Here is a 57,671-nt window from a genome sequence, read left to right as displayed (position 1 = left end):
TCGTTTTTGATTATATTATAATCGGAAATCGCAGCTTTTATATTTCCAAGAACTTGATCGGTTGTCACCGGATTTGAATCATTATCGCTCATAACAGGCCCTTACTATATAGTTTTATTTACGCAGTTTTATTCAAAATTATGCTGAAACGGGCTTTGATTTTTATCGCCATGAGTGATGATTCAGTCTTATGCTATTTACGATTGAGTATTTAATTTCGAATAATAATATTTTAATGATTATAAATTTATTTTATTTTGGCACGCATATATGTGAATCCACAAAATCAGGCAACTTTATTATGTCTGATATTCCAGTTATTTTAGAAATTTAAAATAATATTACTTATTGTTATGAGAGCATGACGTACGCAGTAAACGAGATTCCAGTCAGCACCAGAACTGTCTCTGCCCGGTCCACGGGCGTGCCAGGCCTTCCTCCATTAAAATACTGCCAAGAGAGCGGCCGTTGCGAACCAAAAGACGGAGCTGGCGGCCATATTTGTCTGTACTGCGGCCATGCCATGGCTTGATGTCGAAAGGGCCATCATTCACGAGCTGCAACAGCCTGATTGCGGCTTGCTCGCCAAGATTTTTCTCGGCAGCACATCGAGGATGGATAATTTCCGGCGCATCAATTTCGGCGATGCGAATTTTGACGCCGTTGCTCCACAGCGTATCACCATCGACAATGCAGTTGATCCGCACTTTGCTGCCGCACAATTCATAACCGGCGGGCGCTGCTTTACCCGCGGCCAGCAACGATCCGGAGCCTACGACAACGAGAAGCACGACCGCCACGGTGATGGATTTCATGCGATTCCCCCCCCCAATCAGAGGGGGTAAGCGCGGTACGTCCCCGCGCATGGCCCCTTGATCTCTGGTGATCGGGGAGTTGGAAAACCGAACGAATACGGTCCCCACGGCCTTTAGTTCGGAGAACCTGTTGCATACGCCGCAGGCTCCCCGACCATAGGTCAAGAGATAGTGCTGCTCCAGGTCAGCACAACACACCTAATCGTTTGGGGTTTCCACGCCCCGGAACCGCACGTACGGTTCCAGCAGGGTGTTTCTCGCTTTCACGCGTCTCTGTCAATCCTGCCAGAACAGGCGCAAACCACTTCGCACGCAAAGGTTGAAGCGAGGATTTAACCTGTGATGATTGACTGTAATTTGTGTCCGGGTCGGGAAATGGTGCCGCTTACCTAGGCAGTGGCGACAACGACGATTTCAATAAGGGTATTTTCACTTCCAAGGCTGGCCACCCCTACAGTCGCTCTGGCTGGCAGATGTTCGGTCGCAAGCCATTCCGTCCAAGCCTTGTTCAATCCGCCCTTTGCAGAAATATCTGTAACATAAATCTGTGCAGAAACGATCTTGTCTTTTCCCGAACCGGCCTGAACCAAAAGTTTTTCGATTTTGCCGCAAACTTGGCGTGTTTGCCCTTCCATGTCCTCGCTGAAGTCATCTGCAACAATTCCTCCCAAATAGAGCATGCCGTTGGTTTTAACGATGCGGTGCATGATGGGCGTGCTTTCGATGCGTTCAATCATGAGTGTCTCCTAAGACTGGAATTAAGTCTGACATTAAAATCCAACGGCCATGCCGTCTTTGCGATGGTCGGAGCCTGCGACATACCCAAAGTCATTGCGATGAATGAGTTGCGCGCCGCCAAAGCCAAAGCTGCTGTCGGGTTCCTCGCGCGAAATGATATGGCCCCGCGCCTCCAGAGCATCGATGGTATCTGCAGCCATTGTGCTTTCAACGGCAACGTTGAGGTCCGAAACGAAGCGCCAGCGGGGTGCGTCACTTGCCGCCTGAGGGTTCTGGCCATAGAGCTGAGTGCGCAAAACCATTTGTACGTGTCCTTGGGCCTGCATCGGGCCACCCATTACACCAAAGCTCATCAGGGGCTTACCTGCCTTCATAAGAAAGCCCGGAATGATGGTATGGAAAGGACGCTTGTTGGGGCCGACCTGATTGGGGTGTCCCTCCTCCAGCGTGAAGCCCAGCCCTCGGTTTTGCAGGTGAATGCCTGTGCCAGGCACGACCACGCCGGAGCCGAAACCGGAATAGTTCGACTGGATATAGGAGACCATCATTCCACTCGCATCGGCGGTCGTGAGATACACTGTGCCACCGTGCACCGGTGCCCCAACCTCAAACTGCTGAGCGCGGTCGGGATCGATCAAGGCGGCCCGAGACTTGAGATAATCTTTATTGAGAAGTGCATCGGTGCTGACCGTCATATAAGCCGGATCAGATACAAACCGCTCAGTGTCCGCCATGGCCAGTTTGATAGCCTCGATCTGATAATGCAAGGATTGTGCGTCGTCCGGCCCGTACTGGTCGAGCGGCAGATTGGACAGGATGCCGAGCGCCATGAGCGCGACGATCCCCTGCCCGTTGGGAGGAATTTCATGTAGTTGCACATCACCGAAATCCATCGAAACGGTGCCGCACCAGTCATTAGTGTGGGCAGCCATGTCCTCGACCGTCAGCGCCGCACCTTGTTCCGCAGCAAACGCCGCGATTTTTTTCGCCAGCCCGCCCCGATAGAATTCTTCGCCCCTGCTTTCCGCAATGGCTCTTAGCGAAGCGGCCAGAGCCGGATTACGAAAAATTTCTCCAGCGTGCGGAGCACGCCCCTGAGGCATGAATGCTTCGGCAAAACCCGGTTGATCGTTGAGCAGAGCGGTGCCCTTGGCCCAGAGATCGGAAATAATTGGAGACACGGCAAAACCGTCTTCGGCATAACCGATGGCAGGAGCGAGGAGAGTTTCGAAATCAAGCATCCCGAACTTTTTCGAGAGATCGACCCAGGCAGATACTGCTCCGGGAACCGTAACGCTCTCCCATCCACGCGCCGGCATTTTGCAGTACCCGGCGAAACGCTCCGGCGTCCAACCGGCAGGCGAACGCCCCGACGCATTGAGGCCATGCAATTCTTTACCATCCCAGATAATTGCGAAGGCGTCGCTGCCTAAACCATTGCCCGTAGGTTCCACCACAGTGAGCGTCGCGGCTGCAGCCAGTGCCGCATCGACGGCATTGCCACCCCGCGCCAGCATCGAGAGCCCGGCCTGCGCAGCCAAGGGCTGAGAGGTGGCAACCATGTTACGTGCCATAACTGGCCGACGAGACGCCCCATACGGCATAGAATAGGAAAAGTCGTTCATCCAAAGCCCTTTTCGGTTTTATTTGAGATGAGGCAATGCCTTACCCTCTCAGTCTTTTTTGGATGATTACCTTGCCAGCGCCGAAGTCGGACGTCTGGGATCGGCGCCACCTTCAAGTAAGCCTGCCTTGCTGTCGGCAAGAACCGTGCACACCGCGCCGGCGGTCCACTCCCAATCAGGCCAGCGCTGAACGTCGTGTCCGAGGGCTGCAAGGCCGTCGAAAACAGCCGGATTAATCCGCTCTTCGAGTTTGAGCAGACCAGGGTCATAGGAATGAGGTTCGGACGAACGCGGGTAACTAAAAGTGGCGAAGCGCGGCGCTTCCACAGCCTCCTGTGGGGTCATTCCAAAAACATGAACATTTAGAATAACCTGCAAAATTGCTTGCGGCTGGACGTCATTACCAGGCGAACCGATCGGCTGCACGAAATGATCAGGCTTATGAAGGATCACCGGGTTTGGCGTTAAACGCGGCCTGCGCCCGGGGCCCGCAACCGCCGGTGCGGTGGCATCGACCCAAGACTGCACACCGCGACTTGAAGGAACAAAACCCAGCCCCGGAATGACCGGCGAGGTTGAAGAGCCATCGCTCGGCGTTGCTGAAAACGCGTTCCCGTCTTTGTCAACCACCGAGATATAGGAGGTATCAAGATGCTCAACATCGTCAACAGATTGCGCAGTTTTTGGGTTCGGTTGCGCAAAGCCGTATGCATTGCCAGCCTCGGGCATGCCAGGGGTTGCCTTTACCATGGAAATATTTTTCGCCCTTTGCGCAAGATATTCCGGCGAAACCATCTGTGTATAGGGGACGTCCACAAAATCGGGATCTCCGACATAGGCGTGGCGGTCGGCATAAGCCAGTTTGAACGCCTCTGTCAGAAAATGAATATAGTCGATTGAATTATGACCAAATGCCTTTAGATCGTGCACTTTCAGCATGCCTGCCGTCTGGGCAAGTACAGGGCCCTGACACCACGGTCCGCACGTAAAGAGTTCCATATCGCCAAACTGGGTCGGATTTATCTGCTCCGTTTTGACCTCGTAATCCGCGAGATCGGACATGGATAGCCAGCCACCGTTTTCCTCGTGATAACGGACCATTTTGGCGCCAATATCACCACGATAGAAGGCATCACGTGCAGCTTTCAGACCTGTTGCCCGATCGCCTGTTGACAGTGCGCGCTTTTCCTCATCGATCATATACTGGATCACGCTGGCAAGGTCGCTCTGGACGAAACGTTCTCCGACCGCCGGAGCCTTACCATCTCGCAGATAGATCGCGGCACTGCTCTCATACGCGCCATATTCTTTCGCATGCTTGTTGATGATCATGTTCATTAACGAGGGCATAGGAAAGCCGTCGCGTGCGAAGCAAAGGGCCGCCGAGGCGACCTCGCCATACGACATCGTGCCGAAGCGTTGTAGCGCCCCAATCCACGACGCAGGCGCCGCCGGTATGACAGTGCGCAGGACGCCGCGCGGGATACGACCACCAAAACGGGTGCGAAACACCTCGACATCAGTAGCTGCCGGCCAGTGCCCTACCCCGGCTAAAGTCCATGTTTGCCCCGTTTCTGCAAGCCGGATCATGATCGGAGCAACCCCGCCAAACCCAACATATTCGCTTTGCACGACACCCAGTGCAATGCCACCGGCGACACCGGCGTCGATAGCGTTGCCACCCGCTTCCAGGATCTGAAACGCCGCCTGCGCTGCGAGATAGTGGCCGGCAGCAACAGCATGATTGAAGCCCATGAATCGGGAGCGATGCGGTGCCATGCCAGGCAGTTGTTTCGTTACATCCTGATCCATTGTCGTCTCCGATATGCTGCATGGTATTTTCGATGCGCCGCTCCCCTGGAGGGTATGGCACATGTTCTGCGTTAGTCTTCGAGCTCGAATTTTTCCATCTTACGTGCAGCATCCTTTCCTAATAGTCGGTAGATGATCACGCCAAGGAACACTGCAATCGTCAGGCCCCAGAGAGTGGCGGCGATCGGTCGCTCTATGAAGTAGATGAGATCACCTCTCGAGAGGAACAGGCCCTGCCGGAGATGTTTCTCAATCTCAGGGCCAAGAATGAAGCCCAGGATGAGCGGCGACAGGCTGAAGTTGAGCTTGTTGAAGAAATAACCAACGCCCGCTGCACCTGCCAGAAGATAGACATCCACGATATTGTGCCGGACGCTGTAGGTTCCCACAGCAGCGATTACCAGAACGAAGGCTCCCAGAAGATAGGGTGGCACCTTGAGCATCGAAACCCAGATGCCGATCATCGGGATGTTGAGCACCAGCAACATGACGTTGCCCACCCACATAGAGGCAATCACACCCCAGAAGATATCGGGGTGCTGAACCGGCAGGAGCGGCCCGGGCTGGATACCGTGAATCATCAAAGCCGCCAGGATGAGTGCCAGAGTTGCCGAAAAAGGCAGCCCCAGCGCCAAGACCGGGATCATCCCGGAAGTCGCTGCCGCATTGTTGGCTGCTTCAGGTCCGGCCACGCCTTCGATAGCGCCGGTTCCCATTTCATGCCGCCCCTTCGAGACCTTCTTCTCCAGTTGATAAGAGGCAAATGACGACAAGGCCGCCGAAGGGCCGGGCAAGAGGCCGAATACGAAGCCGACCAGTGAACCGCGTCCCCACGGCGCCCAGGATCGGCGCCATTCTTCGCGGCTGGGCAGCATGTCACGCACCCTGATACGCATTATTTTGGGTATGGATTCGCGCTTTTCGATCATGCGCATGATCTCGGCGATACCGAAAAGTCCGATAGCAATGGCAGTGAGTTCAAGTCCGGCGATGAGTGGAAAATACCCGAAGGTAAATCTTGCAATTGAGGTCACGGGCTCCTGCCCGATTGTGCCCAACAAAATGCCAAGCATGAGTGGGAACAGGTTACTGACCAGATTACCCCCCGATATTCGCGAGAGGACAATCAGACCACAGGTCATCACTGCGAAAAATTCGGCCGGACCGAAATTGACGCCGAACCTGGCGAGCCAGGGTGCAAACAGGGTAACCAGTACAAGCGAGATAAATGCAGCAATGGCTGAACCAACTGCCATGATGAACAGGGTTGGTCCCGCCCGCCCTTTTTGCGTTAGCGGGTAACCGTCCAGCGTTGTGACAACCGACGCGGTCTCTCCAGGCACGTTAAGAAGCACCGATGTGGTAGAACCGCCATACATTCCACCATAGTAAATGCCGGCGATCATGATGATCGCAGCGGTGGGGCTCATGGCATAAGTGAACGGTAGTATAAGTGCTGCACCACCGAGTGGCCCAAGCCCTGGAAGTACACCTACGGCAGTTCCCAGCGCAGCGCCGGCAAGCGCCGCCAAAAGATTTTCAGGGAGGAAAGCAACGCTAAATCCCTGAAGCAAGCCCATTATTGCTTCCATGTCAGCCCCATATTCCCGCTGGCAACCGAACTCCGAGCAGAACCGCGAACGCAAGCCAGACCAAAAGCGTGAGCCCGAAACCGCACATCGCGGCCTTAAGCCAGGAAACTTCTCCAACCACACGCGTGAAGACGATAACCAACAATACAGTTGAGATCAGGAACCCGAGTAGGTTGATAAGACCGACGTAGACGAGAAAGGCGCAAAAGATGATGATCAAGCGCTTGCGGTCTTCCCCAGCTGGCAAGGTGACCTTCCCCGGCATTTTGCTCCAAAGCGCGTCGATGATGACACCCATGCTTACCAGAGCAAAAATCACTCCAACCACGAGCGGGAAGATACCAGCCCCTGGCGCCCTCATTTGGCCAACGGGAAGGTTCCGGCCTTCAAACAAGTAGACCAAGGCAAAAATCAGCCCCAGAATACCGGCTATGGCGCGGCCAATACGCCAGGTGCGCGTTTTGTGCGCTGCGCTATCACTTGCCAAGGATTTGACCGAAATTGGAATAATCGCTGACGAGCTGGGCGAGATACTCTTTTGAGTTCGTCGGGTCGACGACATAGCCGTCAGCCTCAAGCTTGGCGATGAACTCAGGGTTTGACATGATCTCGAGATGTGCAGCCTCGAGAACGGCTACGACATCTTCAGGAATACCTTTGGGGCCAATTACACCCGAGGAATCCTGCAAATACAGCATGCCAGGATATTCTCGGTGCGTAATTACCTCAAACCCATCCACTTCGTCGGCCTCAAGATCAACGAACATCGCCAAGGGGCGAAGATCACCTGATTGGATCTGCCCGCGAACGCTTGTCGACGCGACCGAAACGCCGTCTACAATTTGCCCCATCACCGCAACCACGGCCTCAGCGCCGCCGCCCGCAAATGGCACAATATTGAACTCGACGCCCGCAGCTTGCTGGAACTGCTGCAATTGAAGGTCTTTGACGTTACCGGCACCACCCACCGCAATGGAGATGCCGCCGGGATCGGCTTTTGCCGATTCAACGAATTCAGAGAAGGTTTTCCACTGGGAAGCCCCGTTGACCGAAACCGTACCGGATTGATGCCCGACACCGCCGATGGTCGTAAACTCCTCAGCATTGGTATAGGGCAGGCCTGGGTTATTGTGCGGCTGCACGGCAAGAGGCGAGTTATGGCCGTAGCCGATCGTATATCCATCGGGCTCGGCGCCAAAAATTTCTACCGTGCCGATCGTACCGGATCCGCCAGGAACATTGTTCACGACGACAGTGACTTTCAGAAGCTCACCAAGAAGCGCGGTATATTTTCGGGCCAGAATGTCACCCACAGCACCGGGCGAATATGGAACAACGAAGGTGATGTCACGGTTTGGATAACCGCTCTGTGCCGCAGCTGGTGCTACCAATATGAAAGACAGGGTGACCGCAGTGCTGAGTGCCAAGGCACACCGGCGAGTTATAGTTGTATTTCTCATAGCTTTCCCTTCCTTGCTTGTTGCCCGAACGACTAACAACCGTCCCGCCGGCTGCATCTCTGGATGCAGAGGTTTGCTAAGATCATTGACCCACGATGACGCGTTATCCGTCCAAAAGAGCGGATCGCGCATACAGAGTTATTGAAGTCTACTGCGGGAAGAACATCGTGCATGGCCTGAACTCCCATCGGCCACGTCATCTAAACGCTGTGCCAAACCTGAATACATCGGCATAATGTCAGTCTGTCTGACGACATCTATTCATATTCTTTTCGATGGGTCAACAGATAAACATCGGGAATAACTGCTCATTTATTGGTCACATAAAAATTGCCAGTTTCGAGGAACTGAAACTTATGTTGTAAGACAGTCTGACTGTTGATATGCTCAGTTTGGTGTTTATCTGCCGACAAACTTTGGACATTGAGGAGCTTGGCTAATGAAAATTGCAGTGGTTGGAGCTGGCGTTATCGGCGCTACCGTTGCGGCGCGCCTGGCCCAAAGAGGAGCCCAGGTTGTTCTGCTCGACCAGGACCAACCAGGGTCAGGCACCACCAGCACCTCCTATGCCTGGGTCAATTCCAACGGTAAGGAGCCTCCCGCCTATTATCGCATCAACCGTGCAGGACTTGAGGCACACACACGTCTTTCTCCAAAGGATGACAGTGGATGGCTGGGCCTTGGCGGACACGTCGAGATGGCGGTAGATGAACATCACCGCGCCAATCTCGAGGCTCGCATTGCCCGGCTGCGCAGCTGGAATTATGCAGTGCGGGAACTCACCGGCGACGAAGCTAAGAGCCTGCTGCCAGACCTTGCGCTGCCCGAAGGTGTGCAGCTCATCGCCCACTATGCAGAAGAAGGATATGTTTATCCGGCTAAATATCTCGCCCAGATGATTGGCGAAGCGCGTGATGCTGGTGTTACGGTAAGAACGGGCGTAGCGGTGACCTCACTGAAGGCGAGCGAAAGAGGTGCCGAGATAGGACTGGCCGATGGCACTGTAATAACCGTTGACAAGGTGGTCTCTGCGGTCGGCCGCTGGACAAAGAAATTCGCCGCGCTGGCTGGGGCCAATGTCCCTGTGCGTGAGTTCTCTGAGCCTGGCGATATAGTTGTCGGCTATCTGGCAATCACCAACCCGCTCCCAGTTCGATTATCTCGCCTGATCACGAGCCCCTGGCTCAATGTCCGCCCAGCGGGAGGCGGGCGTTTGATGTTGCAGGCACTTGATCTGGACGCTACTGCAGATCCTGGAAATGTGCCAGGCCCCTGTTCAGAACTCGCTCAGACTTTCCTCTCGCGTCTGCGCGCACTTCTCGCCAATACCGGAGGCGCAAAAATAGAGAATATTGTCGTTGGCCAGCGCGTGATGCCGGATGATGGCAGAACCATTGCCGGCACCGCACCAGAAGCGCCTTGGCTGTATGTGATCGCGACACATTCTGGCGTTACACTTGCGCCTTATCTGGGAGACGCAGTAACTGCAGAGCTTTTTGGGGAAAAACAGGATGCGCTCGAAGAATTCCGGATCGAGCGCTTTCTTCTCGCCAACACTTATGGACAACCATATACTCCAAGAAAACCCGGAGAGCAGTAAGGCTGCAACCAGCTTCTGCCTCACAACAATGGAGAACTCATGCGCATAAAGCGTGAGACCGTCTCTGAGCAATGCATTCAGCTTTTGCGCGATGACATATTCGATCGAAAGCTCCTTCCTGGTGACGTGGTTACTGAGGAGGCGCTGGCGCGGGATATGGGCGTTTCACGCGCAACTGTTCGCGAAGTGCTTAACACGCTGATGCTCGAAGGACTGCTGACCCGCAACACCAGCACACGCAGCCTTTATGTAACCCGCTTGGGTTCAGAGAAAATAAGCGAAATCTATCGTGCCCGGCGCCTGCTTGAAATAGGCGGTGTCGCGGCGTTTGCACTACGAGAGGATAGTGCCCTTCAGCCTCTCGTTGAAGCAACTAACAAGCTGATCGTTGCGATTGAGGCTAAAGATCATCGTGAGATTGTCAGGCACGACATCAACTGTCATATAGCGATTGTTGGCCTGATTGACTCCGCGGATTTGGTCGAGTTTTACAAGGGACTGCTTGCCAAATTGCAGCTTGCCATGGCTGATGTCACTCGTTCTCACAAATACGATCTTCAAGCTCTTCGCAGCGATCACCTCAAACTGGTCGAGCTTCTTAGAAGACGAAGGATAAACGACGCGAAGGATCTGGTGGCCGATAGGATTACCCGCGCGGAAATTCAGATGCGTGCTACTGCGGCTGACCGAACCGACCCATAGTTCGAAGATACCGGCTCTAACAAATACTACGGGTCTAAGTGAGAGTGGATGCCTACAGCCTGAGTCGCAGACGGGCTCATGTTGCATCCACACCACCATCGCCACGGCAATCGGAGAAATGAAAGAAAGGTGGACATACGGAGGGATGAGAAATATGATACTGCGCTAAGTATCTTATATTATTGAATAATTTGATGACATATGGTGCCGCTTACGTGACTCGAACACGTGACCCCATCATTACGAATGATGTGCTCTACCAACTGAGCTAAAGCGGCATAATATGCGGAAGACTTCAAGCTTCCGGAACGGCGCTCTGATACTAGCTAACTGCGCCGGGTTCAAGCCGATTTTGCAAAAGTTTTCAGGTCAATGCAATTTCATCTGCGCTACAGCGCGGCTTCTCTTCGAGCAGCAGCCAGCATGACAATAACCTGCGGTAGATCACCCAGACTTTGCAACGCTGCGTCGGCTGCAAGCTCTTCCAGCGAAAGGCTCGTATATCCACCAGCCAGCACCACAACTGCCATGCCTGCTGCGCGTGCTGCCGCAACGTCATTTTCACTGTCGCCAACAAAAAGCGCATCCTGCGGTTGCACATTTAATTCTGCGCAAGCCAGCAGCAGAAGGTCCGGCTCCGGCTTTTTTGGTGGCCCGGCATCACCGCCCACCACCACATTCATGCCGTCAGCGATACCAAAATGCGCCAGAATCTCGCGAGTCTCGGAGCCGGGCTTGTTCGTTACGACCGCCAAAAGACAGCCATTGGCCGCAAGCCGCTCCACCGTGGCCTGAGCGCCTGCATTCAGCCGGGTCAGGCGGGTCGCACGGGGCCCGTAAACCTCCAGAAAGCGGCTCACCATCGCATCCCGTGTGGCAACATCCAGGCTTCTTCCAAGAGCCGCATAAGCCCGCTCAACAAGTCGCTGAACCCCCTGCCCGACAAAGCCGGTGACTTCCGCAACCGAAAATTCGCGCCCGGCATCTCCCGCTATCGCCTCATTTAAGGATTCATGAATGTCGGGGATGGAGTCGACCAGCGTTCCATCCAGATCAAACAGCACTGCTTTGGGCCATTGTCCGGCTGGTGTTCTGCCCTGAATTGCGGTTGAAAATTCCAATTCTGTGTCCTCAAGCCGGAGGGTCAATAATAGCGACTGTAATCCATTCTGCAGTCAGTGCAGGTTTTTGCCCGCCCTCAATTTCAATCGCTGCTTCCCATGCAGATTGAATGGTAACCGCCCGCTCGGTAATGCCCACCAGCCTGAACCGGCCCCGCACTTTGGCACCCGACTTGACCGGCGCAACAAACCGCACTTTGTCGAAACCGTAATTGACACCAACCTTCATGCCCTCGACACCGGGCATGGCATCATAGGCCAGCACAGACAGGAGCGACAGGGTCAGAAAACCATGCGCCACCGTTCCGCCGTAAGGCCCTTCGGACCGCGCACGTTCAGGGTCAACATGAATGAACTGATGATCATGCGTTGCCAGCGCAAAACGGTCGATCATCGTCTGGTCTACCAGCACCCAGTCAGACACAAAATCCTGTCCGTTCTGATAGGTGCGATATGTTTCAATCGGAACCAGACGTTGGCGCGGTTGCGCCTGTTCTGCATTGGCCATGCTTGCTTTCCCACGCGGTTGCAACATGCCCCATATGCCCGCGCCGCCGCGCAAATGGAAGCACCATTCTGCGGCAAAAGCCTGTGGCGGGGTAGGCATAGCGGCATTCTGCCCCATATGAAGGGCAACCCCAACCCAAGATTGAATGCATAGGAAAATTATATGTGTGGTATTTGCGGTGAGATCCGCTTCGATGGCAAACCAGCCTCACCGGAGCGGTTGCAACGCATGGGCGATTGTCTGGCAAGGCGCGGCCCGGATGGTTCCGGGCAGGTTGTGCGCGGGCCTGTGGGCCTGGGTCATCGACGGTTGAAAATCATCGATTTGTCGGAAAAAGCCCAACAGCCAATGGTTGACCCGGAACTTGGGCTTACGCTGGCTTTCAACGGCTGCATCTATAATTACCCCGAGTTGCGCACGGAGCTTCAGGCAAAGGGCTACCGCTTTTTTTCCACTGGCGACACGGAAGTGATCATCAAGGCATTTCATGCCTGGGGGCCGCACTGCGTCAAGCGTTTCAAAGGCATGTTTGCCTTTGCCATTCATGAACGTGAAAGTGGGCGGGTAACCCTTGCGCGCGACCGGTTCGGCATCAAACCGCTCTATATCTCGCAAACGCCGGAGCGGCTTTACCTTGCTTCCTCACTGCAGGCCATTCTGGCGACAGGAGATGTGGATACCAGCATCGACCGTGAAGCGCTGCACCATTATATGAGCTTTCATGCCGTGGTGCCTGCGCCACTGACAATTCTGAAGGGCGTGCGGAAGTTGCCCCCTGCCACCATCCGCGAAATAGAGCCGGATGGCACATACCGCGATGAGGTGTTCTGGCAGCCAGAATTTGCGCCGCAGCCGGGTGATGAGGCGCTTTCCGCCGATGACTGGCGCGATGCTGTGCTGGAAAGCCTGCGTGCCGCGGTTGCCCGGCGCATGGTGGCCGATGTGCCGGTCGGCGTGCTTTTGTCCGGTGGCGTCGACTCATCGCTGATCGTTGGCCTGCTGGCCGAGGCCGGACAGTCTGGCCTGAATACGTTTTCCATTGGTTTCGAGGATGCCAATGGCGAATGCGGCAATGAGTTCGTCTATTCAGACAGAATTGCCAGCCACTACGGTACAAAGCACCATCAGATATTTGTGCCGGGCAGCGAGTTGCTATCACACCTGCCGGACGCCATTGCAGCAATGTCCGAGCCGATGGTGTCCTATGACAATATCGGCTTCTACCTTCTGTCGCGGGAGGTTTCCAAACACATCAAGGTCGTGCAGTCCGGTCAGGGTGCAGATGAAATTTTTGGCGGCTATCACTGGTATCCACCAATGGCGGACGCGCCCGATCCGCTGGCGGCCTATTCCGGTGCATTCTTCGACCGCAACCATGCGACCCTGCAAAAGCAGCTTTCTGCCGAATGGATGGCCGGGGATGATGTGAGCCGCGCTCTGGTTGCCCGGCACTTTGCCATGCCGGGAGCAGAAGACCCGGTCAACAAGGCATTGCGGCTGGACAGCCAGATCATGCTGGTAGATGACCCTGTCAAGCGCGTGGACAATATGACCATGGCGTGGGGTCTGGAAGCCCGTGTGCCATTTCTGGACCACGAACTGGCGGAACTGGCGGCGCGCATTCCCACCAGCGAAAAGCTGCGTCAGGGTGGCAAGGGCGTGCTGAAGGACGCTGCAAGGCTGGTTATTCCTGCTGATGTGATCGACCGGAAAAAGGGCTATTTCCCGGTGCCGCAGCTGAAATATCTGGCTGGACCTTATCTGGATATGGCACGCGATGCATTGGGCAGCACAAAGGCGCGTGAGCGGCAGATTTTCCAGCCGGCTTATCTGGACACGCTGTTTGCCAGCCCGGAACAGCACATAACCCCACTGAACGGATCTGAACTTTGGCAGGTTGCCCTGCTGGAACTCTGGTTGCAGCAACAGGAGATCTGATCCGATGACAAGCAACGACACGCAAACAATCCACGAGGCGCCCAACGCGAACGCCTCTGTGGATTGCGGCTGGGGCCATCTGTTTTTCGGCCAGACATTCGAGCAGGCCGAACCGCTGATCCACAGCCTTGCGGAAGAAGGGCCGGATCGCCGCGATATTGCGTTTTATGTGCGCGATCCGCATGTGCTGATCGGTCAGGCCCCGCAGGAACTGTTTCTTGACCCCTCGCATACCTATCGGCTGGATCTGGCAAGCTATCAGCCCAGTCGCCCACGACAGAGCGGCTTTACCATCCGGCGCTTGTCATCGCTGATGGACGCTCAGGCCATCAACCGGATTTACCAAAGCCGCCGCATGGTGATGGTTGACCCGAATTTTCTGAAAGATCGCCGCAACAGCGAAACACTGATCCATTATGTGGCTGAAGACCGGCAGACCCGGCAGATCGTTGGTACCGTTACGGGGATAGACCACAGTCAGGCGTTCAATGACCCTGAAAACGGTTCTTCCCTCTGGTGCCTTGCGGTGGATCCGCAGGCGCGGCATCCCGCAATTGGCGAGGCCCTTGTGCGTCGCCTTGCTGAATATTTTCAGGCGCAAGGTCGTGCCTACATGGATCTGTCGGTCATGCATGACAATGCACCGGCCATTGCTCTGTATGAGCGGCTGGGCTTTTACCGCGTGCCGATGTTTGCCGTTAAGCGGAGAAACCAGATCAACGAGCAACTGTTTACAAGCAATGAGGATTTTGCCGCTCTGAACCCCTATGCCCGCATCATCGTGGATGAAGCACACCGCCGGAACATTCTGGTGGAACTGACGGATGCGGATGGCGGCTTTTTCCGACTGACATTCGGCGGCAGAACGGTGCGCTGCCGCGAAAGCCTGACCGAACTGACCTCGGCTGTGGCCATGTCGATATGCGATGACAAAGCGGTAACCCGCCGTGTGGTGCAGGCTGCCGGCGTGGTGGTGCCAGAGCAGATTGTGGCCACCGGCGACGAGGATGAGATAGAGCTGTTTATCCGCAAGCATGGCGCCATCGTGGTCAAGCCAGCGCGTGGCGAACAGGGCCGTGGCATTGCGGTTGGCGTGGAAACGCTGGAGCATGCCCGCGCCGCAATTACCAACGCGCGCAAGCAGTGCGACAATGTTTTGCTGGAAGCCTGTTTCACCGGTGAGGACCTGCGGCTGGTGGTGATTGATTTTCGGCTGGTTGCCGCGGCCTTGCGCCGGCCTCCTGTGGTGATTGGTGATGGCAAGCACACCATCCGGCGTTTGATCGAGCAGCAATCTCGCCGCCGCGCTGCCGCTACCGGAGGCGAAAGCCGCATTCCGCTGGATGATGAAACAACGCGTGCAGTGCGCAAAGCGGGCTACGAGTTGAATACTGTTCTGCCGGAAGGCGTTGAGGTTAAAGTGCGCGGGACGGCCAATCTGCACACGGGTGGTACCATTCACGATGTAACGGCCATGGTTCACCCACGTCTGGTGGAAGCAGCCATTACTGCCGCGCGCGCAATTGATATTCCGGTGAGCGGTATAGATTTCATGGTCAAGGATCCGACACAGCCGGACTACGTGTTCATTGAAGCGAATGAACGCCCGGGGCTGGCCAATCACGAACCGCAGCCCACCGCCGAGCGGTTTGTTGATCTGCTCTTCCCTCTGTCCGTGCCCGCATCTGCCCGGCAAGTGCGACAACGCAAGCTGGAAGGGGAATAAATGACCCGCTGCGCCATAGACATTCATTACCTTACAGACCAGTTGAAGCAGCTGCTGGCCATTCAAAGCCCCACTGGCTACACCGACACCATTGTTCGCCATGTCACCAAAGAGTTGCAGCGCCTTGGCCTGCATGTGGAGTTGACAAGGCGGGGCGCCATTCGTGCGGTGCGGCAGGGAAGCCGCCGTGCTTCTGCCCGTGCCATAGTCAGCCATGTCGATACGCTGGGTGCGCAGGTAAAGGCGATCAAGCCCAATGGCAGGCTGGAACTGGTACCGATTGGTACATGGTCTGCCTTGTTCGCCATGGGTGCCCGCGCCACGATTTTTTCCGACAAGGGTTCTTATCGCGGCACCATTCTGCCGCTCAAGGCATCGGGCCACACATTCAATAATGAGGTGGACACGCAGCCAATTGGCTGGGCGCATGTTGAGCTGCGAGTGGATGCGCTGGCACGCAATGTTGGCGACCTTGGCAAGCTTGGCGTGGAAATCGGCGACATTGTTGCCATTGATCCTCAGGCCGAATTTCTGGAAAACGGCTTTATCGTTTCTCGCCATCTGGACGACAAGGCAGGCGTTGCCATCATGCTGGCCGCAATCGACGCCTTGGAACGGGCAAACGCCGCCACTCCGGTGGATATCCACTGGCTGTTCACCATCGCCGAGGAAGTTGGCGTTGGCGCATCATCCATCTTGACACCGGATGTTGCCTCCATGGTCACGGTGGACAATGGCACCACAGCCCCCGGCCAGAACTCGTCTGAATTTGGCGTCACCATTGCCATGGCGGACCAGACCGGCCCGTTTGACTACCATCTGACGAAAAAGCTGGTGCGACTGTGCGAGGCGGAAGAGATTGTTCATCAGAAGGATATTTTCCGCTACTACCGCTCAGATTCCGCATCGGCGGTGGAAGCTGGGGCGGATGTGCGCACTGCGCTCGTTACCTTCGGTGTCGATGCTTCCCATGGCTGGGAAAGAATTCATGTGCACGCGCTTCGCTCACTGGCCGAGCTTTTGACCGCCTATGCCACCGCCCCGGTTGAAATTGAGCGGGACAGAAACCTGCATGCCGGGCTGGAAGGCTTCACCCACCAGCCGGCGGCTGAGGCGCATCAGGATCTTGCAGAAGATTGGGAAGCTTCGGAGTAAGCCTGCCCACCTGCCCCGACTATTCGCCGCGGATGGCTGAAAACCTCAAACTCGCTGCCGCGCACCACGGCCACCAGAGTTATGCCGGCCTGGTGCGCAAGCTGCACCGCCAATTGCGTCGGCACGGAAATTGCCGCAATCAGCCCGCATCCCATCATTGCCGCTTTCTGAATCAACTCCACAGACACACGGCTGGTGATGGTCAGAAAACCACCATTGGCCGAGATGTCATTGCGCGCCAGATGGCCGGCCACCTTGTCAAGGGCATTGTGGCGGCCCACATCCTCGCGAACCACCACCATGCCCCTGTCCGGCTGGTGGAAAGCCGCGGCATGCACAGCGCGGGTCTGGTGCCCCAGCACCTGCCCCTCAGCCATTGCCGCCATTGCACGGGTGATCTTCTCCGGCGTAAGTGCCACCCCGCCATGGACTTGCGGCAAGGCGACATTGGCAAGTTCCAGAGACTCCACACCACACAGACCACAACCTGCTGGACCGGTCATTTGTCTGCGGCGCGCCACATAGCCGGCTGACAGGTCTGCAGCCAGCCACAGGCGGCAATCCACACCAGTGGGCGCTTCCTCTATGTCCAGCCGCTCAATCTGTTCGGGCGAAGTTATGATGCGCTCGTTCATGGCCAACCCGACTGCAAAGTCATGAAGGTCGGCCGGTGTCGCCATCATCACCGCATGGGTGGAGCCGTTGATGGACAGCGCAACTGCGGCTTCTTCAGGCAGCAAGCGTTGCCGGGCCAGAAAATCTTCGCCGTTCCAGCCGATGATCGCCTGCAAACTCTGCCCCATGATCAAAACTCCCTGCAACCTCACGAAATCGCGAGGCACTTGTGATTATGTGTTCATGCCAATCACACAAACGTGTTAATGCCAGTAAAGCCGCCCTTGGCTGTATATAGGTGATGTTTTGAACGAAGCCGTCCTTGCATCGGAATTCGCCGCACTCATTCAGGTGCTTTTCATTGATCTGGTGCTGGCGGGCGACAATGCCGTTGTCGTGGGCATGGCGGCTGCCGGGGTGGATCCTTCCATTCGCCGCAAAGTCATTTTCTGGGGCATTGGCGGCGCCGTCATACTGCGCGTTCTGTTCGCTGTTGTGGCCGTGCAACTCCTGACCATCATCGGCCTGACCTTGGCCGGCGGCGTTTTGCTGCTTTGGGTCTGCTGGAAAATGTACCGCGAAATTCGCCACGCCGATAGCAGCGAAGAAGCCGATGCCAGCGTGGCCGCGCCGCGCAAAACATTTCGTCAGGCGCTTGTGCAGATCATTGTGGCGGATGTTTCCATGTCGCTGGACAATGTTCTGGCGGTAGCGGGGGCCGCGCGCGAACATGTGTGGGTCATGGTGCTCGGCCTGTTTATTTCAGTTATTCTGATGGGGGCGATGGCAACTTTAATCGCCCGCCTGCTGAACAAATACCGCTTCATTGCATGGATAGGCCTGCTGATCATCCTTTTCGTGGCAATAAAGATGATTTACGAGGGCGCAGAACAAGTGGCCTGTGCCGGTATTCTTCCGGCTCTTTGCGCGGTGCATTGAACCACGGCTGTGCCCCTTGCCCAAAAGGTATAGGAATAGCATGACGACAGAGCTTGATAAGGTTGAAGACGCAATCGCCGCCATAGCAGCGGGTGAACTGGTTGTTGTCGTGGATGATCTGGACCGTGAAAATGAGGGCGACCTCATTATGGCGGCGTCCAAGGCGACACCCGAGAAGATCGCTTTCATGATTCGTCATACCAGCGGTATTCTCTGTGTACCAATGACCGCAGAGCGGGCGCAGAAATTGAACCTGCCGCCAATGGTGGCCAACAATCTGGACCCGATGCGCACGGCATTCACCGTTTCGGTGGATTACAAAGTGGGCATGACAACCGGAATTTCGGCCGAGGAACGCGCCAATACGGCGCGGGCATTGGCCAACGACAATGTTTCAGGACAGGACTTTCTTCGCCCCGGCCACATTTTTCCGCTGATCTCTCGGGAAGGCGGCGTGCTGACCCGCTCCGGCCATACCGAGGCAGGCACGGATCTGGCCAAGCTGGCGGGGCTGGAGCCAGCCGGTGTGCTGGCCGAAATTGTCAATGATGATGGCACGGTCAAGCGGCTGCCGGAGCTCATCCCCTTTGCGCGGGAGCACGGTTTGAAAATCGTGTCGATTGAAGACCTGATTTCCTACCGAATCCGTCGCGAAAGCTTTGTCACCTGTGTCAAGGAACAGGAAATGGTGATCGGCGGACTGCGTGGCCGCGTCAGAATTTACGAAACGCCATTTGATGACATGCAGCATGTGGTCGCGCTGTTTGGTGAAGTGCGCTACGCGTCGGGCGTGCCAACCCGCATTCACCGCGAACAGCCGGTTAAGGACCTGTTCGGCCGGGGGCGCAACTCTGCGACATGGGTGGAAGCGGCGGTTGATAAATTGCAGGAACAGCAGAACGGCATTCTGATGCTGCTGCGCACGGCAGAAGCGGACGACTTCGAAAGCGTGGAAGAAGCCGATCTGACAGATGGACCGCAGGATGGTGAAAAGCACGGCAGCGCCCGTGCGCGCATGCAGCGCTGGCGGGAAGTTGGCATTGGCGCACAGATACTGCGTGATATCGGCGTGCGGTCCATTCGCATTCTTGCCACGCATGAACGCGCTTATGTGGGGCTGACCGGATTTGGCATTGAAGTTGCCGGCACTTTGCTGCTGGACGAATAGAGCCAACAGCCAGCACATCGGCGCAAAGCTATGAAAACGCCGCGAAGTCGCACAGACTTCGCGGCGTTTGCTTTTGCCAGCGCAATTTTTGCTGAAACAGTTACAGCCAACGGTAACGCCCGAATTTGGGCTGTTTCAGGAAATGGCCCGTTGCCGGGTTTCGAAATTGATTGCCGCTGCGGCCAGCATGGCAATGAACAGCAAAGCGGCGAAAAAGCCCACAGCCACCGGAAAGCCCAGAGCAATCAACGGAGCAATGGCGGTGGGTGCCAGCAAACCGCCAAGCCGCGCCATGGCGCCGGCTGTGCCCATGCCCGTGGCGCGAATGGCCGTCGGGTAAAGCTCCGGCGTCCAGGCGTAGAGCGCGCCCCATGTGCCCAGCAGAGCAAAGCTCATCAGCAGGATGGCAAAGGTCACAATCTGCGGATTCAGAGATATGGCAAACAGGAAGCAGCCCAGGGTCGACAGCAGCAAAAAGCCGATCAGCGTTTCACGACGGCCCCAACGCTCCACCCCATAGGCAGCCAGCGCATATCCTGGAATCTGGGCAAGAGCGACAAGAATGAGGAAACCATAGCCCCGCAGGAAGCCCAGCCCCTCACCCGCCAACCGGCCGGGCAACCAGGTGAACACGCCATAATAGGCGGTTGAAACCAGCAGCCAGATTGCCAGAATGAAAATGGTTCTGCGCCGGAACTCTGGTGAAAAAATGCTGGATCTTGCGCCTTCCGGTTGTGGATCCGGCACCACGGGCGCATCCAGCTTTGGTTTGCCATTGGTGGTCAGCACCTTGTCGAAAACGCTTCTTGCCTCTTCCGCTCGGCCATTGGCCAGCAGATAGCGTGGAGACTCGGGAATCCAGAACCTCAGTCCTATTCCAACGATTGCCGGAAGCGCGGTAGCGAAGAAAATGACCCGCCAGGCGTCAATAACGCCATAAGCATGCGCCGCCCATGCAACCACGGCCACCGCCACGGTGCCCACCGCCCAGAACCCTTCCAGCATAACCAGCCAGCGACCGCGCCGCCTGGACGGAAGAAACTCTGCCATCATGGCATAGTCCACCGGCAACGTGCCGCCGACCGCAAGACCGGTGACAAAGCGCAATGCCAGAAGAATGCCGAAACTTGGAGCAAAAACCGAAGCAAGACTGAAAATTGCGTCCACTGCCACGGTTAGAAGCAGAATTCTGCGGCGGCCATATTTATCGGCCAGCCGGCCAAACGCATAAGCGCCTATCAACATGCCCAGAAAAAACAGCGTTCCCGTCTGCAGGGCCTGTGGCAATGTCAGGCCAAAGGTGGCTGCAATGGAGGGCGCACTGAAACCCACCGCAATGACCTGCATTGCATCTGCGGCCCAGACCAGCCCGAAAATTCCGAGCAGCCGCTTCTGGAAAGTTCCGGTGCCGGCACGATCCAGCACCTCCTCAACCCCATAACCAGTTTTTGCGGCTGCACTCATTTTACTGCCCTCGTTGCTGTGCAGCAATTTATGAGCCAACAAACCTGCCCTGAGAAGTCACATTATGCGACGCGATGACTTTCATTGCGCTGGCGCAGGCCTTTTGCCCGCTCTTCCGTCAATTCGCCTATGCAATGATGGCAGGAAACACCGGATTCATACTCCGGGCGCGACATATCCGACTTGGAAAGTGCCTCGCCACAGCCGAAGCAGTTGCGCATGGTCGACTCAACCAGCCCATGCCCGACAGCCACCCGCTCATCAAACACATAGCATTCGCCCTGCCAGAGCGTTTCCTGCTGCGGCACATCTTCCAGATATTGCAGAATGCCGCCTTTGAGGTGAAACACTTCCTCAAACCCTTCCGACAGCATGTAGGCAGAGGCTTTTTCGCAGCGAATGCCGCCTGTGCAGAACATCGCCACCTTGCGATGTTTGGCCGGGTCCAGATTTTCCGCTACATACTGCTTGAACTCGGTGAAAGTGTCGATGTCGGGATCAATCGCCCGCTCAAATGTGCCAAGTCTCGTTTCATAACGGTTGCGGGTATCCAGCACCACCGTTTCAGGGTCGCTGATCACCGCGTTCCAGTCTTCCGGAGTGACATATTGGCCAACCAGCACAGCAGGGTTGGCTTGCGGCGCACGAAGCGTTATCAGCTCTGCCTTGATGCGCACCTTCAGGCGGCGAAAAGGCCGTCGGCCGGCATAGGAGAACTTCACCTCACCCTGTCGAATGCCCAACAGTTGATCCAAGGCGTCCACCACCCGGTCAAGCCCCTCTGCCGGGCCGGCAATGGTGCCGTTGATGCCCTCATGCGCAATGAGCAATGTTCCACATATCTCATTGTTTTGGCACAAGGTTAGCAGCTCTGACCGCAGGGACGGCAGATCAGACACGCAAACAAATCTATAAAGTGCAGCAATTTTGTAGCTCATGAATATCGCTCTCGCAAAAACTGCGCGACTTGACAAGTCGTCATTGGAAGACAACCCATTTCAGAATGAAAGATACCTTGGCCCTGCAAACACAATTTGATCCGCAGACCGGCAAGGCAGTGGAAGTTGCCCCGATGGTCTGGCGCATCACGGCAGCCAATGCCAGCCCCATGACCTTTCACGGCACCAACAGCTATCTGATCGGCCGCGACAGTCTGGTGGTAGTCGATCCGGGCCCGGATGATCCGAAGCATATGGAAGCACTGATGGCTGCCATCGGGTCGCGCCCGGTGGAAGCAATCCTGATCACTCACACCCATCTGGATCATACGGTATTGACCGCGCAACTGGCGGCAGAAACCGGTGCACCGGTGATGGCGCAGGGGCCGCACAAGGCCGCCCGCCCGCTTTTTGATGGCGAGGTCAATCTGCTGGATGCCGCAGCCGACCATGCGCTTGTCATCGACCGCCGGCTGGACGATGGCGAGGTTTTGAAGTTTCGTGCAGGCACATTTCAGGCGGTGGCCACACCGGGCCATTGCGCCAACCATATGGTGTTTGCACTGCCGGACCAGACAATACTGCTTTCGGGAGACCACGTGATGGCTTGGTCTACCAGCATTGTTGCGCCGCCGGATGGCTCAATGGCGGACTACATGGCTTCACTGGACAAGCTGATGAAGCGGCGTGAGGCGACCTATTTCCCGGGCCATGGCGGCCCGGTGGAAAACCCGCAGGCGTTTTTACGCGGCCTTCGCTCGCACAGACGCATGCGCGAAACCGCTATTCTGGAGCGGCTGAATGGCGGCGACAGTTTGATTGCCGATATTGTGGCGGCAATCTACCGCACAACGGATAAGCGCCTGCATGGTGCAGCGGGCCTAAGCGTTCTGGCGCAACTGGAATATTTGCACCAGCAAGGGCGGGTTCAGGCAGACGGTCCACCAAGTCTGACCACGCGCTGGGCACTGGCATGAGATCGGCGGTAGGGCTCTAATCTTCCACCACGCCGCTTTGGCGTTGCGACATCACCGCCTCCAACCGCATCAGAAACGCATCTATAAAACGCCGGTTCTGGCCTAGATCGCGCGGCACATCGCGCGATGTGGCCTGAACATCCACGAAGGTGGTGCCCGAGTCTTCCTGAATGCGAATGGCCACGTCGCTGGCAAAGTGGAACAGCGGGGCAAAAGCCTCTGCCGTTATGTCGTATTCTTCCGCATCAATCTGCGCAAAGCGATCATATTCCGTGTCCGCGGGAATGCTGGAGCGCAGGGTCGGAAGCGGCACGCTGACAGTTCCGGAAACGCCAAGATCACCATTTTCAAGCTCTGGCAGACTGGCGCTTTCCACTTCAACCACCCGCCACCTCAAGTCATCAAGCACCTGCCGGCTTGCCTGGTAAACCTCTCGTGCGGTTGCGGGAAAATCCCTGCCCAGCATCAGAGCGCCGCCCTCTTGTATTTCTGCCTCTGTTTCATTGACCAGGCCAGCGGTGCGGGCAGAATTGCCGGTGGGGTATTCGTAAGCCAGGATGCCGCCGCCAACAAACGGCGCAGCAACGATAAGGCCCAGAAACAAAGCGGCAATTGCCCTGCCGCCGCCATATCCGCCGCGTCGCCAGACCTGAGCGATTGAATAGAAAGACAACAGGAGACCAAGCGCCAGGAAACCAGCCACTGCAATGACCGTGTAGGCAAAGACCAACCTGTCCGACATGCTGGCGCGGAAAAACGCAAAGCCGGTTAGCAGCAATGCGCCCGAAAAGGCCACCAGAAAGAACGACCAGTCGGCAGCCCAGACCCGCTTTCGAATATAGTGTCCGGCCAAACCTCAAGCTCCGTTCGTTACAATAGACTGCGCTGGCCCGTTATGTTGCATTATCCTGCCGTTGAACCTGAAACCGGTTCAACGAAACTGCCTTAGCCGCGCCCACGGGTTTTGGGTGAAGTTGCTGTGCGCATGGCGCGTTCAAAGCGTATGGCCGCCTGTGCCGCCGCCACACGGGCAATGGGCACGCGAAATGGCGAGCACGAAACATAGTCGAGGCCCGTTTGTTCAAAAAAGCCGATCGACACCGGGTCACCGCCCTGCTCGCCACAAACGCCCAATGTTATGTCGGGCCTTGTGCGACGCGCCTTTTCCACTCCCATGGCGATAAATTCGCCAACGCCTTCCACGTCGATGGTCTGAAACGGATCCCGCTCGATAATCCTCTCCCGCTGATAGGTGGACAGGAAATTAGCCGAGTCATCCCGCGAAATTCCATAAACGGTCTGCGTCAGGTCGTTGGTGCCAAACGAAAAGAAGTCCGCAACTTCGGCAATCGAGTCAGCGCGCATCACGGCGCGCGGCAACTCGATCATCGAGCCGACCTTATAGGACACTTCCCGCCCGCGTTCGGCCGTCACCTGCGCGGCAACAGCATCAATTCGCTGTTTTACAAAGTCCAGTTCGCGGCGCAGCCCAACCAGCGGCAGCATAATTTCGGGCACCACGTCCTTGCCCTTGCGCCCACCGGCAATAATGGCCGCTTCCAATATCGCGCGGGCCTGCATTTCCACGATTTCCGGATACGAGATAGCCAGTCTGCAGCCGCGATGCCCAAGCATAGGGTTAAACTCGCGCAGCTTTTCAATCCGGTCCCGCAATGCCTTTTCCGGCAGGTTCAAACTTGCGGCGGTTTCGGCAATTTCCGTATCGCCCTTTGGCAGAAACTCATGCAATGGCGGATCAAGCAGGCGGATGGTCACGGGCAGACCAGCCATGATTTCAAACAGCTCGACAAAGTCCGAGCGCTGCATGGGCAACAGCTTGTCCAGCGCCGCGCGCCGCCCGGCCTCGTCACTGGCAAGGATCATCTCGCGCATCACGCCAATGCGCTCACCCTCGAAAAACATATGCTCTGTACGACAAAGGCCGATGCCCTCGGCGCCGAAGGCACGTGCGGCCCGCGCTTCCAGCGGAGTTTCCGCATTTGTGCGCACGCCCATGCGGCGCGCACGATCGGCAAACTCCATCAGCGTAGCAAAGTCGCCCGTCAGCATTGGCCGGCTCAGCCGCGCTTCGCCGCGCAGAACTTCCCCGGAAGCGCCGTCAATGGTGATGAAATCTCCTGCGGCCAGAACAGTGGACCCAGCCGTCAGCGTTTCGGCAGCAAAATCAATTCGCAGCGCACCTGCACCCGTCACACACGGTTTGCCAATTCCGCGTGCCACAACAGCAGCGTGGCTGGTTGTGCCACCGCGTATGGTTAAAACCCCCTCGGCCACGTGCATGCCGTGCACATCTTCCGGCAGGGTCTCATTGCGCACCAGAATAATTTTGCGCCCTTCCGCCACAAGCTGCAAAGCCGCTTCGGCGGTAAAGGCAATCTGGCCGCTGGCTGCACCGGGAGAAGCCGGCATGCCGCGTCCAATCACCTCGACCGCCTCACCCCGCTCAATCGTCGGGTGCAAAAGCTGCTCCAGTGACATCGGGTCAATGCGCAGCAACGCCTCATCTTCATCGATGACGCCCTCCCGGGCCATTTCTACGGCAATGCGCACCGCTTCGGCGACGCTGCGCCGCGCCACGCGGGACTGGAGCAGATACAGCTCCCCGTCCCCCACCATGAAGTCCACTTCGCAGGCATCACCCAGATGCGTTTCAATGCGCCGGACATAATCGGCCAGAGCGCCGATTTCAGCGGGAAATGCTGCCGTGGCAGTTTCGGATGCAAGGTCAATGGCCTTGCCGGACCCGCCGAAATCCTCATCCTCTTCGCTGGCACCCAGCCTAAACTCGCCGCACAAAGCAGCCTTGCCGGTTACCGCATCCCGCGACAGCGCATGGCCGGTGCCGGATTTTTCGCCGCGCTCGTTGAAAATCATTGCGTGAATGGTCACTGCAAGACCGGCATTTTCAGAAATACCGTGCGCGGCACGAAAGGCGCGCGCCACCGGATTTCGCCAGCTTGCGAAGCCGGCTTCCACCACTTTCAGCAATTGCTCAAACGGCCCTTGTGGCAGGGATTCGCCCAGCTCATCCTCAATATAGGCAAGGTAGCGCGCTATCAGCGCACGCCACTCGTCCGGAGTGGAAGGCTCGGCAAGCTGCCACTTGGCGCTTTCACGCTCAGCATCTGCCAGTTCTTCAAATTCCGCGGGGTCAGCGGCAAAAACCAGACTGGAAAAGCTTTCGATGAACCGGCGATAAGAGCGGAAGGCAAATGGCAGATCGCCCAGTTCCAGCGCAATGGTTTCAACCGTGCGATTGTTCAGGCCAATATCCAGCACCGTGTCGGCAAGCCCTGGCATGGCAGCCCGCGCACTGGAGCGCACAGCCAGCAGCAAGGGCCGGCTGTCTCCGTCAAAAACTCTGCCCGTTACCTCTTCCAGCCCTTCCACCATTGTCAGTACTTCTGCCCGCAATGACTGAGGCAGACCATCATGAGCCGATGCAGCTTCACGCCATGCAGCAGTTGAAATGGTGAATCCCGGTGGCACAGGCAGATCAAGCGCAGCCAGCAGCGCAAGGTTGGCACCCTTTAACCCCAATGATTCAACGGGGTCCGCAACGCGATCAGCCGCGCCACGTCGGAATGAAAAAGACTTCCTTGCCATTTTTAACCGGCCCGCCATGCCGGGCTTTCAAAGAGTTGTTAAACGAGAATTTCCGCCTTTTGGAAAAAGCGGAAATTCTGCAGTCTCATCCTATAAGCAGAACCAAACCAAAGTCTTAAGACTGACCGGTATGATTGGCATCAACGATTTGCTTCGATAACCGCGCTCATTTCTTCAACATTGAGCGCGCCGCCGTAACGGTTGCCGTTCACGAAGAATGTCGGTGTGGCATTGACCGCAAACTCATCCTGGCCACGCTTCTGCACGGCTTCAACCTTGGCCAGCAGGTCCCTGTCCTGCAAACAAGCGGTGAACTGTTCCTGCGACATGCCAGCCTGACGGGCAATTGCCAGAAGCTCAACCGAAGCATTCTGCGCCATGGCCCAGCGTTGCTGCTGATCAAACAACACATCCACCATTGCGGTTCTGCGGTCTTCCGGCACGCAACGCGCCAACATGAAACCAGCCGTCGCACGCGGATCAAACGGGAACTCGCGAATGATCAGCTTGGCTATGCCCTTATCAAGATAGTCTTCCTTGATTTTGGGATAGGTGTTTTCATGAAAGGCCGCGCAGTGGCTGCATGTCAACGAAGCATATTCAACAATCGTAACTGGTGCGTCCGGGTCGCCGATGACAACATCGGGCAGCGCCCCTTCACGCATCAGCGCTTCCACGTCAACGGTACCTTGAGCCTGCGGCGCAGCGGTTTCCTGTGCAAAGGCAGGCGCTGTAACAGCCTGCGCCCCTGCGACAAAAATTGCTCCGGCAAACAACGCTGATGCAAAACTTTTGACAATTCCGGCTGATTTAATTGGCGACATGAGAACTTCCTGATTGATGCCACGGCTCATAAAGCCAGCTATCCCATAAATCACGTCACGAATAGGGCGCAAAGACGCAAAACCATACCAAACCAGCATCACGATTGGGAAACCTTGCGGGCAAGACCTGGCACAGAACCCATTAATAAGTTTAATTTCAATCAGTTAAAGATATTTTTCAAACGATTTTTTCAAGCAGGCGGCATGCCCGATCATTTCTTCGGCTGGTTGCGGCCGAGAATCGTTTCGCCATACCGTTCAAGTGCTGCTTTAAGCCTTGGATTCTCAATTGACTGCGTGGCCTGCTGAATAAAGTCATGATCCTGCGCGTTCAGCGGTCGCATTTTGAGTTTGCGATTGGGCGGGGTGATATGAACCGGCTTCTGAACAATCTTCACCCGGTTGACAGCGTGATAGCCAAACGCCGCGTTGATGCGCTGCACCAGCTCGTTGCTTTCATGCTGCAAACGCAGCACGAATGCTCCTTCACACGCAACGATCAGCGTTGCGGGTTCAAACGGCGCATCATCATAGGGCTTCGTATTCCAGACCAGACGCTCCGGCCGTGTCGCCTCCGCCAGTCTGGCCCCGGCGATTTCCGGCCATGCGGACAAAAGGCTGATGCTGATGCCGGCCTTGCGTGCCAGAACCGGGTCCACCAGATTTGCAACCAGTTCGCCTACCTGTCGCGCGCCTTTCGGCGCTTGCGGGCGTGCCATCAATCCGCCCTCCTCAAAGCATTACAGTCTTTGTCTGATTGCCAAAGCGCGCCTTCGCCTGGCAAGGTCTGTCAGCGTTACGCTCATGAAGCCGAAGACCAGAATGATCATCCATTCATTCAGCAGCACGCCGTGAAACGAACCATAGCTGAAAACCAGAAACACGAACACCACCGCCGTTTCACGCAGCAGCACATTTCGGCTTTGGACAAAGACAGAAACGATAAAGCAGCCAAACACCAGAAGCAGCAGGCTCAGACCAATAAGGCCACTGTTCAACGCCTCATCCACCACCAGATTGTGCAAATGGGTGTATTTGCCAACCTCGGCTTTATTAACCCCGGCATTTTCCGAAACAATGGCCATTTTGTTCACATGGCCAACGCCAATGGCCGGTGTTTGCGCCAGAACCTGCAACGCGGAATCCCACATGGCAAGGCGCACATCCACAGAACCCGTGGCAACACCGGTGGTTTCGTACCGGTGAATTTCCACCATGCCCGATTGCCCGCGCTCCACAATGGTGGAAACGAATGGCAAAAGCACAACTGCCGCAACAACACCGGCTATTGCCATGACAGCCAGGGAATTTTTATCCCGGCGGCGCAGAGCACTACGCCCAAGCTCAACCATATCCAGCACGGCCATTGCCGGGTAAACGCCCCATGCCGCACGGGTTTGCGTCAACAGCGCTGGCACCAGCGAAACATACAGCCACCAGCGACCATTCGGCAGAAACCGCACGGGCTTGTCCATTGGCAAACGGGCAATCAACCCCGCAGCAGCCACCATGAAGCCAAGAATGGCCGGATTGCGCCCCAACCCGATGCGCTCACCCGTAAGCCAGAATTCCGTTACCGTTGCCAGCAGCAGCGCCACCACGCCAATACGCGCGCCCAAAATCATCGCATCCAGCGGCTTGCGAATGAAAAACAGCCCCAGCGGCAAAAACACTACGGCCAGTTCTATAGCGGCGTATGAAAGCAGGCGGTTGCCGTCCAGCCCCTCGCCCCGCAAAAGGCTCAGTCCAATCGACCAGATGCAGTAAGCCGCCAGCAGCAGCGAAAACACCTTTGGCGCGGAGTTCCAGCTTTTTGGCCGGATAACAGCCAGCACAAGGCCCGACACGGCCAGCGCGCCAAACAGCACCTTTCCGGCAGAAACCAGCACGGAAATGGCCGCCATCGCCAGCACCAGCGCTAGTGCATCCAACCGCCGCCGCAAAAAGAAAAATCGGCTTCGCGTCATGCAGAGCGTCCTGAAACGGCGAAAATCATGCGGCGGGCAAAATCCACGGCGCGAAAGCGTAATGTCGGCAGCCGTTGCCACGGCTTCAGCCGGTAGGCTGAATAGCTCTGGCCTTCCATAGTCAGACCGTTATTGGTCAGCTCGTTCAGGGCAATTGCATCGGGCGCAACATGCCGCACACGAATTTTATGAGCCCAGCCGCGCTCCAGCGCCACATCATAGGGCAATGTCATGGGAACCAATGTTTGCAACAGCTTTGCTGCCGCCTTGCGGTTCAGCATATAGGCCGCCGAGCCGCCGGTCGGGCCAAAGACTGCGCGGCCCAAGGCAATATTGCCGTGCAACTTGCGGTCCACCAGCAGCTTGGGCATGCGGTAGTTGACCAGCTTGACCAGATCCCAATCGTCCTTTTCCAGAAGCGATTGTTCAATCTCTTTCAGGTCCACCGGTGGCGCGGCATCGTCTTCCAGCACCACGGCGTAATCCGCATCGCTTGCCAGAAAAGCTTCGAACACCCGCAAGTGGCTGGCATAGCATCCAAACTCCCCCGGTTGCGGGCGTTTGCCATGGTCGCGCAGAAAGCCTTTTTCGTCCAGCAACGTCCGTTCGGCAACCGGAACGGCCTTGCCATCCACCGCCGGCACGCGAATGGGCTCAATGCCCGCCGCTGCGCAATCCGCCACGATGGCGGCAAGGCGGTCTGGGGAACGATCGAGATTGATGATATAGTGGTTGATCAACACGCCTTGACAACTCTTGTGTGAATGTCTTTCCCCGTCGGATGAACTTCGCGCTGCAATGAGTCAAGCCAGTCTCATGACGCAGGCGAACATTTGCCGGAGAAGCGACGCCAATGCCGGGTGCCGGAGCAAACAAGGTAACATCCAATCTGCTGACATGGTATGATCGCCATGCCCGCACTTTGCCTTGGCGCACCGCGCCTGACCAGCGGCGGGCGGGCGTCTGGCCGGATGCTTACAGGGTCTGGCTGTCCGAAGTCATGCTGCAACAGACCACCGTTGCCGCGGTGAAAAAATATTTTGAAGATTTTACCACTCGCTGGCCAAAGGTGCACGATCTTGCAGCCGCACGGGATGAGGAGGTCATGGCCGCATGGGCGGGTCTTGGCTACTATGCCCGCGCCCGCAACCTGCTTGCCTGCGCCAGGGCAGTTTCGGCAACAGGTGGAGCGTTTCCGGCATCAGCGGCCCGGTTGAGAGACCTGCCCGGCATTGGCGATTATACGTCAGCCGCCATTGCTGCCATTGCCTATGACGAGCCGGTGGCGGTGGTGGATGGCAATATTGAGCGTGTCATCAGCCGGTTGTTCTGCATTGATAGGCCTCTGCCAGCGGCCAGAGCGGAAATTCGCCAGAAAATGCAAGCGCTGACACCGCAAACGCGCGCAGGTGATTTTGCGCAGGCGATGATGGATCTAGGTGCAACAATCTGCACACCGCGCAGACCTGTCTGCGCGCTCTGCCCGGTCAATGACCATTGTGGAGCCTACAGCGCGGGAACTGCCGAAGACTTTCCTGTCAAAAAGAAAAAGCCGGCCAAGCCGGAGCGCGTGGGCGCAGCCTTTGTGGCTGAGCGCCCCTCGGATGGCGCTGTTTTTCTGCGTCAACGCCCGCCATCCGGCATGCTTGGCGGTATGGCGGAGCCACCCACGACCGCGTGGTCGGCAAGGCAGGATGGTGCAACGGGCGATGAAGCGGCGCCGTTTGAAGCCAGTTGGCGAGAGGCTGGAAAAGTGCGCCACACCTTCACGCATTTTCACCTGACGCTGACAGTGTGGCATGCCAGGGCCAACACCAACCAGACCCTTGACGGCTGGTGGCAGGCCCAGCCAACGCTGGACCAGCAGGCGCTGCCAACGCTGATGCGCAAGTGCCTGGCTCTGGCACTGGCGAAACCGTAGATCGGTCTCGCTTAACAGGAAAACACAGCTCAGGCAGTTTCCATTGAAGAGCGCACCTGGCGGCGCAATTCGTCGATGACCTGCAGCTTGCCCTCATGGCGAATGTGCCAGAAGGTCCAGCCATTGCAGGCTTCCAGCCCCTGCACACGTGCGCCCATTCGATGAATGGACGCCGCCTCGTTGCCAACCGCAATTGTGCCATCCGCACGCACCAGCGCGCTGTAGCGGCCCTTGGCATCCGTCAACTCGGTGCCCGGCTGCAACAGCCCGGACTCGATCAAGGTGTTGAATGGCACACGCGGTTCTGCCCGCTTGCCCGCCGTGACACGAATGGACAGGCTGTCCAGCGGTTCAACCGCCGCAATGCGCTGTGTGGCAGCGGCAATATAGTCGTCTTCCCGTTCTATGCCGACATAGTTGCGGCCAAGCCGCTTGGCCACGGCGCCGGTTGTGCCCGTGCCGAAAAACGGATCCAGAATTACGTCGCCGGGGCGAGAGGAAGACAAAATGACCCGCGCCAGCAAAGCTTCCGGCTTCTGTGTCGGGTGAACTTTTTGTCCGCTCTCGTCCTTCAAACGCTCTCCGCCGGAGCAAATGGGAAAATGCCAGTCGGAGCGCATCTGCAAATCGTCATTGGCAGCCTTCATCGCTTCATAATTGAAGGTATAGCTGCGGGCCTCCTTGTCGCGCGACGCCCAGATCATGGTTTCATGGGCATTTTGAAACCTGCGTCCACGAAAATTCGGCATTGGGTTGGCCTTGCGCCACACAATGTCGTTCAACATCCAGAACCCCAGATCCTGCATGATGGAGCCAACGCGGAAAATATTGTGGTAGGAGCCAATGACCCAGATGGTGCCATTTGGCTTCAACACACGACGCACCGCCAGAAGCCAGGCTCTGGTAAATGCATCATAAGCGGCAAAGCTGTCGAACTGGTCCCAGTCATTGTCCACCGCATCCACGCGGGACTGATCAGGCCGTGTCAGATCGCCGTTAAGCTGAAGATTATAGGGCGGATCGGCAAACACCACGTCAACCGATTTTTCGGGAAGCAGTTCCAACCTTGAAACGCAATCACCCTTGATGATGGTATTGCACCAGGAAGCAGTATCTGCATCCGGCACTTGAGACACAAGACGCGCATTCGACATCAAATCACCACGGGTTATACGCAACACTGAACCGCGCTTATGGTTACCGAACGAGGTAAACAATCGGTGAACCTGAACAATAAACTTTCTGGCTGCATGTCTTGCACCGTGGTGGGGCCGATGTAAAAGACGCACACGTGGGAATGGTCCGGCCATTCCATCGCATGGATGTGACTGAATTGATCTGCCGGGCACGTCTTGAACCGGCCTGCAAACGCCTCAGGAGTTTTTACAAATATGGCTCTCTCGCTGATTATTTTCGACTGCGATGGCGTGCTCGTGGATTCAGAAATTGTGGCTTCGGAAATTGAATCGGAAAAGTTTGCCGAGCTTGGTTACGAGATTTCGCCCGAAGAGATTTCACAGCGCTTTGCCGGTTTGACGCTGGTTCGCATTGTTGAAATTCTGGGTGAAGAGGCTGGCCTGCGTGTGCCGGAGAACTTCGTCGCAGACGTGGAAAAGGAAAGCGACATCCGGTTGGCCAAAGTGGCCGCAATTGCCGGTGTGCATGACATGCTGGACAGGCTGGACCTGCCCCGCTGCATTTGCTCCAACTCCATGATGTTCCGTCTGGAACTGATGCTGCGGCACGTGGATTTGTGGAACAGGTTCCGCCCCTACATCTACCCTTCCCGCGAGGTTGGCACCAAGCGCGGCAAGCCTGCGCCGGACGTTTTTCTATATGCTTGCCGGGAATTTGGCGTAGCGCCGGAAAACGCCATTGTGCTGGAGGATTCCGTGCATGGTGTTGCCGCAGCGGCGGCAGCCGGTTGCCGCGTGGTTGGCTTCACCGGCGGCAGGCACACCCATGTCGGCCATGCGGATTCACTGACCGACGCAGGTGCAGAAACCGTTATTCACCGCCTGAGCGATTTTCCCGCCGTGGTTGAGGCTTTTTCCGATTGGGAAAAAGCTTGATCCCGTATTTGCCGGTGCGGCTTATTGGCCGTTGATGGAAGCGCTGACCACGAAAGACCCACCTGCCGGAACCACGACGCCGCGTTCAACAAAGGTAAAGTTGGATGGTCCGCCGGGCGCTATGGCCACCGCAATGCGCCCGGATTTGGAAACAACGACACCCGTGCTGTCAGAAACGGTCACTGTAACCGGCAAGGTCATATTGCCGGCACGCGCCGCATTTCCCGGCACCAGGCGACCGGCAACGCCGATATCCATGGATATCTGGCCGCCATTGATGACGCAGGAGCGTGTGACTTCAGAGATTGAAACCACATACTCATAATTCGGTGCTTCGCCCTTGCGCAGAATGGATGATTCCTCAATCAGGGCCACACGCGGACAATCCCGGGGATCGGCATAGTTCAAAGCCGCCTCTTCCAGCGCAGAGGGCGTGCCGGATGTTGAACAACCTGCCAATACCGCAATAACTGCCGCCATTGCAGCGCCTGTTGCGCAGCGCATTCCGGATGCCAACATGACCAATCCCCCATTTTAATCAAGGCGAACGAATCGCCAGACCTGCTTAAAAAATCACTGATTTCCTGCCTTGTATTTATATATTAAGCACTGGCTGGCAATCAGAACTGTAAATTCAGCAGCCAGACAGTTGGAACAGTTTGTGAAATTTGTGCTAGAGGAATTCCAGCATATCTGAACTGACAGTGCCTTGTGTGCAGAATGGAAAGATGCCGTGAAATACGTAAGTACGCGGGGAACAGCGCCTCGTCTTGGTTTTGCAGATGTTCTCCTCGCTGGATTGGCAAGTGATGGCGGCCTGTATGTGCCGGAAACCTGGCCAGGTCTGGACAAGGCAACCATTGCCGGTTTTGCCGGGCGTCCTTATGCAGACGTTGCATTTGACGTTATAAAGCCTTTTGTCGGCGGCGATATTTCCGATCAGGCGCTCAAAGCCATGATTGATGATGCTTATGGCAGTTTCCGCCACCCTGCAGTTGCGCCGCTGGTACAGACTGGTGCCAACGAATATGTGCTGGAGCTGTTTCACGGGCCGACGATGGCTTTCAAAGACGTGGCCATGCAGCTTCTGGCCCGGTTGATGGATCATGTGCTGGCAGAGCGCGGCCAGCGTGCCACCATTGTTGGCGCCACATCGGGCGACACGGGCGGCGCCGCGGTTTCCGCATTTGCAGGCAGCAGCCGGACAGATGTTTTCATCCTGTTTCCGCACGGGCGGGTGTCGCCAGTGCAGCAGCGGCAGATGACAAGCTCCGGCGCAGACAATGTGCATGCTCTGGCCGTGGATGGCACGTTTGACGATTGTCAGGCGCTGGTCAAAGCCATGTTCAACGACACGCGCTTTCGCAATGCTTCCGCACTGTCAGGCGTCAATTCCATCAACTGGGCACGGATCATGGCCCAGATTGTCTACTACTTCGCTGCAGCCGCCAGCGTGGGCGCGCCCGAGCGGAAAATTTCATTCACGGTTCCGACCGGCAACTTCGGCGACATTTTTGCCGGGTACGCAGCACAGCGCATGGGCCTGCCCATTGAACGGCTGATTATCGCCACCAACGAAAACGACATTCTGGAGCGCAGCCTCAAGACCGGCGTTTATGAAACGCTGGGCGTGCGGCCAACAATGTCGCCGTCCATGGACATTCAGGTTTCGTCGAATTTTGAACGCCTGTTGTTTGAAGCCGGCGGGCGGGATGCGGAAGCAGTGAACCGGCTGATGCAAAGCCTGCAACAATCAGGCAGCTTCACCATACCGCCTGAAACGCTGGCCGCCATTCGCGCCGGCTTTGACGCCGGCCGTACAGATGAAGCCGCTACATCGGCAACCATCCGCCACTACAATGACAGCCGCGCCTATGTGCTGGACCCGCACACTGCCGTTGCTGTCAGCGTGGCAGAACGCCATAGGGGCGATGCAACCATGATTGTTCTGGGAACCGCCCATCCGGCCAAGTTTCCGGCCGCCATCAAAGCGGCTTGCGGTGTGGAACCTGCCCTGCCCGCCACCCATGCCGACCTGATGACCAAACCCGAAGACTTCACCACGCTGGCCAATGATGTTGGACAGGTGAAGCAGTTCATCCTTGCTCACAGCCGCGCCGCTCAGGCTGGGGCGGCTGCATGAGCAGTGTGGAAATCACCCGGCTTGCAAATGGCCTGACCATTGCCACAGATGAAATGCCCAAGCTGGAAAGTGCGGCTTTGGGCATTTGGGTCAAGGCTGGCGCGCGCGATGAATCCGTGCGCGAGCACGGCATTGCCCATTTGCTAGAGCATATGGCGTTCAAAGGCACCGGCAGCCGGTCTGCCCGCCGCATTGCCGAAGAAATCGAGGATGTGGGCGGCGAGCTGAACGCGTCCACCAGCGTTGAAACCACCGCCTACTACGCCCGGGTTATGCGGGAAGATGTGCCGCTGGCCCTGGATATCCTGTCGGACATACTGCGCAACTCGCTGTTTGAAGAAGATGAGCTTGAGCGCGAAAAACACGTCATCATGCAAGAGCTTGGCGCTGCAGAAGACACGCCGGATGATATTGTTTTCGACCATTTTCAGTCTGCAGCCTTTGCGGGGCAGATTATTGGCCGTCCTATCCTTGGCACTCGGGAGAGCGTTTCAGGGTTCAGCCGCGCCGATATTGCCGGTTACATGAACCGCAACTATACGCCTGACCGGATAGTGGTTTCCGCTGCGGGCAGTGTTTCCCACCGCGAGATTGTCGACAGGATCAGTGCGGCTTTCGGCGACATGCAGCCGGGTGCTGTCCGCGATACCAACCCCGCCAGCCTGGCACGCTATACTGGCGGCGATTTTCGCGAGATGCGCGATCTGGCCGATGCGCAACTGGTCATGGGGTTTGAGGGCAGGCCCTATTATGCGCGTGATTTTTACGCCTCGCAGGTTCTGTCGATCATTCTGGGCGGCGGCATGTCTTCCAGACTGTTTCAGGAAGTGCGAGAGACGCGTGGCCTTTGCTACGCGGTTTCGGCTTTCCACTGGAGCTTCTCGGACACCGGTATTTTTGGCGTGCATGCTGCAACGGGTGAAGAAGAGCTGGCCGAGCTGGCACCGGTTATTGCCGGGGAATTGATGCGCGCCGCAGAAGGCATTACCGAGCGGGAAGTTGTCCGCGCACGCGCTCAGATGCGGTCCAGCCTGTTGATGAGCCAGGAAAGTCCGTCTGCCCGTTCTGCCCAGATTGCCCGGCAATTGCTGTTCAATGGCGCACCGATCAGCAATACAGAGCTGATAGATCGGCTGTCGGCAATATCCGCCGAACGGCTGGCCGGGCTGGCGGCACAGACATTTTTGGGCTCCACCCCGACACTTGCAGCCATTGGCCCTGTCAACCAGTTGCAAAGCATGGCGGATCTGCATGACATGCTGCGGCAATGCCCGGTCGGGCAGTCACTGCCAGCATCGTAACGACACGGCAGTCATGGCGCTTATTGAATGGCTTTCCCGCTTTGATTCGCCCCAGCTGGAGGGCAATGGGCTGCTTTTGCGCCTGCCTGTCAGCGATGACTATGTGCAATGGGCCCGCCTGCGTGAGGACAGCCGCGATTTTCTGACCCCATGGGAACCAGCCTGGGCGGCTGACGAGCTGAGCCGCAAGGCGTTCCGCGAACGACTGTCCCGCTACCGGCAGGAGGCGCGCGAGCGAACCAGCTATTCTTTTCTGATTTTCGGCAATAACGGCGAGACGCTGTATGGCGGCCTGACCCTTGGTGTCATCCGGCGAGGCGTAGCGCAGTCCGCGACGCTTGGTTACTGGATGGGTGCGCCCTTTGCTGGCAAGGGTCATATGGCGGGCGCAGTGCGTCTGGTGTGCGGTTTTGCCTTTGACATAGAGGGTCTGCATCGGCTGGAGGCCGCATGCCTGCCGTCCAACGAACGATCACGAAGATTGCTCGAAAGCACAGGTTTCCGGCACGAGGGCTATCTGCGGAAATATCTGAAGATAGCGGGCTCCTGGGAAGACCATCATCTTTATTCGCTGCTTGCAGAAGACCTGCGGCAGGCATAAAGCCATAATACGGCCTCAACTCCGGTGTCCAAGGCTCCGCTGCCTTTGTTTTGCCGTTTGTTCCATGCCTGAAAGGTGCCTGCCAGCATTCATGTTTAACTCCAGAGCAAAATCGGCAAAAGTGCGTAACGGTTTGGTGTCAGGGACCTCCTGGCGGCTTCGGTCTGCATTCATCTGGCTTAGCAGCATTCTGTTTGCCTGTTTCGCCCTGACCAATGTGGCCATGGCTCTGGAACCGGTGGGTATTGGCCGGGACACTGTGGCGCTGGATCTGCTGCCTGCAGTGGAGTTTCACAAAAGCGACGGCAACAATTTTCAGGTTTCCACCGTTCCCGGTGCCGATGGCATTGTGCGCCGCATTGAAGTGGAATCTGTTCTGCCAAACCCAACTGGCAATTGGGCAGTTTTTTCGCTTGCCAACAATGCCGATACGCAGATTGACCGGCTGGTGGTGGCGCCGCATTTCAAACTGGCAGGTTCCGGCGTTGTCTGGCCGGATCTGGGCTCGCGGCGCATAGCTGCCATCACCCCGTCCGAAGGCTTTGCACTGGACCGCCTGGAAAACTCCGAAGCAGATCTGTTTCTCGTCACGCTGGACCCCGGCTCGGTCATCACCTTCGTCGCAGAGCTTTCATCCGACAGGCTGCCCGAAATCCGGTTGTGGGAACCCAACGCCTATAAGGATACGGTCAACGCTTTCACCCTCTATCGCGGGATTGTTCTTGGCATTGCCGGTCTGCTGGCCGTGTTCCTGACCATTCTGTTCGTGGTCAAAGGCTCTGCAGTGTTCCCGGCCACGGCGGCGCTGGCATGGGCTGTTCTGGCCTATGTCTGCATTGATTTCGACTTCTGGCAAAAGCTCATTCCCACCCAGCCCGGTTATGAACGGATATGGCGGGCAAGCACGGAAATTGCGATAGCATTTACGCTGGTCGTGTTTCTCTATGCCTATCTCAACCTGAACCGGTGGCACAGGGCGCTTTCGGCCTTTACGCTGATCTGGCTGTGCGGGCTTGCGGGCCTTGGCATTCTGGCCGTGTTTGAGCCGGCCATAGCGTCCGGCATCGCGCGCATGTCCATGGTTGGCATAGCGGCTGTTGGTGCTGTGTTGATTGTGGTTCTGGCGGTGCATCGGTTTGACCGCGCCTTCATGTTGATACCAACATGGATTCTGATCTGCGCATGGCTTGCCGCTGCGGCTATGACTGTTCAGGGCCGGATCGACAATGACATTGTGCAATCTGCGCTTGGCGGCGGGCTGGTGCTGATTGTGCTTCTGTTCGGCTTCACCGTCATGCAACATGCGTTCGCCGGTGGCACGTTTGCCACTGGGCTGATTTCAGACATGGAACGCCGCTCGCTGGCTCTATCCGGCACGGGTGACGCCATATGGGATTGGGACGTGATGCGGGATCGCATTTTCGTTGGCTCGGATTCAGACGAAATGAGCAATATGCCGTTCCGCACTATGAATGGCCCGGCGCGTGACTGGCTGCCCATTCTGCACCCGGATGACAGGGACAGGTTCAAAGCCACGCTGGATGCCATTATCGAGCACAGGCGCGGGCGCATCTGCCAGGATTTCCGCGTTCGTGGCGAAGAAGGCCATTACCACTGGATGAACCTGCATGCACGCCCTGTTCTGGGCAGCGATGGCGAGGTGGTGCGGTGCGTGGGCACACTCAAGGACGTTACCGGCCGCCACAAGTCTGAAGAGCGGCTGTTGCACGATGCGCTTTACGACCAGTTGACCGGGCTGCCCAACCGCGAATTGCTGCTGGACAGGCTGGATGCGCTGACAAGCATGATCGGCGTTTGCACCGACGTTAAACCAACCATTTTTGTCATCGACATCGACAGTTTCGGCAAGATCAACGAAGAATTCGGCGTTGTCACCGGCGACACGGTTCTGCTGACTGTCGGCCGCCGCCTCAAACGCGTTTTGAAACCGCAGGATTCGCTGGCCCGGCTGGATGCCGATCAGTTCGCAATCCTTCTGACATCGCGCAGCGAAGTGCCGGAAGTTGCGGCATTTGCCGAATATCTGCGCGGGGTCATCCGCGCTCCCATCAGCTTCACCGACACCGAAATTCACCTCACCGGCTCCATCGGCCTGACCGGATGGTCCGACGGCTCCACCCCGGATGAACTGGTGACCGAGGCCGAATTGGCGATGTTTGAGGCCAAGAAGCTGGGCGGCGACCGGATAGAGCCTTACCGCCCCGCCTTCCGAACCAGCAAATCCGGTCGGCAGGAATTGGAAGCGGACCTGCGTCGCGCTTTTACCCGGCAGGAACTGCACCTTTACTACCAGCCGATCATTCGTATCAAGGATGGCAGCACAGCCGGCTTTGAGGTTGCGCTGCGCTGGGAACACCCGCAACGCGGGCTGGTGCCAATGGGTGAACTGGTCAGCGTTGCAGAAGCCAGTGGTCAGATCGAGCAGCTTTGTCAGGTCACTCTGGACGAAGCCACCCGCCGTGCCAGTGACTGGCAACGAATTTCGGGCCGTTCCAGCCTGTTCATCTGCGTCAATATTGCTTCCAGCCAATTGCTGCGTCAGGAACTGATCAATGACGTGTCACGCGTGCTGAAACGCTATCACCTTCCGCCTGAAACTCTGCGGCTGGAATTCACCGAGCCCGTGGTGATGGACAATCCCGAACGCTCGGCCAGACTTCTCGACAAATTGCAGAAAATGGGTGTTGGCCTGACACTGGATGAGTTCGGCTCGGGCCACTCCTCGCTTTCCTATCTCATGCGCTTCCCATTCGACACGCTGAAAATCGACCGTAATTTTCTGCGGGGCGAGCGCCACGATGAACGATTGATGATCTATAGTTCCATTGTCACCATGGCGCATGATCTTGGCCTGACAATCATTGCCGAAGGTGTGGAAACCGATAGCGACGCTGAAAAGCTGAAGCAGTTCAAGTGCGACTATATTCAAAGTCGCCTCTATGCCCCGCCGGTTACAGCGGAAGAAGCAAGGCGGCGATTGCAGGAAAAGCGCACTCGCGGCAAAGACGCCGGAATTCGACGCACGGCATAACCCGTCAGGCGTGCCCCGCTTCCGCAGCCAGAAATGCCGGATCAATGCCCATCTTGGCCAGCGCGCTCGAGTATTTCTGCTCAGCCCGTGTCGAGAACACGATGTCAAAATCACCCGGGCATGTCAGCCAGCCATTCGCCGCAATTTCGCTTTCCAACTGTCCGGCGCTCCAGCCGGCATAGCCCAGCACCATCATCGCCGAATGCGGGCCGGTGCCTTTGGAAAGTGCTTTCAGAATATCCATTGTCGGCGTCAGCGAAATATTGCTGTCCACAACCACGGTGCCGACAGACTTGTAATCGCCTGAATGCAGCACAAAGCCGCGCCCGCTTTCCACCGGGCCGCCATTGGTCACCACAATATTCTTGCCATGTTCCGGCATAAGAATATCCTCGGGCCGCGCAATGACTTCCAACTGCATCAAAAGGGTCGGGAAACTCATGGTCTGTGGCTTGTTAATGACAAACCCCATCGCCCCGTTGGGTGAATGCGCGCAAATGTAAACAACCGATTTTGCAAAGCGTTTGTCGCTCATTCCGGGCATGGCAATCAGGAACGAGCCCTCCAGAGAAGTGCCATTGCCAGCCGCCGCGGTGTTCCGAGTTTCTGTCATCTATATATAATAATCGAGCCGAGATGAAATTTCACCTGTTCCCTGCAATTCTGTTGAGCATCATAGGTGCATTGGCGCCCGATCCTGTCGCTGCCGCTGCCGACCCGCGAGCCAGCTACACCACCCATGGTGTCACCGTTCGCCTGCATGCCCTTCCAGCCGACGCAAATGGTATGATCAAAGGGGCTTTGTCATTCGAGCTTGAACCCGGCTGGAAAACCTATTGGCTCAACCCCGGTCAAACGGGCCTGGCACCAATGCTGGACTTTTCGGGCAGCAGTTTCTCCAGTCCGCCGCAACTGTCGTTTCCAGTGCCTGAGCGCTATGAAGACGCTTACTCATCGTCCATCGTTTACAGCCAGCCCATGGCCATTGCGTTTGCCGCACCTGCCGCGACGGGTGAAAGCCGCCTGAAGCTGGCTGCAACTTTCGGGATTTGCGACACCGTCTGCGTTCCAGCCGCCACCACGCTGGAACTGGATGTGCCGCAGCATCCTTCTCCCGGAGATATTGCTGCTGTAAAAGCGGCTTTCGCAGCCCTTCCCGACGAAGCGACCCAGCCGCTTGTCGCTCATATTGACGGCAACACGTTGTTTGTCGCCAATCCCTTATCCAGCACGCCAGACTCAATCGCTGACATTTTTGTCGCTGCCGCCGATTGGCAGTTCGCGCCGCTGGAAACAGCCGGGATATCCGATGACCATGAGCAGCTAAAACTGATGGTTGATACCCGCCCAAAGGCACATCCGCCAACAATCGAAGCCGACATTCTCATCGTTGATGGCGAATTTGCCCGCATCTGGCGTGGCGTCACCATTCCCGTCCAATAATCCAGCAAAACGTTTCCACGCTCGTGCTCGGGCTCGGTTTCTTTGCCTGACGCAGATCCGAACGCTAAACCGTTTCCACACTTTGCTGGAACTCAATTTCTTTGCCTGACGCAGTTCCGAACGAAAAACCGTTTCACACTTTCGCTGGAACTCAATTTTTCTGCCTGACGCAGTTCCGAACGCAAAACCGTTTCCACACTTTGCTGGAACTCAATTTCTTTGCCTGACGCAGTTCCGAAAACAAAACCGTTTCCACACTTTGCTGGAACTCAATTTTTCTGCCTGACGCAGTTCCGAACGCAAAACCGTTTCACACTTTTGCTGGAACTGCTTAAAGCATTGACCAGTTGCAGTCGCGAGGCCGCCAACCCTTCGAGTCGAAAGAGGAAACACCACATGACAATCAACCCAGGCGACACCATTCCCGAAGCCACCTTCCGCGTTAAAACACAGGACGGACCAAAGCCAATCACAACCGCAGAAGTGTTCGACGGCAAAAAGGTCGTCCTCTTCGGCGTACCCGGTGCCTTCACCCCCACATGCACCATGAACCACCTGCCCGGCTTCCTGGAGTTGAATGACGAAATTCGCGCCAAAGGCGTCGACACCATCGCCGTCGTTGCCGTCAACGATCCATTCGTCATGGGTGCCTGGCAGAATGCAACCGAGGCAGGAGACAAGATCCTGTTCCTCGCAGATGGCTCAGCCGATTTCGTCCGTGCAGCAGGTCTGGATGTCGATCTTTCCGGCGCAGGACTTGGCGTTCGCTCACGTCGTTTTTCAATGATTGTCGACAATGGCGTCGTCAAGTCGATCAATATTGAAGAAGCACCAGGACAGGCCGAGGTTTCTACTGCACGGGCTATTCTGGCTCAGCTCTGAGCACAGACAACCAGACCCTGACGACAGAGCGATTTGCAGCCCTTTGAGCATGCACAAGCGCTCTGTCGGCAAGATCCAGCCTATCTGGACCCAAGATATTCGGCCAATGACCGGCCCGAATATTCAATATGTGCCTTGAGCAGAATGCACGCTTCCTTGATCTTCCCGGACCGGCACAATTCGACAATCTGGCCATGCTCATCACGCGCACGGGCGATAGCCCCCGGCAGCATCAATTGCAGACGCGTATGCCGATCGGACTCCTGCAAGAGGTTGAGGATAATGGCCGAGGAGCGCGGTTGTGCTGCATGGCTGTACAATAGCATATGCAGCTTGGTGTTCAGTTCACCCCAGAGCTGAACATTGTTCACGTCCAGATTGTGTGAATACTCGGCCAGCAGAAGGTCGAGATTACGGTAGTCATCTACCGTCAGATGGGGTGCAGAGCTTTTCAGCAGACGCGGCTCCAGAAGAAGCCGCAGCGAAAACACCTCTTCCAGCTCATCAACCGAAAGTGCCGAAACGACCGCGCCACGATGCGGCGCGATTTTGACCAGCCCTTCGGATTCAAGCTGCATGAGAGCTTCGCGCACCGGGATGCGGCTAACCCCGTAAGTTGCTGCCAAAGTGTCCTGGCGAAGCTGCATGCCAGCCTTCAACTCGCCAGCAACTATTTGCTGGCGAAGCTGGTCTGCTACAGCGGAGGAAATAGTTCGATGCTTTATCGTTTTCCCAACGGGTTTCACGATCGTGGAATTAGCCTGAGACATAATAATGAGATACTCGCTCGTCCTTACGGAGGCTGCATTATAAATCAACCTGAAATATAACTACCATGATAAACTACATATCTTCAACTTATTATTAAATGTACTAAGTAATCATTTGCTAAAAATAGAATAGAATATAATATAAAAACTCAACTCAGGGTTTAGTTCGGCAGAGACCGTCGTCACTCCGCGAGTCTATACAGTGCCTGCCACCGCCGCCTTGAAAGGCGCCATGCCCTCCCTCGCCAGCTCATCCGCTCGCTCGTTCAACTCATGGCCAGCATGGCCCTTGATCCAATGGAACGTCACGTCATGTTGCTGCCGCAACGCGTCCAGCTCCTGCCACAGCTCGGCATTTTTGACCGGCTTTTTGTCCGCTGTTTTCCAGCCGTTGCGTTTCCAGCCGAATATCCACTTGGTTATGCCATCGCGCAGATATTGTGAATCGGAATGAATATCCACCGCCGATGGTCGGTTCAAAGCTTCCAGCGCCCGGATGGCAGCAAGCAGCTCCATACGGTTGTTTGTGGTCGGCGATTCCCCGCCCTTCAACTCCTTGCGCGATGCGCCGTAGATCAAAATGGCTCCCCAACCGCCGGGGCCAGGATTGCCCGAACACGCCCCGTCGGTGTAAATTTCCACGCGCTTCGTCATTGGTTCAGCAATTGCGATGTAAAGCCGTAATCTGCCACACTGCGAACTTGCCGGTGAAACCGGGATTTCTGCAAATATTCCTTCGGATCTTTTTTGGTCACGAACGAAGTATCCGGAATGTGGATCCAGTCATACAGGCGCGTCAGCATAAACCGCATGGAAGCGCCCCTGCACAAGATCGGCAGGGCCTCAAGCTCTTCTACGGAAAGGCTCCGCACGGAATTATATCCTTCCAGCATGGCGCGGCCCTTGGTGATGTTGAACGCACCATCCTGTTCGAAGCACCAGGCCCCGAGGCAGATCGCCAGGTCGTAGACCAGAATGTCATTGCAGGCGAAATAGAAATCAATCAGCCCGGACAATTCGCCTTGTAGAAAAAATACATTGTCGTTGAAAAGATCGGCGTGGATGACTCCGGTTGGCAGGTTGCTGGGCCAGTTGGCCTCCAGAAATGCCAGTTCCGATTCAATTTCCGCCGAAAGGCCTGCTTCAACCTCGGCTGTGCGCGGCCCGCACCCTTCATAAAGTGGACGCCATGCGGCAACCGAAAGGGCGTTTGGACGCTGTAGGGCAAAGTCCTGCCCCTTCAGATGCATGCCCGCAAGCGCTTCTCCCACCTGCCATGCCTGTCCAGCCGTTGGGCGGCGTGTCCACATTCCCTCCAGAAATGTGAACAAGGCAGCAGGCCGGCCCGCCAGTTCGCCCAGTGCAAGTCCATGACTGTTCTTCACCGGCAACGGGCACGACAGGCCCTCGGCCGCCAGATGCTCCATCAACCCGATGAAAAACGGCAGATCATTCCTGTCCACCCGCTTTTCATAAAGCGTCAGAATATAGGTTCCACCCTCTGCCCTAAGCAGAAAATTGGAATTTTCCACGCCCTCTGCGATGCCCTTATAAGATAACAGCTTACCCAGACCGTAATCGGCCAGAAATGCCGTCACCTCATTTTCGGACACATCTGTGTAGACAGCCATTTACGCAACACTTCCATTAGAGGCCTGCCGATGGCCGTTCACAAAGGCCATATCCTCTGTCTCAAGCGGCACATCCCGAATGCTGCGCATGACCGGGAAGTTTTCGGTTTCAATGGCCGTTTGCAGCAGTTCAATCGTCACATCAAACCGTTCGCGCAGGGAGTCCAGAATATCATCGGTGAGGATTTCCGGCGCTGATGCGCCAGCCGACATGCCGATCACCATATCCGGGCCAATATCCTGCCATGGCAGATCCATCTTGCCCTGCACCAGCAAGCCGCGCCTGGACCCGGCGCGCTCCGCCACTTCGACCAGACGCCGTGAATTGGAAGAGTTTGGCGCGCCGACAATAAAAAACAGATCCGTTTCCGGTGCAGCCGCTTTCACCGCATCCTGCCTGTTGGTTGTGGCATAGCAGATGGATTCTGAAGAGGGAGCACTGAGCAGCGGAAATTTTTTCTGAAGCGCAACAATGATGCCCGCAGTGTCATCCACTGACAGCGTGGTCTGTGTAACGAAGCCCAGCATTGCAGGATCAGCGGGTTCGAACTGCGCCACATCCTCTTCTGTCTCAATCAAAATGACGGCGCCATCGGGCAGTTGCCCCATGGTACCAACAACTTCCGGATGGCCGCGGTGGCCAATCAACAGAACCTGTCGCCCCAGACGCATGTGCCGCATTGCCTGTTTGTGAACCTTGGACACAAGCGGGCAAGTTGCATCCAGATACAACATTTCGCGCCGCTCAGCCTCGGCTGGCACGGATTTGGGCACACCATGCGCCGAAAATACAACCGGTTGGCCGTCATCGGGAATGTCGGTCAATTCCTTGACGAAAACCGCGCCCATACCGCGCAGCCCCTCGACCACATATTTATTGTGGACAATTTCATGCCGCACATAAACGGGCGTGCCGTATTTCTTCAGCGCCAGAACAACAATCTGAATTGCCCTGTCCACTCCGGCACAGAACCCTCTTGGCTCGCACAGGCGGATTGTCAGCTTTGGTCTGGACTGCAAATTGGACACCCTGTTCTCAACCGGAGCATGCTGGCTAGCACTACCCGCCTTTTCTATTGCCTGTCATGTGATTTTTCGATCACTCGAAACGCCTTCACCCTTCACCTTGCCGCCTGGTCCCGCGTTGAGGCGTAAAATGCTCGGTGCCCCAAAACTCTTCAACCTCCCCGCCGCTGCTGAACAACCAGAAAAACCAGAAGCCCACCGAGCATGGCGGCGATGCCATACCAAGTGATTGCATATTCCAGATGGTTGTTGGGAATGGTGATGATCGTCTGGCCGCCCGTCGGATAGCCGCCAGGAACCTCTGATGCCTTGGCATCCACCACAAACGGTGCCAATTTCACACCTTCCGGCAACTCCACACCCTGCGCCATTTCCAGCAGGTTCTTCCAGAAAAACGTATTCTCAGCCAGATCATTGTCCGGGGTGAAATCGAGATCCGGCTTCTCAAGCGCGGGGTTGCGGGCAAGCCCGTCAACCTCCACCTCACCTGCTATCTGCCCCTCAGCCCGCTTCGCAGGATCCTTGGCAGGATAAGGCACAAAACCCCGATTGATGAAAATGGCGTCTGATCCGTCATCCAGTATCAGCGGTGTAAAAATGTTCCAACCGGATTCACCTTTGTAGGTTGAGAGAAAATGCCGCTCTGCCGTGTGGTCAAACCGGCCCCTGACCCGGATCGGCACGTAGTCAACATCACCGGTATCTTGAAAGAGTGCCGATACCTCGTCGAAAGAAAGAACCGGCCCGTTGGCACGGTCTTCGATTTTGGCGATCAGATCCTGTTTCCAGCCAAGCCGCTCCACCTGCCATGTACCCAGGCTGATCAGGATAGCCAGAGAGACCAGCCCCAGCACCAGCGCTGTCCAGAAACGGACAGGCGACATGAATGGCTTGGCACTCTCCTGCCCGGCTACAGTTTTATTTGGGGTCACCACGTGTCCAGACACCTTCTGCAGCCTTATGGCGATACTGCATGCCAACCATCAGACTTTTGAACAGACGCAACAGGGGCAATGTGATGATTGCCGTAAATGGAATCCACAGCAGAAAATGCACCCAGAAAGGCGGCATATATGCGACCTCCACATACAGCGCCAGACCGGTAACCAGCATACCAATGATGATCATACCGAAAAATGCCGGACCATCGGCCTGATCCAGCGGCGTCAAATCCGCATGGCAATGGTTGCATCGCGTTTCAAGCTTCAACGCACCCGCATACAGCCGCCCTTCGCCGCAATATGGACACCGCCCCTTCAGAGCGCGCTTAAGCGCGTCGCGCTGATCTGTGGCAACATGCTGACCGGTCATTTCCGATACCTCAAAAACGAAAAAGGCGGCTCCAGGGAGCCGCCTTTGCATCTGTTCAGACGAACTCAATGTATTGGCGCGCCCCAGCTGCCCCACACATAAATCGCGAAGAACAGGAAGAGCCATACGACGTCAACAAAGTGCCAATACCACGCCGCAGCCTCAAAGCCAAAGTGCTTATGCAATGTGAAGTGGCCGCGAATGGCGCGCAGCAGACATACCGCCAGGAAGATGATGCCGACAATGACATGGAAGCCATGGAAGCCCGTTGCCATGAAGAATGTCGAACCATAGATCGAACCGCCGAATGCAAATGGCGCATGCACATATTCGTAGTACTGAACATAAGAGAAGATAACGCCAAGCAGCACGGTCAGCGCCAGGCCGGTGATCAGCGACTTGCGATCATCTTCCAGCATTGCGTGGTGCGCCCAGGTGGCCGTTGTGCCGGACAAGAGAAGCGTAATGGTGTTGAACAGCGGCAGGTGCAGCGGGTCGATCACTTCCAGACCGGCAGGTGGCCACTGGCCGCCGAGCGCATCCACTCGCTGATACTGCACAGCTTCATTCGGAAACAGGCTTGCGTCAAAAAATGCCCAGAACCAGGCAACAAAGAACATCACCTCAGAGGCGATGAACATGATAACGCCATAGCGCAAATGCAGTGAAACAACGCGGGTGTGGAAGCCCTGATGACTTTCCTTGATGCAATCCGACCACCAGGCAAACATGGTGTAGAGCACAATTGCCAGGCCGATGAAGAAGATCCACGGCGTTGCCAGATCAAGCCCGCCAAAAGCAAACGGCAAGCCGTTCAGGTCGCGGAACCAGGCAACCGCGCCAAAAAGCAGGATGAATGCACCCACTGAACCAACGAATGGCCATGGGCTGGGGTCTATGACGTGATAGTCATGATGCTTTTCGTGCGTTTGTGCCATTTCGTTTCCCACATTCGAAGCAGCCCGCCTGATCTGGCGAACCGGGCCCCGTCTAGTCCTTGTCCCCGACATTTCCGCCCGGCAAGCCAGCGGAAGCGCCCGTCTGTTTCATTGCAACCAGAGGCAACGGCCTCCGGTCATGTGGCTGCAACCGCAAGCCAACTTGCGGTCATAAGTTTTTACAACTGGTCCCGCACCTTGCCCTTGGCCGGCACAGCAGCAACAGGCTCGTCACCGGTGTCGATAGGGAACAGAGTGTAAGACAGTGTTATCGTTGGCCCGCTCTTGAGCTCTTCCACGTCCAGCATCGCCGGATCAACGAAGAACACAATCGGCATTTCAATATCTTCGCCCGGCTGCAATGTCTGCTCGTCAAAGCAGAAGCAATACAGCTTGTTGAAATAGACACCCGCGGCCAGTGGCGTTACGTTGAATGTGGCCTGGGCAACAATCGGCTTGTCCGAATTGTTGCGAACCCGAAAGGCCGTCTGCCGCGTTTCACCCAACTTGACGGTGACCTGCCGCTCAACTGGCTGGAATGTCCACGGAACAGCCGAGGATGAATTGGCGTCGAACCGGACATTGATCGTCCTGTCCAGCACAACGGAAGACCCAGCCTCGGCCCGTTGGGTTGTGCCACCATAACCCGTTACCTGACAGAACAACTCATAGAGCGGAACAGACGCATAGGCGGCGCCAAGCATGCCAAACGCAAACAACAGGCAGCCAAAACCGATATTGCGACCGCGGCGCGCCAGGCTCGCCTTGGATGGTGCTTTCCGAGCGGATGTCGATTCCGTCAAACCGAGTCTCCTATCTTGATGACCGCAACGACATAAAAGACGACGACCAGCACTGCGAGAAAAAGCCCGATCGCAATCGACCGCTTGCGCTGTGCCTTTCGTTCTTCCGGTGTCAGAATGATTGGTTCATCCGCCATGTCAAAATCCACCAAATCCAACAAATCGCTCTATCACACCTTCTATCAGAAGAAGCACGAACAGCGAAAACAGATAAACGATCGAGAAACGAAACAGCTTCTTGGCCGGAAGCATTTCCTCATCCTGATCGCTCATGCGGAACACAGCCAGACCATGACGCAGAAAATTCAGGCCGAGCAGTGCCGAAACCACACCATAGACCGGGCTGGCAAAGCCCAGAAGGTAAGGCGCAACCCCGACAGGTACGAGAATGAGGCTGTATACGAAAATTTGCAGGCGAGTTGCAGCAGTGCCAGCCACATTGGGCAGCATCGGAACTCCAGCCTTGCCATAATCTCCCATTTTGAACAGTGCCAGCGCCCAGAAATGCGGTGGCGTCCAGAGGAAGATGATGAGAAAAAGAACAAAACTTTCCAGCGATACGCCGCCTGTCACAACGGCCCAGCCAACCATGGGCGGGAAAGCACCCGCTGCACCACCAATCACAATGTTCTGCGTGGTGCGGCGCTTGAGAGCCATGGTGTAAAATACAGCGTAAAACCAGATGGTGAACGCCAGAAACCCAGCAGCAAACCAGTTTGCCACAAGCCCCAGAAGCAGCACGGAAAAAATTGAGAGCGACAGGCCGAATGCCAACGCCGCCTCCGCGGTGATACGCCCGGAGGGAACGGGCCTCTTGGCCGTTCTGGACATCAGCCGGTCTATATCTGCGTCGTACCACATGTTTAGCGCGCCGGAAGCACCCGCGCCCAAAGCGATGGCCAGAAGCGAAATAAAGCCGAGCACGGGATGAACCGAACCTGGAGCAAGCACAAAGCCGGTAACAGCGGTCAACATGACCAGAGACATGACGCGTGGCTTGAGCAGGCTGATGAAATCACCTGGCCCGGCAAGGCTGATGCCCGGCCTGCTGATTGCGTTATGGCTGAAATCGGTAGCGCTCAAAATACTGACCTTCATTCTACCTGAATTGCGTAAAACCGACTGACCGGTCTTGAATGCGGGCCGCCCCGCCCATGAGGGCGAAGCGGTATCATGTCATTCCGCCGATCAGCGGATGCGTGGAAGCTCTTCCCACTGGTGGAATGGTGGTGGCGAAGAAAGCTGCCATTCCAGCGTTGTCGCACCTGGTCCCCACGGATTGTTGCCGGCAACGCGCTTGACGCGGAATGCTTCATACACACCGTAGAGGAAGATCAGCACCGAAACGCCTGAGATGTAGGAACCGATGGAGGAAACATAGTTCCAGCCGGCAAATGCATCCGGATAGTCGACGTAGCGGCGTGGCATGCCAGCAGCACCAAGGAAGTGCTGCGGGAAGAACACGACGTTAACGCCGATGAACATGACCCAGAAATGCAGCTTTCCGATGAACTCGTTGTACATGTACCCGCTCATCTTCGGGAACCAGTAGTACCAGCCCGCGAAAATACCGAAAACAGCACCCAGCGACAGAACGTAATGGAAGTGCGCAACCACGTAGTAGGTGTCGTGCAGAACACGATCCATACCGGCATTGGCCAGCTTTACGCCTGTGACACCGCCAACGGTGAACAGGAAGATGAAGCCGATTGCCCAGTACATTGGCGTGCGCAGAGTGACTGACCCACCCCACATTGTTGCAATCCACGAGAAAATCTTGATGCCGGTTGGCACCGCAATCACCATGGTTGCAAACACGAAATAACGCTGCGTGTTGAGCGAGATGCCCGTGGTGTACATGTGGTGCGCCCACACAACGAAGCCAACAACGCCGATGGCGATCATGGCATAGGCCATGCCGAGATAGCCGAAGACTGGCTTTTTCGAGAAGGTCGAGATGATGTGACTGACAATGCCAAACGCTGGCAAGATCATGATGTACACTTCCGGATGACCGAAGAACCAGAAAAGATGCTGGTACAGGATCGGATCACCGCCGCCTTCAGGCGAGAAGAATGTCGTGCCGAAGTTACGGTCTGTCAAAAGCATGGTGATGGCGCCAGCCAGAACCGGCAGCGACAGCAAAAGCAGGAATGCGGTTACAAGCTGCGACCATGCAAACAGAGGCATCTTGTGCAGCGTCATGCCCGGAGCGCGCATGTTCAGGATGGTGGTGATCATGTTGATTGCGCCGAGAATTGACGACGCACCGGAAAGGTGAACCGCAAAAATGGCAAGATCAACCGCCGGCCCGGGGTGGCCCGATGTTGATAGCGGCGGATAAAGCGTCCAGCCCGTGCCAGCGCCCACAGAACCCGGAGCACCTTCCACGAAAAGCGACAGGATCAACAAGAGGAAAGATGGGACCAGCAGCCAGAACGCGATGTTGTTCACGCGGGGGAAAGCCGTGTCCGGTGCGCCAATCATGATTGGCACGAAATAGTTGCCGAAGCCGCCAATCACCGCAGGCATAACCACGAAGAACACCATGATAAGCCCGTGGGCCGTGGTGAACACGTTGAACAATGCAGGGTCGCCAAAAAACTGAAGCCCAGGCTCCTGCAATTCAGCACGGATGGCAATCGACAAGCTGCCGCCAATCAAACCCGCAATGATTGAGAACACCAGGTAAAGAATACCGATGTCCTTGTGGTTGGTAGAATTCACCCAGCGCACCCACCCTGTCGGGATTTTGTGCTCATGGGCTTGATGGGAAGAGGCGTTCGCCATGTCAGTCTCCGTTGAACGCTTTGATTTCAGGTCAGCGAGCCGCAACGTCGAGGCCGCTTGCGGCTTCGATTTCAGCGTTCAACTGCTCATTTGCGGTATCAAGATTTTCAGCGGCGGCAGCCAGCCAGTTGGCAAACTGCTCTTTGCTCACTACCCGCACGGCGATTGGCATGAAGGCATGGTCGCGGCCGCAAAGTTCTGAACACTGGCCGTAGAGAATGCCTTCCCGCTCGGCCATGAACCAATATTCGTTCATGCGACCGGGAACCGAGTCAACCTTGACGCCCAATGACGGCACGGCAAAGGAATGCACCACATCGCCCGATGTTGTCAGGAGGCGGATAACCGTGTTGACCGGAACAACCATCTCATTGTCCACCGCCAGAAGTCGTGGATAGAGATTCATGTTTTCCTTGCCGGAGGAATCGCGATCGCCTTCCTGCAGCATATAAGACAGGAATGACACTGGCTCAGCAGCCTCTTCACCCTCGGCTACAACCTCTTCAGCCTGGTATTCATAACCCCAGTACCACTGATATCCGGTTGCCTTGACGGTGAGTTCAGGCTCGCTCGGCGGGTTGTACTGCGCTGTCAGAAGCTGGAAGGATGGAATGGCAAGGCACAGCAGGATCAGCACTGGCGCCAGAGTCCAGATCACTTCGATCAGAGTGTTATGGCTTACACGTGAAGGGTTCGGGTTGCGGCTGGCGCTGTAGCGCACGATGCACCATGCCAGAAGCAAGGCGACGAAAATTACGATCGGGACAATAAACCACAGAGTGTAGGTACTGAACCAATGGATCTGCGCTTCAATTGGCGACATTGCCTCTTGCAAACCCAGCTGCCAGGGATGCGGCTGACCAGGCAGCGCCGTTTCCTGAGCTGATGCGACAGCCGGCGTAGCGGCAAGCATCGCGCTAGCAATAAATGTTCTCTTCACGAAATGCTCTCCCCGCGAGGATATTCCCGATTAACCGTCAAGCGCTGGCGGCGTTTTCGGTGCAGGGCCAGATGACCCGAAACTTGAAATGCCGCCAATGTGCAACTGGCCGGCCCGCTTAAAACCACGAAACCGCCCGTTTCGCAACAAGTGCAAATCACCGGACGATCACAATGGAATGTCTTCGGTGACCCGATAGCAAACCCTGCCCATTCGCGCCACAAGTTTAGACCCATTCTTGCATTGAAGCGAGCGATTCGATTTGAATCAGGGGTTTGCAGCGCCCTAAAGGCATCGCATAACCATTGTAACAAACGCTGACTTGGCGGGTTTGATTCGGATTTCAAAATCAAATGCACACTTTTTTGCGACTGATTACACTATGTACCACTCTGGCGGTTCTGCCGGTTGCTGCCCTGGCGCAATCGGGCACCACGGGTGCCGTTCGCTCCACGCATGGCGAATGGTCACTTGTCTGCGAGCAGCCTGCCGGCGCCCCGGAAGAACAATGCGCACTTCTTCAGAATGTGGTTGCCGATGACCGTCCGGAAATCGGCCTTTCCATTCTGGTGCTGAAAACAGCCGATGGTCAGGCGGAAATTCTGCGGGTGCTGGCACCACTTGGCATTTTGCTGCCAAACGGCCTCGGTCTTTATATCGACGGCAAAGACATTGGCCGGGCGCAATTTGTCCGCTGCTTTGAAGATGGCTGCTATGCCGAGGTGATTCTGGACCCGACCTTGCGGGAAACCTTGTCCTCCGGTTCGTCGGCCACCTTCATTGTGTTCCAGACGCCGGAACAGGGAATTGGCATTCCAGTTGAATTGACCGGCTTTGCCGAGGGCTTTGCCGCACTCAAATAGCACCTGATCGGCCGCGGAAAATCTGCGCCATCATGATGAGAGTTTCATGACATTTTCTTTGATAGACCGCTTTGATATTTCGCAGGAAAAGCTGCGCAGCCGATTGGCTGCAGCCTTGCATCGCGCCGATGATGGCGAGCTTTTTCTGGAATATCGCGAGCAGGAATCGCTGGTTTTTGACAATGGCCGGCTGAAAGCGGGCAATTTCTCCACCGATCAGGGCTTCGGCATGCGCGCGGTTGCTGGCGAAGCTGTGGGCTTTGCCCATTCAGGTGAATTTTCTGCCGCTGCATTAGGCCGCGCAGCCGATGCAGTCGCAGCAGTAACCTCCGGCTACTCGCCCCAGGTTGCATCCGGGCCGGAAGGCACCAATCGCAAGCTTTATGGTGAGGAAAACCCAATTCCCTCCCCCGGCTTTGATGAAAAGGTGCGGCTGCTTCAGGAAATAGATGCCTATCTGCGGCAGAAAGACCCGGCCGTTCGCCAGGTCTCTGTTTCACTGGGTGCACAATGGCAGGTGGTGGAAATACTGCGCGCCGATGGAAGACTGGTGCGGGATGTGCGGCCGCTGGTGCGCATGAACGTTTCGGTTATTGCCGGGCGGGGTGATCGCAGCGAAAGCGGTTCTGCCGGTGGCGGCGGTCGCATCGGCTTTCAGGGCTATCTGGAAACCGGCAACTGGCAAGCCATGGCAGATGCCGCTCTGGCACAGGCGCTGGTCAATCTGGAAGCAGTGCCCGCCCCCGCCGGCACTTTTGATATTGTGTTGGGCGCAGGCTGGCCGGGCGTCATGCTACACGAGGCCGTGGGCCATGGCCTGGAGGGCGACTTCAACCGCAAGAAAACCTCGGCCTTTTCCGGCCTGATGGGTGAAATGGTGGCAGCTCCGGGTGTCAGCGTGGTGGATGATGGCACGTTGGCTGAACGGCGCGGCTCATTGACCATTGATGACGAAGGCACACCAACTGCCCGCAACGTGCTGATCGAGAATGGTCGGCTGGTCGGTTACATGCAGGACAGGCAGAATGCCCGGCTGATGGGTATGAGCGCTACTGGCAATGGCAGACGCCAGTCATACGCTCATGCGCCAATGCCGCGCATGACAAACACAATCATGCTGTCGGGTGGTTACACGCCAGATGAAATTCTCGCTTCGGTCAAAGACGGCATCTATGCCGTGTCCTTCGGTGGAGGACAGGTGGACATCACATCCGGCAAGTTCGTTTTCGCCTGCACGGAAGCCTATCGCATTCGCAATGGCAAAGTGGCCGAGCCGGTCAAGGGTGCCATGTTGATTGGCAATGGCCCGGATGCAATGCACCGCGTTTCCATGGTGGGGAACGACATGGCGCTGGATCACGGCATCGGCATGTGCGGCAAGGCGGGTCAGGGAGTGCCGGTGGGTGTTGGCCAGCCCCATTTGCGCATGGACAAAATGACGCTGGGCGGCACACAGACCTGAAGCATTTTCAGCTTGTTCTGCGTGAGTGGAACTGACGCTGCGGCCCTGCCCCGGCGTCAGTTGGTCAACTGTTATGGATAGAGGCGTTGGGCCTGCCAGTTGCCAGCCGCATCCCGCGTGAAACGAAAGCGGTCATGCAGGCGAAAAGAACAGTCCTGCCAGAACTCGATTTCAACAGGCACAATGCGAAAACCGGACCAGCGCGGAGGGCGTGGAATATCTCCAGTGCCAAACTGCTGTTCATATTCGCTGATTCGCTGCTCAAAAACGGCCCGGTCGGCCAAAGGTTGCGACTGGTCTGATGCCCAGGCGCCAATACGGCTGGCGCGTGGGCGGGTGGCGTAATACTCATCCGCTTCCGCATCGCTCACCACTTCCACGGTTCCGCGCACACGCACCTGGCGGCGTTGCGATTTCCAGTGGAAACACAGTGCAGCAACCGGGTTTTCCAACAATTCACGCCCCTTGGCGCTTTCAAAGTTGGTATAAAAAACAAAGCCCCGCTCGTCGAATCCCTTCATGAGAACCACGCGAATGTCCGGAAATCCATTGGAATCCACGGTGGCAAGCGACATCGCGGTCGGGTCATTCAGCTCGGTCTCGCGGGCAAGCTTTAACCATGTTTCAAACGCGACTATGGGATCTTGCCCCAGTTCATCCCTTGTTAATGTCGGACGACTCATAGTTTCCGCAATCTCCTGCTTGAGTTTTTGGGAAACCTAATGGGGTTTGTGGCTTTCAGCAAAGAAAACTATCCGCTCCAGGCTGTACGAGGTGCAGCATGCGGGCTTTTTGGTGTGGCCGCGCTTATGCTGGGTGGTTGCACCATTGCCGGTGGTGGGCTGGAAGATATGATTGACCACAGCACCATCACCTCATCCATAGCCCGCCCTGCCAAAGTGCCACCCCCGGCGGGTGATGCAGATCAGCTTTCTGACGGCAACACTGTGCGCAATGCGGTTTCCGCCGCCAAACTGGGCAGCGGAATGGAACCCCTGCCCTGGGCCAATGCGCAAACCGGTGCCTTTGGAACCATCACCGCAATTTCCGAGGTGCGCACAGGCCCGGCAATTTGCCGCAGCTTCACCACGTCGCGCCAGCGGTTTGACGGCATTGCCCTTTATTCCGGACAAGCCTGCACGGCGGGAGCCGGTGACTGGGTTTTGACCCAATTCTCCGAAGCGGGCTGATTTGGCCTGACCTGGCTCTTAACGCAGCGCTTGTGACTTGCCATATAAATGGCAAAATAGAGCAATTGACGCAAAACTGTGCCATAGCTTTCAGCACGCAAGCGCGCCGTTATTGAGCAGAAGGATAGATCAGGAATGCAAGACCCGTACTCTGTGCTTGGTGTCGCCAGAACGGCCAGCGAAAGTGAAATAAAGTCGGCTTTTCGCAAACTTGCAAAAAAGTATCATCCGGATGCCAATTCCAACGATCCTCAGGCGAGCGCGCGCTTCAACGACATCAATCAGGCTTATGAAATCCTTGGCGACAAGGAAAAGCGCGGTCAGTTTGATCGGGGCGAGATTGACGCCGACGGCAAGCCGAAATTTCAGGGGTTCAGCGGCGGCAACCCGTTTGGCGGCGGTGGCGGCCAGAATTTTGGTGGCAATCCCTTCGGCGCTGGCGGGCGCGGCGGCTTTGAGGGTGATGCCAGCGGCTTTTCCGATTTTTTCGAACAGGCTTTTGGCGGCGCGGGTGCGCGCTCAAGGCAGCGTCGCCCTGCCAATATGAAGGGTGAAGACATCCGCGCCACCTTGCGGGTTCGGCTGGAAGACGTGATCAGCGACGAAAAGGTTGAGGCGGTTTTCCCCACCGGCAAACGCCTTGCTATCCGCCTGCCGGATGGGGTGGAAGACGGCCAGACGATTCGCCTGCGCGGTCAGGGGCAGCCGGCACCGGTTCCCGGCGGCAAGGATGGCGATGCGCTGATCACAATTTCCTTTGCTGAACACCCGCGTTTTACGTTGCGCGGACGCGACCTTCTGTTGCGTGCAGAACTGCCGTTGGAAACCGCGATTCTGGGCGGGCGGCTTATGGTCGAAACGCTGGACGGACGCGTTGCTGCCAAAATTGCACCGTGGTCAAACTCGGGAAAAACTTTGCGGCTGCGGGGCAAAGGCCTGACGCAAAAGGGCGGCGAGCGCGGCGACATGTTGATAACGCTGGAAATTGTTCTGCCTGAAAACAAAGATGAAGAGCTCATGCAGTTTATGGAAAGCAGAGTGAAAAGCACTGCCGCCGAATAAAGCCTCCTGCTCTCGAAGCATGTCACTGCGTTGCCAAGCGTGAACTTGTCGGGAAGTTCGGCCTATGCCATACCGCGCCGCGAAAGCGCGTTGCCGAAAACGGGTGGAATCACTTCACCTTTTGGCACCGCGCCTGATTTTTTAAATGATGCGGCCCGT

General features: G+C 56.5%; 55 protein-coding genes and 1 tRNA gene (1 of these 56 only partly in view). 20 read left to right on the top strand and 36 right to left on the bottom strand.

The genetic code is table 11. The annotated features are described in order from the left end of the window. From FPY71_RS05415 to FPY71_RS05380, 8 genes are all read right to left on the bottom strand, one after another. Positions 1-92, bottom strand: the start of a protein-coding gene (locus tag FPY71_RS05415; protein WP_149298309.1) for a hypothetical protein. Its footprint begins 385 nt before the window's first position; the window shows 92 of its 477 coding nt (coding positions 1-92); its start codon is at positions 90-92; its stop codon lies off the left edge, out of view. 297 nt (positions 93-389) lie between these two features. After that, on the bottom strand, positions 390-815 hold the full coding sequence (locus FPY71_RS05410; RefSeq protein WP_246160137.1) for a thermonuclease family protein: 426 nt from the start codon (positions 813-815) through the stop codon (positions 390-392). 389 nt (positions 816-1,204) lie between these two features. Continuing rightward, positions 1,205-1,552: a RidA family protein gene (locus FPY71_RS05405; RefSeq protein ID WP_149298307.1), complete on the bottom strand. Its 348-nt coding sequence runs from the start codon at positions 1,550-1,552 to the stop codon at positions 1,205-1,207. A gap of 33 nt (positions 1,553-1,585) precedes the next feature. After that, entirely contained in the window at positions 1,586-3,178 is a 1,593-nt protein-coding gene (locus tag FPY71_RS05400) for a gamma-glutamyltransferase family protein (RefSeq protein WP_210246236.1), read from the bottom strand. 66 nt (positions 3,179-3,244) lie between these two features. After that, on the bottom strand, positions 3,245-4,990 hold the full coding sequence (locus FPY71_RS05395; protein WP_188052214.1) for a gamma-glutamyltransferase family protein: 1,746 nt from the start codon (positions 4,988-4,990) through the stop codon (positions 3,245-3,247). 71 nt (positions 4,991-5,061) lie between these two features. Beyond that, positions 5,062-6,570 carry a tripartite tricarboxylate transporter permease gene (locus FPY71_RS05390; RefSeq protein WP_210246235.1) on the bottom strand — a complete coding sequence of 503 codons (1,509 nt, stop codon included), beginning with the start codon at positions 6,568-6,570 and terminating at the stop codon, positions 5,062-5,064. Positions 6,571-6,583: 13 nt separating this feature from the next. Then, complete coding sequence (locus FPY71_RS05385; protein WP_188052213.1) at positions 6,584-7,069, bottom strand: tripartite tricarboxylate transporter TctB family protein; 486 nt, start codon at positions 7,067-7,069, stop codon at positions 6,584-6,586. Beyond that, a complete protein-coding gene (locus tag FPY71_RS05380) occupies positions 7,059-8,009 on the bottom strand; it encodes a Bug family tripartite tricarboxylate transporter substrate binding protein (protein ID WP_188052212.1) in 951 nt (316 codons plus the stop codon). The genes FPY71_RS05385 and FPY71_RS05380 overlap by 11 nt, the downstream gene beginning before the upstream one ends. Before the next feature lie 472 nt (positions 8,010-8,481). On the opposite strand from FPY71_RS05380, the gene FPY71_RS05375 reads away from it, so the two are divergent. Together FPY71_RS05375 and FPY71_RS05370 are read left to right on the top strand one after the other, a co-directional pair. Continuing rightward, the gene (locus FPY71_RS05375; RefSeq protein WP_149298298.1) at positions 8,482-9,642 is read left to right on the top strand and encodes an NAD(P)/FAD-dependent oxidoreductase; all 1,161 of its coding nucleotides are present in this window, start codon (positions 8,482-8,484) and stop codon (positions 9,640-9,642) included. 39 nt (positions 9,643-9,681) lie between these two features. Then, positions 9,682-10,344: a GntR family transcriptional regulator gene (locus tag FPY71_RS05370; protein WP_149298296.1), complete on the top strand. Its 663-nt coding sequence runs from the start codon at positions 9,682-9,684 to the stop codon at positions 10,342-10,344. A gap of 202 nt (positions 10,345-10,546) precedes the next feature. Here FPY71_RS05370 and FPY71_RS05365 read toward each other — a convergent pair. The 3 genes from FPY71_RS05365 to FPY71_RS05355 form a co-directional block, all read right to left on the bottom strand. After that, positions 10,547-10,622, bottom strand: a tRNA-Thr gene (locus FPY71_RS05365). 111 nt (positions 10,623-10,733) lie between these two features. Continuing rightward, complete coding sequence (gph, locus tag FPY71_RS05360; RefSeq protein ID WP_246160136.1) at positions 10,734-11,465, bottom strand: phosphoglycolate phosphatase; 732 nt, start codon at positions 11,463-11,465, stop codon at positions 10,734-10,736. A 10-nt stretch (positions 11,466-11,475) separates the two neighbouring features. Next, complete coding sequence (locus FPY71_RS05355) at positions 11,476-11,973, bottom strand: MaoC family dehydratase (RefSeq protein ID WP_149298722.1); 498 nt, start codon at positions 11,971-11,973, stop codon at positions 11,476-11,478. Between the two features lie 162 nt (positions 11,974-12,135). On the opposite strand from FPY71_RS05355, the gene FPY71_RS05350 reads away from it, so the two are divergent. From FPY71_RS05350 to FPY71_RS05340, 3 genes are read left to right on the top strand one after another with little or no spacing between them, the layout of a single operon-like run. Then, positions 12,136-13,911, top strand: coding sequence for an N-acetylglutaminylglutamine amidotransferase (locus FPY71_RS05350; protein ID WP_149298294.1), 1,776 nt, complete (start codon positions 12,136-12,138; stop codon positions 13,909-13,911). A 4-nt stretch (positions 13,912-13,915) separates the two neighbouring features. After that, positions 13,916-15,637, top strand: coding sequence for an N-acetylglutaminylglutamine synthetase (ngg, locus tag FPY71_RS05345; RefSeq protein ID WP_149298292.1), 1,722 nt, complete (start codon positions 13,916-13,918; stop codon positions 15,635-15,637). After that, positions 15,638-16,792, top strand: coding sequence for an osmoprotectant NAGGN system M42 family peptidase (locus tag FPY71_RS05340; RefSeq protein WP_149298290.1), 1,155 nt, complete (start codon positions 15,638-15,640; stop codon positions 16,790-16,792). Here FPY71_RS05340 and fdhD read toward each other — a convergent pair. Next, complete coding sequence (gene fdhD / locus FPY71_RS05335) at positions 16,756-17,595, bottom strand: formate dehydrogenase accessory sulfurtransferase FdhD (protein ID WP_149298289.1); 840 nt, start codon at positions 17,593-17,595, stop codon at positions 16,756-16,758. The genes FPY71_RS05340 and fdhD overlap by 37 nt on opposite strands. 118 nt (positions 17,596-17,713) lie before the next feature. On the opposite strand from fdhD, the gene FPY71_RS05330 reads away from it, so the two are divergent. Continuing rightward, positions 17,714-18,346: a TerC family protein gene (locus FPY71_RS05330; RefSeq protein WP_149298287.1), complete on the top strand. Its 633-nt coding sequence runs from the start codon at positions 17,714-17,716 to the stop codon at positions 18,344-18,346. A gap of 40 nt (positions 18,347-18,386) precedes the next feature. Next, a complete protein-coding gene (gene ribB / locus FPY71_RS05325; protein ID WP_149298284.1) occupies positions 18,387-19,514 on the top strand; it encodes a 3,4-dihydroxy-2-butanone-4-phosphate synthase in 1,128 nt (375 codons plus the stop codon). Positions 19,515-19,649: 135 nt separating this feature from the next. Here the strand turns inward: ribB and FPY71_RS05320 are convergent, their stop codons facing one another. Both FPY71_RS05320 and trhO read right to left on the bottom strand, forming a co-directional pair. After that, positions 19,650-20,978, bottom strand: coding sequence for an MFS transporter (locus FPY71_RS05320; RefSeq protein WP_149298283.1), 1,329 nt, complete (start codon positions 20,976-20,978; stop codon positions 19,650-19,652). Between the two features lie 62 nt (positions 20,979-21,040). Continuing rightward, complete coding sequence (gene trhO / locus FPY71_RS05315) at positions 21,041-21,916, bottom strand: oxygen-dependent tRNA uridine(34) hydroxylase TrhO (RefSeq protein ID WP_149298281.1); 876 nt, start codon at positions 21,914-21,916, stop codon at positions 21,041-21,043. Positions 21,917-21,981: 65 nt separating this feature from the next. Between trhO and FPY71_RS05310 the strand changes: the two genes are divergently transcribed. Then, a complete protein-coding gene (locus FPY71_RS05310; protein ID WP_149298279.1) occupies positions 21,982-22,893 on the top strand; it encodes an MBL fold metallo-hydrolase in 912 nt (303 codons plus the stop codon). Between the two features lie 16 nt (positions 22,894-22,909). Here FPY71_RS05310 and FPY71_RS05305 read toward each other — a convergent pair whose 3' ends face one another. The 6 genes from FPY71_RS05305 to FPY71_RS05280 all read right to left on the bottom strand — a co-directional run bounded on the left by FPY71_RS05305 (position 22,910) and on the right by FPY71_RS05280 (position 30,054). Next, positions 22,910-23,746 carry a DUF1499 domain-containing protein gene (locus FPY71_RS05305; protein WP_149298277.1) on the bottom strand — a complete coding sequence of 279 codons (837 nt, stop codon included), beginning with the start codon at positions 23,744-23,746 and terminating at the stop codon, positions 22,910-22,912. A gap of 92 nt (positions 23,747-23,838) precedes the next feature. Then, complete coding sequence (gene ppdK / locus FPY71_RS05300; protein WP_149298275.1) at positions 23,839-26,520, bottom strand: pyruvate, phosphate dikinase; 2,682 nt, start codon at positions 26,518-26,520, stop codon at positions 23,839-23,841. Positions 26,521-26,660: 140 nt separating this feature from the next. Then, positions 26,661-27,344 (bottom strand): DsbA family protein, encoded by a 684-nt coding sequence (locus FPY71_RS05295; protein ID WP_246160135.1) that lies wholly within the window; start codon positions 27,342-27,344, stop codon positions 26,661-26,663. A gap of 212 nt (positions 27,345-27,556) precedes the next feature. Next, a complete protein-coding gene (locus tag FPY71_RS05290; protein ID WP_149298272.1) occupies positions 27,557-28,063 on the bottom strand; it encodes a DUF721 domain-containing protein in 507 nt (168 codons plus the stop codon). Positions 28,064-28,084: 21 nt separating this feature from the next. Then, positions 28,085-29,311 (bottom strand): O-antigen ligase family protein, encoded by a 1,227-nt coding sequence (locus FPY71_RS05285; protein WP_149298270.1) that lies wholly within the window; start codon positions 29,309-29,311, stop codon positions 28,085-28,087. Further along, the gene (locus FPY71_RS05280) at positions 29,308-30,054 is read right to left on the bottom strand and encodes a glycosyltransferase family 25 protein (protein WP_188052211.1); all 747 of its coding nucleotides are present in this window, start codon (positions 30,052-30,054) and stop codon (positions 29,308-29,310) included. The genes FPY71_RS05285 and FPY71_RS05280 overlap by 4 nt, the downstream gene beginning before the upstream one ends. Before the next feature lie 110 nt (positions 30,055-30,164). Between FPY71_RS05280 and mutY the strand changes: the two genes are divergently transcribed. Continuing rightward, the gene (gene mutY, locus FPY71_RS05275; protein WP_149298266.1) at positions 30,165-31,232 is read left to right on the top strand and encodes an A/G-specific adenine glycosylase; all 1,068 of its coding nucleotides are present in this window, start codon (positions 30,165-30,167) and stop codon (positions 31,230-31,232) included. Between the two features lie 29 nt (positions 31,233-31,261). Here the strand turns inward: mutY and FPY71_RS05270 are convergent, their stop codons facing one another. Then, a complete protein-coding gene (locus FPY71_RS05270) occupies positions 31,262-32,386 on the bottom strand; it encodes a site-specific DNA-methyltransferase (RefSeq protein WP_149298264.1) in 1,125 nt (374 codons plus the stop codon). 237 nt (positions 32,387-32,623) lie between these two features. Between FPY71_RS05270 and FPY71_RS05265 the strand changes: the two genes are divergently transcribed. Then, positions 32,624-33,304, top strand: a complete 681-nt coding sequence (locus FPY71_RS05265) for an HAD family hydrolase (RefSeq protein WP_149298262.1) — start codon at positions 32,624-32,626, stop codon at positions 33,302-33,304. Positions 33,305-33,325: 21 nt separating this feature from the next. Here the strand turns inward: FPY71_RS05265 and FPY71_RS05260 are convergent, their stop codons facing one another. Then, entirely contained in the window at positions 33,326-33,823 is a 498-nt protein-coding gene (locus tag FPY71_RS05260; protein ID WP_149298260.1) for a hypothetical protein, read from the bottom strand. A 214-nt stretch (positions 33,824-34,037) separates the two neighbouring features. On the opposite strand from FPY71_RS05260, the gene thrC reads away from it, so the two are divergent. The 4 genes from thrC to FPY71_RS05240 all read left to right on the top strand — a co-directional run bounded on the left by thrC (position 34,038) and on the right by FPY71_RS05240 (position 40,401). After that, complete coding sequence (thrC, locus tag FPY71_RS05255) at positions 34,038-35,447, top strand: threonine synthase (protein ID WP_149298259.1); 1,410 nt, start codon at positions 34,038-34,040, stop codon at positions 35,445-35,447. After that, positions 35,444-36,748 (top strand): M16 family metallopeptidase, encoded by a 1,305-nt coding sequence (locus FPY71_RS05250; protein ID WP_149298257.1) that lies wholly within the window; start codon positions 35,444-35,446, stop codon positions 36,746-36,748. The genes thrC and FPY71_RS05250 overlap by 4 nt, the downstream gene beginning before the upstream one ends. A gap of 13 nt (positions 36,749-36,761) precedes the next feature. After that, the gene (locus FPY71_RS05245) at positions 36,762-37,349 is read left to right on the top strand and encodes a GNAT family N-acetyltransferase (protein WP_149298255.1); all 588 of its coding nucleotides are present in this window, start codon (positions 36,762-36,764) and stop codon (positions 37,347-37,349) included. A 121-nt stretch (positions 37,350-37,470) separates the two neighbouring features. After that, positions 37,471-40,401, top strand: coding sequence for an EAL domain-containing protein (locus FPY71_RS05240; protein ID WP_342791231.1), 2,931 nt, complete (start codon positions 37,471-37,473; stop codon positions 40,399-40,401). A 4-nt stretch (positions 40,402-40,405) separates the two neighbouring features. Here FPY71_RS05240 and FPY71_RS05235 read toward each other — a convergent pair whose 3' ends face one another. Further along, positions 40,406-41,014: a YqgE/AlgH family protein gene (locus FPY71_RS05235; protein WP_149298251.1), complete on the bottom strand. Its 609-nt coding sequence runs from the start codon at positions 41,012-41,014 to the stop codon at positions 40,406-40,408. A 23-nt stretch (positions 41,015-41,037) separates the two neighbouring features. Here FPY71_RS05235 and FPY71_RS05230 point away from each other — a divergent pair, with 23 nt between their 5' ends. Together FPY71_RS05230 and FPY71_RS05225 are read left to right on the top strand one after the other, a co-directional pair. Continuing rightward, positions 41,038-41,844: a protein-disulfide reductase DsbD domain-containing protein gene (locus tag FPY71_RS05230; protein ID WP_149298250.1), complete on the top strand. Its 807-nt coding sequence runs from the start codon at positions 41,038-41,040 to the stop codon at positions 41,842-41,844. 396 nt (positions 41,845-42,240) lie between these two features. Further along, positions 42,241-42,726 (top strand): peroxiredoxin, encoded by a 486-nt coding sequence (locus tag FPY71_RS05225; RefSeq protein WP_149298248.1) that lies wholly within the window; start codon positions 42,241-42,243, stop codon positions 42,724-42,726. 80 nt (positions 42,727-42,806) lie between these two features. Here FPY71_RS05225 and FPY71_RS05220 read toward each other — a convergent pair whose 3' ends face one another. The 12 genes from FPY71_RS05220 to coxB form a co-directional block, all read right to left on the bottom strand. Next, the gene (locus FPY71_RS05220) at positions 42,807-43,496 is read right to left on the bottom strand and encodes a GntR family transcriptional regulator (RefSeq protein WP_149298246.1); all 690 of its coding nucleotides are present in this window, start codon (positions 43,494-43,496) and stop codon (positions 42,807-42,809) included. 195 nt (positions 43,497-43,691) lie between these two features. After that, entirely contained in the window at positions 43,692-44,150 is a 459-nt protein-coding gene (rnhA, locus tag FPY71_RS05215; RefSeq protein WP_149298244.1) for a ribonuclease HI, read from the bottom strand. After that, positions 44,147-45,127 (bottom strand): homoserine kinase, encoded by a 981-nt coding sequence (locus FPY71_RS05210; RefSeq protein ID WP_149298242.1) that lies wholly within the window; start codon positions 45,125-45,127, stop codon positions 44,147-44,149. Before FPY71_RS05210 ends, rnhA begins: the two co-directional genes overlap by 4 nt. Continuing rightward, positions 45,128-46,156 carry a 4-hydroxy-3-methylbut-2-enyl diphosphate reductase gene (gene ispH / locus FPY71_RS05205; protein ID WP_149298240.1) on the bottom strand — a complete coding sequence of 343 codons (1,029 nt, stop codon included), beginning with the start codon at positions 46,154-46,156 and terminating at the stop codon, positions 45,128-45,130. A gap of 149 nt (positions 46,157-46,305) precedes the next feature. Then, entirely contained in the window at positions 46,306-47,085 is a 780-nt protein-coding gene (locus tag FPY71_RS05200) for an SURF1 family protein (RefSeq protein ID WP_246160133.1), read from the bottom strand. Continuing rightward, positions 47,072-47,464: a DUF983 domain-containing protein gene (locus FPY71_RS05195; RefSeq protein WP_149298238.1), complete on the bottom strand. Its 393-nt coding sequence runs from the start codon at positions 47,462-47,464 to the stop codon at positions 47,072-47,074. Before FPY71_RS05195 ends, FPY71_RS05200 begins: the two co-directional genes overlap by 14 nt. 65 nt (positions 47,465-47,529) lie before the next feature. Beyond that, positions 47,530-48,402 (bottom strand): cytochrome c oxidase subunit 3, encoded by an 873-nt coding sequence (locus FPY71_RS05190; RefSeq protein WP_149298237.1) that lies wholly within the window; start codon positions 48,400-48,402, stop codon positions 47,530-47,532. A gap of 179 nt (positions 48,403-48,581) precedes the next feature. After that, entirely contained in the window at positions 48,582-49,205 is a 624-nt protein-coding gene (locus tag FPY71_RS05185; RefSeq protein WP_342791228.1) for a cytochrome c oxidase assembly protein, read from the bottom strand. Then, entirely contained in the window at positions 49,202-49,342 is a 141-nt protein-coding gene (locus tag FPY71_RS05180) for a protoheme IX farnesyltransferase (protein WP_149298235.1), read from the bottom strand. The genes FPY71_RS05185 and FPY71_RS05180 overlap by 4 nt, the downstream gene beginning before the upstream one ends. 1 nt (position 49,343) lies before the next feature. Next, on the bottom strand, positions 49,344-50,303 hold the full coding sequence (locus FPY71_RS05175; protein ID WP_149298233.1) for a heme o synthase: 960 nt from the start codon (positions 50,301-50,303) through the stop codon (positions 49,344-49,346). A gap of 90 nt (positions 50,304-50,393) precedes the next feature. After that, complete coding sequence (gene ctaD, locus FPY71_RS05170; protein WP_149298231.1) at positions 50,394-51,995, bottom strand: cytochrome c oxidase subunit I; 1,602 nt, start codon at positions 51,993-51,995, stop codon at positions 50,394-50,396. 31 nt (positions 51,996-52,026) lie between these two features. Continuing rightward, on the bottom strand, positions 52,027-52,908 hold the full coding sequence (gene coxB, locus FPY71_RS05165) for a cytochrome c oxidase subunit II (RefSeq protein WP_149298716.1): 882 nt from the start codon (positions 52,906-52,908) through the stop codon (positions 52,027-52,029). Positions 52,909-53,288: 380 nt separating this feature from the next. Between coxB and FPY71_RS05160 the strand changes: the two genes are divergently transcribed. After that, positions 53,289-53,798 (top strand): invasion associated locus B family protein, encoded by a 510-nt coding sequence (locus FPY71_RS05160; RefSeq protein ID WP_149298229.1) that lies wholly within the window; start codon positions 53,289-53,291, stop codon positions 53,796-53,798. Between the two features lie 46 nt (positions 53,799-53,844). Further along, positions 53,845-55,260, top strand: a complete 1,416-nt coding sequence (gene tldD, locus FPY71_RS05155; RefSeq protein ID WP_149298227.1) for a metalloprotease TldD — start codon at positions 53,845-53,847, stop codon at positions 55,258-55,260. A 71-nt stretch (positions 55,261-55,331) separates the two neighbouring features. Here tldD and pdxH read toward each other — a convergent pair whose 3' ends face one another. Next, positions 55,332-55,955 carry a pyridoxamine 5'-phosphate oxidase gene (gene pdxH, locus FPY71_RS05150; RefSeq protein WP_281287486.1) on the bottom strand — a complete coding sequence of 208 codons (624 nt, stop codon included), beginning with the start codon at positions 55,953-55,955 and terminating at the stop codon, positions 55,332-55,334. 36 nt (positions 55,956-55,991) lie between these two features. On the opposite strand from pdxH, the gene FPY71_RS05145 reads away from it, so the two are divergent. Beyond that, entirely contained in the window at positions 55,992-56,450 is a 459-nt protein-coding gene (locus FPY71_RS05145) for an RT0821/Lpp0805 family surface protein (RefSeq protein ID WP_188052210.1), read from the top strand. A gap of 135 nt (positions 56,451-56,585) precedes the next feature. Further along, entirely contained in the window at positions 56,586-57,512 is a 927-nt protein-coding gene (locus FPY71_RS05140) for a DnaJ C-terminal domain-containing protein (protein ID WP_149298222.1), read from the top strand. The last annotated feature ends 159 nt before the right edge of the window (positions 57,513-57,671 follow it).

Origin of the sequence: Aureimonas fodinaquatilis (genome assembly GCF_008369445.1) — a bacterium.
Classification (GTDB): Bacteria; Pseudomonadota; Alphaproteobacteria; order Rhizobiales; family Rhizobiaceae; genus Aureimonas; species Aureimonas fodinaquatilis.
The sequence above is the reverse complement of the archived record's forward strand: the minus strand, read 5'-3'. Positions and strand labels throughout refer to the sequence as shown.

What these genes read in the sequence shown, in the direction of transcription:
- rnhA (WP_149298244.1), bottom strand. Translation starts at nt 44,150, where the DNA reads ATGACGAAGCGCGTGGAAATTTACACCGACGGGGCGTGTTCGGGCAAT.
- FPY71_RS05160 (WP_149298229.1), top strand. Translation starts at nt 53,289, where the DNA reads ATGCACACTTTTTTGCGACTGATTACACTATGTACCACTCTGGCGGTT.
- FPY71_RS05320 (WP_149298283.1), bottom strand. Translation starts at nt 20,978, where the DNA reads ATGAGTGCAGCCGCAAAAACTGGTTATGGGGTTGAGGAGGTGCTGGAT.
- FPY71_RS05260 (WP_149298260.1), bottom strand. Translation starts at nt 33,823, where the DNA reads ATGTTGGCATCCGGAATGCGCTGCGCAACAGGCGCTGCAATGGCGGCA.
- FPY71_RS05285 (WP_149298270.1), bottom strand. Translation starts at nt 29,311, where the DNA reads ATGACGCGAAGCCGATTTTTCTTTTTGCGGCGGCGGTTGGATGCACTA.
- FPY71_RS05410 (WP_246160137.1), bottom strand. Translation starts at nt 815, where the DNA reads ATGAAATCCATCACCGTGGCGGTCGTGCTTCTCGTTGTCGTAGGCTCC.
- FPY71_RS05230 (WP_149298250.1), top strand. Translation starts at nt 41,038, where the DNA reads ATGAAATTTCACCTGTTCCCTGCAATTCTGTTGAGCATCATAGGTGCA.
- FPY71_RS05175 (WP_149298233.1), bottom strand. Translation starts at nt 50,303, where the DNA reads ATGAAGGTCAGTATTTTGAGCGCTACCGATTTCAGCCATAACGCAATC.
- FPY71_RS05190 (WP_149298237.1), bottom strand. Translation starts at nt 48,402, where the DNA reads ATGGCACAAACGCACGAAAAGCATCATGACTATCACGTCATAGACCCC.
- FPY71_RS05340 (WP_149298290.1), top strand. Translation starts at nt 15,638, where the DNA reads ATGACCCGCTGCGCCATAGACATTCATTACCTTACAGACCAGTTGAAG.
- FPY71_RS05245 (WP_149298255.1), top strand. Translation starts at nt 36,762, where the DNA reads ATGGCGCTTATTGAATGGCTTTCCCGCTTTGATTCGCCCCAGCTGGAG.
- FPY71_RS05220 (WP_149298246.1), bottom strand. Translation starts at nt 43,496, where the DNA reads ATGTCTCAGGCTAATTCCACGATCGTGAAACCCGTTGGGAAAACGATA.
- FPY71_RS05210 (WP_149298242.1), bottom strand. Translation starts at nt 45,127, where the DNA reads ATGGCTGTCTACACAGATGTGTCCGAAAATGAGGTGACGGCATTTCTG.
- fdhD (WP_149298289.1), bottom strand. Translation starts at nt 17,595, where the DNA reads ATGGGGCAGAGTTTGCAGGCGATCATCGGCTGGAACGGCGAAGATTTT.
- FPY71_RS05405 (WP_149298307.1), bottom strand. Translation starts at nt 1,552, where the DNA reads ATGATTGAACGCATCGAAAGCACGCCCATCATGCACCGCATCGTTAAA.
- ppdK (WP_149298275.1), bottom strand. Translation starts at nt 26,520, where the DNA reads ATGGCAAGGAAGTCTTTTTCATTCCGACGTGGCGCGGCTGATCGCGTT.
- coxB (WP_149298716.1), bottom strand. Translation starts at nt 52,908, where the DNA reads ATGCTTGCCGCTACGCCGGCTGTCGCATCAGCTCAGGAAACGGCGCTG.
- trhO (WP_149298281.1), bottom strand. Translation starts at nt 21,916, where the DNA reads ATGAGCTACAAAATTGCTGCACTTTATAGATTTGTTTGCGTGTCTGAT.
- FPY71_RS05265 (WP_149298262.1), top strand. Translation starts at nt 32,624, where the DNA reads ATGGCTCTCTCGCTGATTATTTTCGACTGCGATGGCGTGCTCGTGGAT.
- FPY71_RS05290 (WP_149298272.1), bottom strand. Translation starts at nt 28,063, where the DNA reads ATGGCACGCCCGCAAGCGCCGAAAGGCGCGCGACAGGTAGGCGAACTG.
- FPY71_RS05395 (WP_188052214.1), bottom strand. Translation starts at nt 4,990, where the DNA reads ATGGATCAGGATGTAACGAAACAACTGCCTGGCATGGCACCGCATCGC.
- FPY71_RS05195 (WP_149298238.1), bottom strand. Translation starts at nt 47,464, where the DNA reads ATGACCGGTCAGCATGTTGCCACAGATCAGCGCGACGCGCTTAAGCGC.
- ctaD (WP_149298231.1), bottom strand. Translation starts at nt 51,995, where the DNA reads ATGGCGAACGCCTCTTCCCATCAAGCCCATGAGCACAAAATCCCGACA.
- ngg (WP_149298292.1), top strand. Translation starts at nt 13,916, where the DNA reads ATGACAAGCAACGACACGCAAACAATCCACGAGGCGCCCAACGCGAAC.
- FPY71_RS05375 (WP_149298298.1), top strand. Translation starts at nt 8,482, where the DNA reads ATGAAAATTGCAGTGGTTGGAGCTGGCGTTATCGGCGCTACCGTTGCG.
- FPY71_RS05225 (WP_149298248.1), top strand. Translation starts at nt 42,241, where the DNA reads ATGACAATCAACCCAGGCGACACCATTCCCGAAGCCACCTTCCGCGTT.
- FPY71_RS05295 (WP_246160135.1), bottom strand. Translation starts at nt 27,344, where the DNA reads ATGTCGCCAATTAAATCAGCCGGAATTGTCAAAAGTTTTGCATCAGCG.
- FPY71_RS05140 (WP_149298222.1), top strand. Translation starts at nt 56,586, where the DNA reads ATGCAAGACCCGTACTCTGTGCTTGGTGTCGCCAGAACGGCCAGCGAA.
- FPY71_RS05270 (WP_149298264.1), bottom strand. Translation starts at nt 32,386, where the DNA reads ATGTCGAATGCGCGTCTTGTGTCTCAAGTGCCGGATGCAGATACTGCT.
- FPY71_RS05370 (WP_149298296.1), top strand. Translation starts at nt 9,682, where the DNA reads ATGCGCATAAAGCGTGAGACCGTCTCTGAGCAATGCATTCAGCTTTTG.
- ribB (WP_149298284.1), top strand. Translation starts at nt 18,387, where the DNA reads ATGACGACAGAGCTTGATAAGGTTGAAGACGCAATCGCCGCCATAGCA.
- FPY71_RS05310 (WP_149298279.1), top strand. Translation starts at nt 21,982, where the DNA reads ATGAAAGATACCTTGGCCCTGCAAACACAATTTGATCCGCAGACCGGC.
- FPY71_RS05180 (WP_149298235.1), bottom strand. Translation starts at nt 49,342, where the DNA reads ATGGCGGATGAACCAATCATTCTGACACCGGAAGAACGAAAGGCACAG.
- FPY71_RS05355 (WP_149298722.1), bottom strand. Translation starts at nt 11,973, where the DNA reads ATGGCCAATGCAGAACAGGCGCAACCGCGCCAACGTCTGGTTCCGATT.
- mutY (WP_149298266.1), top strand. Translation starts at nt 30,165, where the DNA reads ATGCCGGGTGCCGGAGCAAACAAGGTAACATCCAATCTGCTGACATGG.
- FPY71_RS05400 (WP_210246236.1), bottom strand. Translation starts at nt 3,178, where the DNA reads ATGAACGACTTTTCCTATTCTATGCCGTATGGGGCGTCTCGTCGGCCA.
- FPY71_RS05390 (WP_210246235.1), bottom strand. Translation starts at nt 6,570, where the DNA reads ATGGGCTTGCTTCAGGGATTTAGCGTTGCTTTCCTCCCTGAAAATCTT.
- FPY71_RS05235 (WP_149298251.1), bottom strand. Translation starts at nt 41,014, where the DNA reads ATGACAGAAACTCGGAACACCGCGGCGGCTGGCAATGGCACTTCTCTG.
- FPY71_RS05250 (WP_149298257.1), top strand. Translation starts at nt 35,444, where the DNA reads ATGAGCAGTGTGGAAATCACCCGGCTTGCAAATGGCCTGACCATTGCC.
- FPY71_RS05350 (WP_149298294.1), top strand. Translation starts at nt 12,136, where the DNA reads ATGTGTGGTATTTGCGGTGAGATCCGCTTCGATGGCAAACCAGCCTCA.
- tldD (WP_149298227.1), top strand. Translation starts at nt 53,845, where the DNA reads ATGACATTTTCTTTGATAGACCGCTTTGATATTTCGCAGGAAAAGCTG.